Origin of the sequence: Plantactinospora sp. KLBMP9567 (assembly GCF_033446045.1) — a bacterium.
Taxonomy (GTDB): Bacteria; Actinomycetota; Actinomycetes; order Mycobacteriales; family Micromonosporaceae; genus Plantactinospora.
Map to the genome: position 1 here is coordinate 172,335 of NZ_JAWQRR010000027.1, position 56,697 is coordinate 229,031.

The 56,697-nt window shown below is 72.3% G+C and carries 49 protein-coding genes and 2 pseudogenes (1 of these 51 cut by a window edge); 25 read left to right on the top strand and 26 right to left on the bottom strand.

Going from position 1 to position 56,697, the window contains the following annotated elements; genetic code table 11:
• From R6Y94_RS22645 to R6Y94_RS22655, 3 genes are all read right to left on the bottom strand, one after another.
• Positions 1–215 carry the 5' portion of a PASTA domain-containing protein gene (locus tag R6Y94_RS22645; protein WP_318397897.1) on the bottom strand. It extends 751 nt beyond the left edge of the window, so 215 of the gene's 966 nt are visible here — the first part of the coding sequence; its start codon is at positions 213–215; its stop codon lies off the left edge, out of view.
• Positions 212–1,543, bottom strand: a complete 1,332-nt coding sequence (locus R6Y94_RS22650; protein WP_318397898.1) for a hypothetical protein — start codon at positions 1,541–1,543, stop codon at positions 212–214. Before R6Y94_RS22650 ends, R6Y94_RS22645 begins: the two co-directional genes overlap by 4 nt.
• 188 nt (positions 1,544–1,731) lie before the next feature.
• A complete protein-coding gene (locus R6Y94_RS22655) occupies positions 1,732–2,295 on the bottom strand; it encodes a MarR family winged helix-turn-helix transcriptional regulator (protein WP_318397899.1) in 564 nt (187 codons plus the stop codon).
• A 155-nt stretch (positions 2,296–2,450) separates the two neighbouring features.
• Between R6Y94_RS22655 and R6Y94_RS22660 the strand changes: the two genes are divergently transcribed.
• The gene (locus tag R6Y94_RS22660) at positions 2,451–3,110 is read left to right on the top strand and encodes an FMN-dependent NADH-azoreductase (protein ID WP_318397900.1); all 660 of its coding nucleotides are present in this window, start codon (positions 2,451–2,453) and stop codon (positions 3,108–3,110) included.
• Between the two features lie 88 nt (positions 3,111–3,198).
• A complete protein-coding gene (gene yaaA / locus R6Y94_RS22665) occupies positions 3,199–3,996 on the top strand; it encodes a peroxide stress protein YaaA (protein ID WP_318397901.1) in 798 nt (265 codons plus the stop codon).
• Here yaaA and R6Y94_RS22670 read toward each other — a convergent pair.
• From R6Y94_RS22670 to R6Y94_RS22685, 4 genes are all read right to left on the bottom strand, one after another.
• Complete coding sequence (locus R6Y94_RS22670; protein WP_318397902.1) at positions 3,983–5,296, bottom strand: adenylosuccinate synthetase; 1,314 nt, start codon at positions 5,294–5,296, stop codon at positions 3,983–3,985. The two genes, yaaA and R6Y94_RS22670, sit on opposite strands and share 14 nt — an antisense overlap.
• Positions 5,293–6,255, bottom strand: coding sequence for a hypothetical protein (locus tag R6Y94_RS22675; protein ID WP_318397903.1), 963 nt, complete (start codon positions 6,253–6,255; stop codon positions 5,293–5,295). Before R6Y94_RS22675 ends, R6Y94_RS22670 begins: the two co-directional genes overlap by 4 nt.
• A gap of 29 nt (positions 6,256–6,284) precedes the next feature.
• Positions 6,285–7,262 carry a lipopolysaccharide kinase InaA family protein gene (locus R6Y94_RS22680; RefSeq protein ID WP_318397904.1) on the bottom strand — a complete coding sequence of 326 codons (978 nt, stop codon included), beginning with the start codon at positions 7,260–7,262 and terminating at the stop codon, positions 6,285–6,287.
• 131 nt (positions 7,263–7,393) lie between these two features.
• The gene (locus R6Y94_RS22685; RefSeq protein WP_318397905.1) at positions 7,394–8,146 is read right to left on the bottom strand and encodes an NUDIX hydrolase; all 753 of its coding nucleotides are present in this window, start codon (positions 8,144–8,146) and stop codon (positions 7,394–7,396) included.
• 254 nt (positions 8,147–8,400) lie between these two features.
• Between R6Y94_RS22685 and R6Y94_RS22690 the strand changes: the two genes are divergently transcribed.
• The 3 genes from R6Y94_RS22690 (at position 8,401) to R6Y94_RS22700 (ending at position 11,117) form a co-directional block, all read left to right on the top strand.
• Positions 8,401–9,198, top strand: a complete 798-nt coding sequence (locus R6Y94_RS22690) for an SAM-dependent methyltransferase (RefSeq protein ID WP_318397906.1) — start codon at positions 8,401–8,403, stop codon at positions 9,196–9,198.
• A gap of 105 nt (positions 9,199–9,303) precedes the next feature.
• Positions 9,304–10,464, top strand: a complete 1,161-nt coding sequence (locus R6Y94_RS22695; RefSeq protein WP_318397907.1) for a histidine kinase — start codon at positions 9,304–9,306, stop codon at positions 10,462–10,464.
• Positions 10,461–11,117: a response regulator transcription factor gene (locus tag R6Y94_RS22700; protein ID WP_318397908.1), complete on the top strand. Its 657-nt coding sequence runs from the start codon at positions 10,461–10,463 to the stop codon at positions 11,115–11,117. Before R6Y94_RS22695 ends, R6Y94_RS22700 begins: the two co-directional genes overlap by 4 nt.
• Here the strand turns inward: R6Y94_RS22700 and R6Y94_RS22705 are convergent.
• Positions 11,114–11,665 (bottom strand): hypothetical protein, encoded by a 552-nt coding sequence (locus R6Y94_RS22705; protein ID WP_318397909.1) that lies wholly within the window; start codon positions 11,663–11,665, stop codon positions 11,114–11,116. The genes R6Y94_RS22700 and R6Y94_RS22705 overlap by 4 nt on opposite strands.
• Positions 11,666–11,765: 100 nt before the next feature.
• Here R6Y94_RS22705 and R6Y94_RS22710 point away from each other — a divergent pair, with 100 nt between their 5' ends.
• The 3 genes from R6Y94_RS22710 to R6Y94_RS22720 all read left to right on the top strand — a co-directional run bounded on the left by R6Y94_RS22710 (position 11,766) and on the right by R6Y94_RS22720 (position 18,107).
• On the top strand, positions 11,766–12,425 hold the full coding sequence (locus R6Y94_RS22710) for an MBL fold metallo-hydrolase (protein WP_318397910.1): 660 nt from the start codon (positions 11,766–11,768) through the stop codon (positions 12,423–12,425).
• Between the two features lie 449 nt (positions 12,426–12,874).
• The gene (locus tag R6Y94_RS22715; protein WP_318397911.1) at positions 12,875–15,082 is read left to right on the top strand and encodes a choice-of-anchor P family protein; all 2,208 of its coding nucleotides are present in this window, start codon (positions 12,875–12,877) and stop codon (positions 15,080–15,082) included.
• 235 nt (positions 15,083–15,317) lie between these two features.
• Positions 15,318–18,107: an AfsR/SARP family transcriptional regulator gene (locus R6Y94_RS22720; protein ID WP_318397912.1), complete on the top strand. Its 2,790-nt coding sequence runs from the start codon at positions 15,318–15,320 to the stop codon at positions 18,105–18,107.
• Between the two features lie 212 nt (positions 18,108–18,319).
• On the opposite strand, the gene R6Y94_RS22725 is transcribed toward R6Y94_RS22720, so the two are convergent.
• The 7 genes from R6Y94_RS22725 to R6Y94_RS22755 are packed head-to-tail and all read right to left on the bottom strand — an operon-like array spanning position 18,320 to position 26,581.
• Positions 18,320–18,835, bottom strand: a complete 516-nt coding sequence (locus R6Y94_RS22725) for an amphi-Trp domain-containing protein (RefSeq protein WP_318397913.1) — start codon at positions 18,833–18,835, stop codon at positions 18,320–18,322.
• Positions 18,836–18,894: 59 nt separating this feature from the next.
• Complete coding sequence (locus R6Y94_RS22730) at positions 18,895–20,793, bottom strand: GH39 family glycosyl hydrolase (RefSeq protein WP_318397914.1); 1,899 nt, start codon at positions 20,791–20,793, stop codon at positions 18,895–18,897.
• 41 nt (positions 20,794–20,834) lie between these two features.
• The gene (locus tag R6Y94_RS22735; protein ID WP_318397915.1) at positions 20,835–22,430 is read right to left on the bottom strand and encodes a glucoamylase family protein; all 1,596 of its coding nucleotides are present in this window, start codon (positions 22,428–22,430) and stop codon (positions 20,835–20,837) included.
• 22 nt (positions 22,431–22,452) lie between these two features.
• On the bottom strand, positions 22,453–23,364 hold the full coding sequence (locus R6Y94_RS22740) for a carbohydrate ABC transporter permease (protein ID WP_318397916.1): 912 nt from the start codon (positions 23,362–23,364) through the stop codon (positions 22,453–22,455).
• Positions 23,361–24,296 (bottom strand): sugar ABC transporter permease, encoded by a 936-nt coding sequence (locus R6Y94_RS22745; protein ID WP_318397917.1) that lies wholly within the window; start codon positions 24,294–24,296, stop codon positions 23,361–23,363. The genes R6Y94_RS22740 and R6Y94_RS22745 overlap by 4 nt, the downstream gene beginning before the upstream one ends.
• A gap of 1 nt (position 24,297) precedes the next feature.
• Positions 24,298–25,560 carry a sugar ABC transporter substrate-binding protein gene (locus R6Y94_RS22750; protein ID WP_318397918.1) on the bottom strand — a complete coding sequence of 421 codons (1,263 nt, stop codon included), beginning with the start codon at positions 25,558–25,560 and terminating at the stop codon, positions 24,298–24,300.
• A gap of 1 nt (position 25,561) precedes the next feature.
• A complete protein-coding gene (locus tag R6Y94_RS22755) occupies positions 25,562–26,581 on the bottom strand; it encodes a LacI family DNA-binding transcriptional regulator (protein WP_318397919.1) in 1,020 nt (339 codons plus the stop codon).
• Between the two features lie 261 nt (positions 26,582–26,842).
• Here R6Y94_RS22755 and R6Y94_RS22760 point away from each other — a divergent pair, with 261 nt between their 5' ends.
• Positions 26,843–27,859, top strand: coding sequence for an NAD(+)/NADH kinase (locus tag R6Y94_RS22760; protein ID WP_318397920.1), 1,017 nt, complete (start codon positions 26,843–26,845; stop codon positions 27,857–27,859).
• Positions 27,860–28,057: 198 nt separating this feature from the next.
• On the opposite strand, the gene R6Y94_RS22765 is transcribed toward R6Y94_RS22760, so the two are convergent.
• From R6Y94_RS22765 to R6Y94_RS22775, 3 genes are all read right to left on the bottom strand, one after another.
• Positions 28,058–28,624, bottom strand: coding sequence for a hypothetical protein (locus R6Y94_RS22765; RefSeq protein ID WP_318397921.1), 567 nt, complete (start codon positions 28,622–28,624; stop codon positions 28,058–28,060).
• Between the two features lie 160 nt (positions 28,625–28,784).
• A complete protein-coding gene (locus R6Y94_RS22770) occupies positions 28,785–30,176 on the bottom strand; it encodes a hypothetical protein (RefSeq protein WP_318397922.1) in 1,392 nt (463 codons plus the stop codon).
• A 233-nt stretch (positions 30,177–30,409) separates the two neighbouring features.
• Positions 30,410–32,302, bottom strand: a complete 1,893-nt coding sequence (locus tag R6Y94_RS22775; RefSeq protein WP_318397923.1) for a CocE/NonD family hydrolase — start codon at positions 32,300–32,302, stop codon at positions 30,410–30,412.
• Between the two features lie 148 nt (positions 32,303–32,450).
• On the opposite strand from R6Y94_RS22775, the gene R6Y94_RS22780 reads away from it, so the two are divergent.
• The 4 genes and pseudogenes from R6Y94_RS22780 to R6Y94_RS22790 all read left to right on the top strand — a co-directional run bounded on the left by R6Y94_RS22780 (position 32,451) and on the right by R6Y94_RS22790 (position 34,392).
• Positions 32,451–33,365: an N-formylglutamate amidohydrolase gene (locus tag R6Y94_RS22780; RefSeq protein ID WP_318397924.1), complete on the top strand. Its 915-nt coding sequence runs from the start codon at positions 32,451–32,453 to the stop codon at positions 33,363–33,365.
• Positions 33,366–33,706: 341 nt separating this feature from the next.
• A pseudogene (locus tag R6Y94_RS45235) lies at positions 33,707–33,793 on the top strand (hypothetical protein); the annotation flags it as partial.
• Positions 33,794–33,800: 7 nt separating this feature from the next.
• Positions 33,801–34,145: pseudogene (locus tag R6Y94_RS45240) on the top strand (zinc-binding dehydrogenase); the annotation flags it as partial.
• Positions 34,146–34,170: 25 nt separating this feature from the next.
• Positions 34,171–34,392, top strand: a complete 222-nt coding sequence (locus tag R6Y94_RS22790) for a hypothetical protein (protein WP_318397926.1) — start codon at positions 34,171–34,173, stop codon at positions 34,390–34,392.
• 120 nt (positions 34,393–34,512) lie between these two features.
• Here the strand turns inward: R6Y94_RS22790 and R6Y94_RS22795 are convergent, their stop codons facing one another.
• Positions 34,513–36,039 carry an MFS transporter gene (locus R6Y94_RS22795; RefSeq protein WP_318397927.1) on the bottom strand — a complete coding sequence of 509 codons (1,527 nt, stop codon included), beginning with the start codon at positions 36,037–36,039 and terminating at the stop codon, positions 34,513–34,515.
• 103 nt (positions 36,040–36,142) lie between these two features.
• Between R6Y94_RS22795 and R6Y94_RS22800 the strand changes: the two genes are divergently transcribed.
• From R6Y94_RS22800 to R6Y94_RS22810, 3 genes are all read left to right on the top strand, one after another.
• A complete protein-coding gene (locus R6Y94_RS22800; RefSeq protein WP_318397928.1) occupies positions 36,143–36,883 on the top strand; it encodes a TetR/AcrR family transcriptional regulator in 741 nt (246 codons plus the stop codon).
• A 158-nt stretch (positions 36,884–37,041) separates the two neighbouring features.
• The gene (locus R6Y94_RS22805) at positions 37,042–38,085 is read left to right on the top strand and encodes a cation transporter (protein ID WP_318397929.1); all 1,044 of its coding nucleotides are present in this window, start codon (positions 37,042–37,044) and stop codon (positions 38,083–38,085) included.
• Positions 38,086–38,215: 130 nt separating this feature from the next.
• Positions 38,216–39,025: an SAM-dependent methyltransferase gene (locus tag R6Y94_RS22810; protein WP_318397930.1), complete on the top strand. Its 810-nt coding sequence runs from the start codon at positions 38,216–38,218 to the stop codon at positions 39,023–39,025.
• A gap of 73 nt (positions 39,026–39,098) precedes the next feature.
• Here R6Y94_RS22810 and R6Y94_RS22815 read toward each other — a convergent pair whose 3' ends face one another.
• Positions 39,099–40,997, bottom strand: a complete 1,899-nt coding sequence (locus R6Y94_RS22815; protein ID WP_318397931.1) for a sulfatase-like hydrolase/transferase — start codon at positions 40,995–40,997, stop codon at positions 39,099–39,101.
• Positions 40,998–41,232: 235 nt separating this feature from the next.
• Between R6Y94_RS22815 and R6Y94_RS22820 the strand changes: the two genes are divergently transcribed.
• The 6 genes from R6Y94_RS22820 (at position 41,233) to R6Y94_RS22845 (ending at position 47,151) form a co-directional block, all read left to right on the top strand.
• Positions 41,233–42,282: a helix-turn-helix transcriptional regulator gene (locus R6Y94_RS22820; protein ID WP_318397932.1), complete on the top strand. Its 1,050-nt coding sequence runs from the start codon at positions 41,233–41,235 to the stop codon at positions 42,280–42,282.
• 89 nt (positions 42,283–42,371) lie between these two features.
• Positions 42,372–42,890, top strand: a complete 519-nt coding sequence (locus R6Y94_RS22825; RefSeq protein WP_318397933.1) for a hypothetical protein — start codon at positions 42,372–42,374, stop codon at positions 42,888–42,890.
• Between the two features lie 144 nt (positions 42,891–43,034).
• Entirely contained in the window at positions 43,035–44,144 is a 1,110-nt protein-coding gene (locus R6Y94_RS22830) for a phosphatase PAP2 family protein (RefSeq protein WP_318397934.1), read from the top strand.
• A 40-nt stretch (positions 44,145–44,184) separates the two neighbouring features.
• Positions 44,185–44,877 carry a response regulator transcription factor gene (locus R6Y94_RS22835; protein ID WP_318397935.1) on the top strand — a complete coding sequence of 231 codons (693 nt, stop codon included), beginning with the start codon at positions 44,185–44,187 and terminating at the stop codon, positions 44,875–44,877.
• A 157-nt stretch (positions 44,878–45,034) separates the two neighbouring features.
• Complete coding sequence (locus tag R6Y94_RS22840; RefSeq protein WP_318397936.1) at positions 45,035–46,528, top strand: HAMP domain-containing sensor histidine kinase; 1,494 nt, start codon at positions 45,035–45,037, stop codon at positions 46,526–46,528.
• The gene (locus R6Y94_RS22845; protein ID WP_318397937.1) at positions 46,525–47,151 is read left to right on the top strand and encodes a hypothetical protein; all 627 of its coding nucleotides are present in this window, start codon (positions 46,525–46,527) and stop codon (positions 47,149–47,151) included. Before R6Y94_RS22840 ends, R6Y94_RS22845 begins: the two co-directional genes overlap by 4 nt.
• A 111-nt stretch (positions 47,152–47,262) precedes the next feature.
• Here the strand turns inward: R6Y94_RS22845 and R6Y94_RS22850 are convergent, their stop codons facing one another.
• From R6Y94_RS22850 to R6Y94_RS22875, 6 genes are all read right to left on the bottom strand, one after another.
• The gene (locus R6Y94_RS22850) at positions 47,263–48,387 is read right to left on the bottom strand and encodes an acyltransferase (protein WP_318397938.1); all 1,125 of its coding nucleotides are present in this window, start codon (positions 48,385–48,387) and stop codon (positions 47,263–47,265) included.
• A gap of 247 nt (positions 48,388–48,634) precedes the next feature.
• Positions 48,635–49,456: an SAM-dependent methyltransferase gene (locus R6Y94_RS22855; RefSeq protein WP_318397939.1), complete on the bottom strand. Its 822-nt coding sequence runs from the start codon at positions 49,454–49,456 to the stop codon at positions 48,635–48,637.
• Positions 49,457–49,511: 55 nt separating this feature from the next.
• Positions 49,512–50,366 (bottom strand): helix-turn-helix transcriptional regulator, encoded by an 855-nt coding sequence (locus tag R6Y94_RS22860; protein WP_318397994.1) that lies wholly within the window; start codon positions 50,364–50,366, stop codon positions 49,512–49,514.
• A gap of 287 nt (positions 50,367–50,653) precedes the next feature.
• Entirely contained in the window at positions 50,654–51,619 is a 966-nt protein-coding gene (locus R6Y94_RS22865; protein WP_318397940.1) for an NAD(P)-dependent alcohol dehydrogenase, read from the bottom strand.
• Between the two features lie 116 nt (positions 51,620–51,735).
• Positions 51,736–52,701, bottom strand: a complete 966-nt coding sequence (locus R6Y94_RS22870; protein ID WP_318397941.1) for a permease prefix domain 1-containing protein — start codon at positions 52,699–52,701, stop codon at positions 51,736–51,738.
• Positions 52,698–53,033, bottom strand: a complete 336-nt coding sequence (locus R6Y94_RS22875; RefSeq protein WP_318397942.1) for a PadR family transcriptional regulator — start codon at positions 53,031–53,033, stop codon at positions 52,698–52,700. The genes R6Y94_RS22870 and R6Y94_RS22875 overlap by 4 nt, the downstream gene beginning before the upstream one ends.
• 104 nt (positions 53,034–53,137) lie before the next feature.
• Between R6Y94_RS22875 and R6Y94_RS22880 the strand changes: the two genes are divergently transcribed.
• From R6Y94_RS22880 to R6Y94_RS22890, 3 genes are all read left to right on the top strand, one after another.
• On the top strand, positions 53,138–53,509 hold the full coding sequence (locus R6Y94_RS22880) for an MmcQ/YjbR family DNA-binding protein (RefSeq protein ID WP_318397943.1): 372 nt from the start codon (positions 53,138–53,140) through the stop codon (positions 53,507–53,509).
• 193 nt (positions 53,510–53,702) lie between these two features.
• A complete protein-coding gene (locus tag R6Y94_RS22885; protein WP_318397944.1) occupies positions 53,703–55,283 on the top strand; it encodes an alkaline phosphatase D family protein in 1,581 nt (526 codons plus the stop codon).
• Positions 55,284–55,444: 161 nt separating this feature from the next.
• Positions 55,445–56,608, top strand: coding sequence for a helix-turn-helix domain-containing protein (locus R6Y94_RS22890; RefSeq protein WP_318397945.1), 1,164 nt, complete (start codon positions 55,445–55,447; stop codon positions 56,606–56,608).
• The last annotated feature ends 89 nt before the right edge of the window (positions 56,609–56,697 follow it).

Sequence of the window (56,697 nt, forward strand, 5' to 3'; positions counted from 1 at the left end):
AGGGTGCGGTAGACGACGCAGAGTGCCCCGCCCGGGCCGACGACCGCGAGCACCGGTGGCGCGTCCGCCGGCACCTCGCCGGTCACCGCGGCGAGCAGCCCGTCCGAGTCGTTCCGGTCGGCCAGCGCAGCCGGGGTGAGCAGCATCCGGTAGCCGGCGTCCCGACCGCGACCGACCAGGAACGGCCAGCCGGACCGGGCCGGCGCGGCGTTCACCGGACACTCCAGGTGGTGAGGTCGGAGGCGGGAAACTGCCGGCGGAGTACGACCATGTTCTCCCGGAACTCCTCCAGCACGGCCTGCCTGGCGAACCGGATCTGCTCGGCGGAACGGTGCGCGTCGTCGATCGTCTGCGCCACCTGGCGGGCCTTCGCCTCGAACGGCTCCCCGATCCAGTCGAGGAAGGTGCTGACGATCTGCTCGCTGAACGCGTTCCGCCCGACGGCCAGGCCGACGGCGAGGCGTACGGCCTGTCCGGCGGGGCGGGCCAGGAACCGGCCGACCCCCGACACGGCCTCGGCGGCGGAGAGCCGGGAGAGTGCCCGGGACTCCTCGACGATCTTCCGCTCGACGGCCTCGTCGAGCTGCGCGCTGACCTGCCCGAAAAGGTCGGGCAGCACGGCGCAGAGCGGTAGTTCGACGTTGACCGGCCGGAGCCGGCCGTGCCGGAGCTTGACCATGCGCCCTTCGGCGGTCATCGTGGCGAACTGCCGTCCGATCGCGCTGACCGGGATGAGCCGGACCATCTTGCGCGCCCGGCGTCGCTGCTCGACCAGGTTGCGGATCGGCGGGTACGACAGCAGTTCCTTGCGGGCCAGTTCGAGCCGGTCGTTCTCCTCGTCCTGTTCGGCGCCGACGGTGTCGAACAGATCCCACTTGGTGAGGACGAAGTGCACCGGACACTCGGCCCGACGCATCAGCACGATCATCGGGACGATGGTGTTCTCCAGGTAGAGCTGGCCCTCCCGGCCACCGCGCAGCGCGTCTACCATGCGTCGGCCGTCGATGATGCCGAAGATCGCGTGCGCGGCGCCCAGCCGCTGCTCCAGATCCTGCTGACTGGCCTGCCGCCCGTGCGCCGGTACGCTCGCCGCCCGCCCGCCGCCGACCAGTTCCCCGGCGTAGTCGAGGTAGTTGAACCGGAGTACGGCGTGATCCCGACCGCCGGCCGTGCCGACGCAGTCGAAGGTGAACGAACGAGTCTGTCCGATCATCGTCCCGGGCGGCCAGGTGTCCTCCGGGTCGCGCAGGGTCGCGTAGAGGTCGGTCAGGTCGGCTGCCTGTTCGAGCCCGGTGACGAGCCGGAAGCCACCCTCGCGCAGCTCGGTGCTGAGCCGGTGGAACATGCTGGCGAGCAGGACGGTCTTGCCGGTCTCCTGGGCACCGAGGGCGACGATGTTGAAGGTCGGCAGTTCGGCGGTCACGTCGATTTTGGACGGACGGCCGGCCGGCGTGGTCCGAGTGCGGCGGCGGTGCCGCACGACGGCCAGGACGATGCCGGTCGCCGCGACGAGGAGCAGCAGCGATACCCAGGATGACAGCATGGGCCACCGATTCCGGACGGGGTACAGCCGGGTCGGGTCGGCCCGGCTCACCAGTACAGAGGCGGCTACCCCCGGCGCAGATACATCCGCCGGCGGATTTGCGGGCAGTGGTGGAGCACGACGGCTCGCCGGGCTGACCGCGCGATGGCCGTCGAGCTGATCGCGCGATGGCCGTCGACGGGGCGCGGTCAGCGCCGGCGGCGGCTCCGGTTCTCCTGTTCGTTCAGCTCCTCGACCACCTGGCAGGCGTTGTGCATCGGGTCGAGCCGGTCCGCGTGTATCGCCACGCGTTGCAGGAGTTCCTTGAAGGCCGACTCGTCCCGGCCGAGTACCCGGAGGATCTCGGCCTCGGCGTTGGCCAGGGCGGCCTGCCGGTCCTGCCAGAGCGCCTTCCCGGCCTCGGTGGCGATCACCCGGCGGCTGCGCCGGTCGGCCGGGTCGGGCTGCCGGGAGACCAGTCCGGCGGCCTCCAGGTCGTCGATCAGGTAGGTGAGGACGGTCCGGTCGATGCCGAGCTGGGCGGCCATCGCACCCTGGTTGGTGGCCAGGTTCTGGCTCGCCGAGGCGACGACCTGGTAGCCCCGGGGCCCACCCGGCACGTCGTTGACGATCTCCTCTGCCGCGCGGAGGTAGCGCCGCATGATCACCCCGAGCGCCCAGCCGAAGTCGTCCTTGAGCAACTCCGCCGCGATCCGACCGCCGCCGTCCTCGGAACGGGCGGCGGATGGCGCGGGAGCTGCGGTGTCGGACACGTGACCAGCATACCCGTCCAAAAGATCATCGCCCGCTAGATGTTCTGTGATACAGAAGTATCGACCTGAAGATAATCTAAATCACAGTTCTACTGTGTGGCAGTCGGTCTGTGACTAATTTGGTCGGGATAGCAGAGCTTCTTTCGGAGGTAAGAGTGAGCCTGTTCCGACTCGACGCCAGCATCCGCGGCGAGCAGTCCGTCAGCCGTGCCGTCGCCGACACCGCCGAGGCGGCGTGGACCCGTACCCACCCGTCCGGGCTGATCATCCGGCGCGACCTGGCCGCCTCGCCGGTGCCGGCCGACGCCTGGCCCGCGGCGGTCAGCGCCGGATTCGTCCCGGCCGACCAGCGCACCGAGGCCCAGGCGCAGGCCGCCGCCCTTGCCGCCGGCTACGTCGACGAACTCGTCGCGGCCGACGCGTACCTGCTCGCCGTGCCGCTCTACAACTACGGCGTCTCCCAGCACGTCAAGTCCTGGATCGACATGCTGCTCATCGACCCCCGGCTGGCCCCGGGCCAGGAGTCGCCGCTACGCGGCCGGCCGGCGGCGCTGATCGTCACCCGGGGCGGCGGTTACGGTCCGGGTACGCCCCGGGAGGGCTGGGACCACGCCACCCCGTACTACCGCCGGTTCTTCGGGGACATTCTCGAACTGGACCTGCACGTCAGCGAGGTCGAGCTGACTCTGGCCGAGATCACCCCGGCGATGGAGCCGCTGCGGGACCTGGCCCGGCAGAACCTCGAAGCCGGGCACACCTCGGCCGGCAAGCACGGCGAACTGCTGGCCCAGCACGCCCTCGGCAGCGCGGCCTGACCGACCGCTCCGACCGGTACGCGTCCGGGGCGGGCCGCCCGGCACGCCCCGTACGCGCCGGCCGGCCCGCTGCGTAGGCTTGCTGGTCGTGCTGATCCTGCTGCCTCCGTCGGAGGGGAAGACCGCGCCCCGCTCCGGCCGGCCGGTGAATCCGGACGCGCTGACCCAGCCGGCGCTCAACCCCGGGCGGGAACGCGTCCTCGACGCGCTCGTCGCGCTCTGCGCCGGGCCGGACCGGGACCGCGCCCGGGAGGTGCTCGGGCTCAGCCCGGGGCAGGACGAGGAGCTGGACCGCAACGCCCGGCTGCGCACCGCGCCGGCCCAGCCGGCGGCCAAGGTCTACACCGGGGTGCTCTACGACGCACTCGGCCTCGGCACCCTGCCCGGTCCGGCCCGGTCCCGGGCCCGGCGTTCCGTACTCGTCTTCTCCGGGCTCTGGGGGGCGATCCGGATCGACGACCGGATCCCGGCGTACCGCTGTGCGGTCGGGGTGAACCTGCCCGGGGTGGGCGGGCTGGCGGGGTACTGGCGCGGGCTGCTCGACCCGGTGCTCGCCGGGACGGCCGGCGGCGGGCCCGTGCTCGACCTGCGCTCCAGCGGGTACGCCGCGATGTGGCGACCCACCGGCCGGCTGGCCGAGCGCACCGTCACGGTCCGGGTGCTGCACGAGCAGGTGGTCGCCGGGGAGGTCCGGCGGTCGGTGGTGAGCCACTTCAACAAGGCCAGCAAGGGTCGGCTGGTCCGCGACCTGCTGCTGGCCGGCGCGGCGCCCCGGTCCGCCGGCCGGCTGGTCGAGGCGCTGCGCGACCTGAAGTACACCGTCGAGGAGCAGCCGGCGGTCGCCGGCCGCCCCCGTCAGCTCGACCTGGTGGTCACCGAACTGTGAGGCCGGCCGGAGTCGCCCGGCCGGCGTGCCGCGCTCCCGGTCGAGACGGCGGCCGCGCGCCGCACCCGGTGCCGCGACGCTTGTCGGTGACCCGGGGACCGTACGACGTCACCAGCACCGGCAGGTCGAGTAGCGCACCGATCGTCGTCGGCCAGTCGTCCGGCCGGAACAGCACGGCCGGCCGGGCCCGGTGCAGCAACGCCGTCAGCTCCGCCTGGTGGGCGAGATCCCGCGCCGGCCCGGGGACCAGCCGGAACAGCGGCGCCCCGGCCACCTCGTAACCGGTGCAGACCCGCAGCGCCGGTTCCCGGTCCGGCGCGTCGGCGTGGGTGACGGCCAGCGCGTCGACCCCGCCGCAGACCTGCACGGCGTACCGGTGCGCGACCGCGTCGAAGTGACCGACCCGGAACGGGCCCTGCCAGCACCCCGTCCCGTTGTGCGGCTCCGGCAGGCGCAGCGCCGGATCCTCGGTGACGAACGGCCCCGCCCCGTGCCGGGTGGTGTAGCTGCGTACCACGCCGAGCCGCAGCGCCGACCGGTCCGCCTCGGCCAGCAGGGTCGCCGCGTTGTCGAAGGTCGTGGTCGACCAGGTGGTGTACGGGTGCCAGCCCCGCCACTCGTCCAGCAGCACCCCCTGCGCACCCTCGAAGACGCACGGCCCGGCGCGGAGCAGGCGCCGCCGCACGGCGGTCCCGTCCACCACCGCGACCGCCTCGCCGAACGCCCGGAACGCCGCCAGCACGTCGTCGAGCGGCGGTGCGTCGATCGGGCCGAGTTCGTCGGTGAGCCGGTCGCGGAGCCGGGTGAGCCGGCGACGCAGGCGTACCGGATCACGAACGTCGGCGACCCGCGGCGCGTCGGGGTGGCGCTGCGCGTACGCCATGGTCTCGCCGACCCCGACCCCGCACGAACCGTGCCGATCGGCACCGCGCCGCAGCTCCCGGAGCTGGTTCGCGGCGCGGTGCCACGGGGTGGCGAGCAACGCGTCGCCGTCGACGGTCAGCAGCCCGAACGGGTCCGGCACCCCCGATCGGGCCAGCGCCGCCGCCTCGGCCGCCAGGGCCAGCGGGTCGACCACGACGAACCGCGACAGGTGGGTGGGCACCCCGCGCAGCGTGCCCGAGCCGAACTGGGCGAAGGTGTGGTGCCGCCCGTCCGGCGTCACCACGTTGTGTGCGGCCTGCGCACCCCCGTTGAACCGGATCACGGCGGTGACCGGCTCCCGCGCGCAGAGCCAGTCCACCGTGGTGCCCTTGCCCGCGTCCCCGTAGCCGAGGTCGACGACGACGGTGTGGTTCACAGCCGGAGGTTTCCGCCGGTGCCGTCGTCGAGCCCGGTCAGGGCCACCGAGCTGCCGGCCGGGCCGCGCCGGACCGTCGCCAGCGCCCGGCCGACGCTGGCGCCGACGGTCGAGCCGACGTCGTCGAGATCCCGCAGCCCGGCGTCGAGGTCGATGGCCTGCTCGCCGAGCCCGACGGTGAGCGCGATGGTCTCGCAGACCGCGTCGAGGTCGTCGAGCTCCAGGACGTTCTGGCCGAGCAGCTTCCGCCAGGCGTTCAGGATGCGCGGATCGCCGGCGTAGTTGGATCCACCCGGCAGGATGTAGTAGACCTCGAAGCTGCGCCGCAGCTCGCGGACGATCTCGGTGACCGCGATCGGCTCGGTGAGCTGGTCCCCGATCACCCGGCGGACCTCGGCCGGCTTGACCCGGTCGTACGGCAGCTCGTCGCCGATCAGGAAGAGATATCCGGGCCGGCCGCGCCGGCGTACGCTGTCCAGCTCGGTGTGCCGGGCCATGAAGTACATCGCCAGCTCGTACGACTCGGTCTGCTGGCCGCCACCGCCTCCTTCGAGGACGATGTTGGCCAGTTGGTCGTCCATCCGGTTGTCCGACTCGAACTGGCCGACCTGCAACGGCACCCGGTCACAGGTGGCGTCGCCGACCGCCCCGAACAGGATCTGCGGGTCCCGGGCGTAGCCCTTGCGCAGCAGTAGTCCCAGCAGTTGCGGCAGCTTTGCCTGGAGCACCCGGGGCACGTCGCGCATCGAACCGGTGACGTCGAAGAGTACGGCGATCGGGGTCGAGTGCGGGTGCTCGGTGCTGTCCCGGCTCTCCCGGGCGGTCACCTTGTAGGGGCTGAGGTCGGGATGCGCGGTACGGGCACCGCCGTCGCTGTAGGCGAACGGGCTCGCCCCGGTGGCCGCGCGGTAGCTCGCGGCGGCCGAGTACACGTCGGTTGACCAGCGTCCACTGCCCATGGTGTTTCCCTTCGGTCGGGCCTGAGAGATCAGGCCGGCATGGCGAACGGTCGGAATCGGCGGGGGCCGTAGAGGTCGTGCAGCAGGTCGTCGAGTTCGGCGAGCAGCCGCCAGGCGTCGTCGGGGCGCATCGTCGGCCGCTCCAGGCGGCAGCCGTCGGCGAACCGGCGCAGCGCGGCCGGCAGGCGCGGGCCGATCAGCCGGGCCATCAACTCGGCGGCGGCATAGAGATCGGTGGCCGGGGTGGCAGGGCGGCGGCCGGGCACCTCCGGCGGATAGCTGTCGCGGTGCCGGGCGACGAGCGCGGGTATCCGCTGGCCGGGCGGGACCGAGTAGCACCAGTCGACCAGGGCGAGGCCGTGTTCGGCGGGGTGGATCAGCACGTGCTCGGGGAGTACCGCGCCGTGCACCAGGCCGGCCCGGTGCGCCCAGCCGAGCCCGACCAGCAGCCGGCGCCACATCCAGGCGGCGTCGCGCGGGTCGACCCCGTCGGGATGCCGGCGGGCCACCTCGGCGAGGCTGACGAACCCGTCGAGCCGTTCCAGCACAGGTCCGGTGCGCCGGATCCCGGTCGCCGGGTCGTCGTGCGTGACGGTGTCCAGCAGGCGCGGCGCGTAGGCCCGGAACCGGTGTTCGCCGCAGCGGGCGAGCCGGTCGAGGGCGTCGATCTCGGCCCGGGCCAGATCGCCGTCGACCGGGTCGCGGGGCAGTTTCAGCAGGCCGCGCAGGGGTCCGTCGGTGACCTCGCGCAGGGTGCCGACGTCGCCGCTGGCGAACTCGGCGCCGACGGACCAGCGGTGCCGGCGGGTCCGGATGACCGCGCTGGTCGCGGCCCAGAGCGTGGCGAGCCGGGCCAGGGCCGCCGTCGCGGTCGCGGTGCGACCGGCCGGTGCGACGTCGGGGTGCAGGATCTTGACCAACCGGCGGTACGTCGTCGCGCCGTCGACGAATATCTCGGCCGGGGTACGCACCCGCTCCACCAGGGCGACCGCCTCGTCAAAGGTCATCGTGCCCTCCCCTTCCGGTTGGCTCCCGGCGCTGCTGCGCCGGCCCGGTCGGGTCGGCCGGTAGCGCCCGTTGCGGCACGACGGTCCCGCCCCGCCGGGCCCGTTCCTCGCCCCCGAACCGTCGGGCCGGTTCACCGGACCTGCTCCTCCCGGGTCGGCCGGAGCAGGGCCGGATGCAGCAGGGTGGCGTCGCCCGCCCGGTAGAGCCGGGCCCTCGGCCCACCCCGTTCACCACCCCGGCTGGTCGTCCCGCCGGTGCTCTCCACGAAGCCGGGCACCGACAGCACCTTGCGGTGGAAGTTGCCGGGATGGAGCTGCTCGCCCCAGACGGCGGCGTAGACGGCGCGCAGCTCCCCGATGGTGAACTCCGGCCCGAGGAACGCCGTGCCCAGCGGGGTGTACTCCAGCTTGGCGCGGGCCCGTTCCAGGCCGTCGGCGAGCACGATGTCGTGGTCGAAGGCGAGGTCCCGGACGTCGTCCACGGGTAGCCACGCGGCGCTGGCGGCGTCGCCACCGGCCCGGGGATCCGGCAGGCTCGGCGCGAATCCGAGGTATGCCACGGACATCACCCGCATTCGCGGGTCCCGCCCCGGGTCGCCGTAGGTGCGCAACTGTTCGAGGTGGACCCGGGCCAGGGCCGCCTCGCCCGGGCGCAGCCCGGTCTCCTCGGCCAACTCGCGGCGGGCCGCCTCGGCCAGCGTCTCGTCCCGGACGAAACCGCCCGGCAGGGCCAACCGTCCCCGGTAGGGGTGTTCGGCCCGCTCCACCAGCAGTACGTGCAGCGCACCGTCCCGGATGGTCAGCACCACGATGTCGACGGTGACCGCGACGGGTGGGAACGCCGTCGGGTCGTAACCGGCCAGAAACGTGGACTCCGGGCGCATCGGCGGACCCTCCGTTGTTCTCATCCTGAGTCTTACTCACCTGGAGGTGAACTTACCGCGCGGCGGTCGCCCGCTCAACCCCTCGGGCCACTGTTTCCGGGCGCGAATCGCGTACCGCCACCGCACGGTGACCGTCCATGCAGAGCCGCCGGGAAGCCCCTTTCCCGCCGGCCCTCCGCGCCGGCACCGGCCCGGTCGGCGGGCTAAGATCGGCTCGCCGTTCGCAGCCTTCGATCCACTTTCCGGGAGTGCTCGTGACCAACCAGGACTCCGTGCCGTCCGGTATCGACACCACGCAGATGAGTCACGCCCGCGCGTACGACTACGTACTCGGCGGCAAGGACAACTTCGCGGTGGACCGGGAGGCGGCCAAGCAGGTCATCGCGCTCGCCCCGGACCTGCCCGCCCTCGGAAAGGCTCAGCGGCGGTTCCTGCTCCGGGTCACCCAGATGTGCGCCGACGCCGGCATCACGCAGTTCCTCGACATCGGCGCCGGCATCCCCACCGCGCCGAACGTGCACGAGACCGCCCGGGCCATCACCCCGGACGCCCGGGTGGTCTACGTGGACAGCGACCCGATCGTCTTCATCCACAACCGCGCCCTGCTGGCCACCGACGAGAACGTGGCCTCGATCCAGGCAGACGTCCGCCGGCCGGACGACCTCCTCGAAAATCCGCAGGTGCGGCGGCTGATCAACCTTGACGAACCGGTGCTGCTGCTCTTCATCGGCCTGTTCCACCTGGTCACCGATGCCGAGGATCCGGCGGCGCTGATCGCGCGGTTCCGCGAGCGGATGGCCCCGGGCAGCTACATCTGCATCTCCCAGTTCTGCATCGACGGCAGCGACCCGGCGGCCAGGGCGAAGCTGGAGGAGATCTCGGTGAACTCCCCCGCGCCGATGACGTTCCGCCGTCGGGACGACATCGAACGGTTCTTCGACGGCTTCGAACTGCTCTCGCCCGGCGTCGTCGACGTGCAGGAGTGGTGGCCGGACGAGAAGGCTCCGCCGACCATGCTCAAGGTCGCCGCCGGAGTCGCCCGGAAGCTGTAGCCCCGGCAACGGCCCGGCGCCCGTCTCCGTCCGGCAACCCCGCCGGGCGCGCGACCGTACTTTCGGCCGGTTCGGCAGCCAGCCGGGTTCCGTAACCTGGCCAGCGTGAACGTTCCGAAGCGGCTGGCCGGCCGGGCCCGGGTCGCCGCCGAAGCCGGGCTCGGCATCCTGTTCGTCGCGGCCCTCGTCGACACGGCGGCCGCGCTCGCCGCGAGCTGGGGTGGCCGCTACTGGCTGTTCGACTGCGCCGCCGGAGCGGTGGCCGGCGGCATCGCCCTGGCGCGTCGGCGCCACCGGCTCTGGACGGCGGTCGCCGGCCTCACCCTCGCGGCCGTCGCCATCCTGGTCGCCCGGTCCGCCGGACTGCCCGCCGAGCCCGGCCCCGCGATGGCCCTCGCGCTCTCCGTGTTGGTGGGTTCCGCGATCCGGACCCTGCCGGCACGGTCCGCCGCCGCGATCGCAGTCGCCGGGCTGGCGATCGTGGTCGGTGCCCATCTCGCCTTCCCACCCTCCTCCGGCATCGGTGTCGGCGCCGTCCCCGGACTGAACGCCCTGGGCTGGCTCGCCGCGCTGGCGTGCGGGTTGGGCCTGCGGCTGCTGGCGGCCCGCCGCCGGGCCGTGGCCGAGCGGGTACGCCGGGACGAGCGCCTGGAACTGGCCAGAGAACTGCACGATGTCGTCGCCCACCACATCACCGGCATCGTGGTGCAGGCCCAGGCGGCGCAGATCGTCGCCCGCCGGCACCCCGAGCGGGCCGGTGCCGCCCTGGCCGGCATCGAGTCGGCCGGCTCGGACGCGCTGGCCGCGATGCGCCGGGTGGTGGGGCTGCTGCGCGACGCCGACGACGCGGCCCCGACCAGCGCCAACCCCGAACAACTCGGCGACCTGGTCAGGCGCTTCGAGGGCCACGGGCCGGCGGTACGGCTGCGGCTGCCGGACGGGGAGGACACCTCGACGTGGCCGCCCGAGGTGACCAGTACGGTCCACCGGGTGGTGCGGGAGTCGCTGACCAACGTCGCCCGGCACGCCCCGCACGCCCGGTCGGTCACGGTGACCGTCGCCCGGGACCGGTCAGCGGTCACGGTCGAGGTCGTCGACGACGCCCCACCGGGCGGGACACGCTATCCCCACCGTGCCGGCTACGGGCTGATCGGGATGCGGGAACGCCTCGAAGCGCTCGGCGGCACCCTCCGGGCCGGGCCGTGTCCCGACGCCGGCTGGGCGGTACGCGCCAGCGTGCCCGTACCGGCCGGGAGTCGCCGATGACGATCCGGGTGCTGCTCGCCGACGACCAGGCGATGGTGCGCAGCGGTCTGCGGCTCATCCTCGAGGACCAGCCGGACATCGACGTGGTCGCCGAGGCGTCCGACGGGGGCCAGGCGGTCGTGCTCGCCCAGCGGCTGCGCCCGGACGTCTGTCTGGTGGACATCCGGATGCCCCGGCTCGACGGCATCGAGGTGACCCGCGCGCTGGCCGGACCCGACGTCCCGGACCCGCTCCGGGTGGTCGTCGTCACCACGTTCGACCTCGACGAGTACGTCTACGGCGCGCTGCGCGGCGGAGCGGTCGGCTTCGTACTCAAGGACGCCGGACCGGCGCTGCTGGTCGAGGCGGTCCGGGCCGCGCACGCCGGAGACGCCCTGGTCTCGCCCTCGGTCACCGTCCGGCTGCTGCGCCACCTGCGGGCCGTGCGGGCACCCGGCACCGGACGCCCCGCCCGGGCGCTCTCCGAACGGGAGATCCAGGTCGTCCGGGCCATCGCCCGGGGACGCACCAACCAGGAGATCGCCACCGAGCTGTTCATCTCGCTGAGCACGGTCAAGAGCCATCTCTCGGGCATCCAGACTAAGCTGGGGCTGCGCAACCGGGTCGAGGTCGCGGCCTGGGCCTGGGAGAACCACGTCGTCGGGCTCGGTTAGGGACGGAGGGCCCCGACCAGCGGACCCGCCCGCCGCCGGCCGGCGAGCCGGTCGAGCAGCGGTGCCATCGGTACGAGCACCTCGACACCGTCGACCCGTTGCCGGTGGCGCACCGCATCGACGGCGATGTCGCGGACCGGGTCGACCGGGTCGTCGAGCCGCAGCAGCAGGTACGGCAGCACGAACCGCTCCTCGCTCGCGGCCAGCCGACGCAGCCCCGCCTCGCGCAGCCGACCCGACCGGTCCAGCGTCAGCAGCGCCGCGACTCCGGTCGGGTAGCTACCGGAGTCCTCGACAAACCGGCCGGCGCCGGTGCCGGTGCTGCTGTCAGTGCCGGTGCTGAGCAGTGGTTCGAGTGAGTGGTGCCGACGTCGGTAGGTCTCCGCCAGGAACAGCACCGACTGCGGCGTGGCGGCCCGGAGTACCGCGTCGAGCCGGCCAGCGGCTCCAGCCGGATCCTCGGACCAGTGGCGCAGCAGCTCCGTCACCCGGCTGTCCAGACGCTCGGCGTTCCACCGCTGCGCCCAGTCACCGCGCCCGTGCCGCATCCGGCCAGCGTACCGGCCGTGGTGGCGACCCGCCCGATTCCGGGTTTGCCCCCGCGACGTCCGGGTAGCCGGTCGGGATACCTGGAGAAAGGTCGGCGGTGTGAGGATCGCGAAGTACCTGCACTCGTGCCTGCTCGTGGAGCAGGACGGGGTGCGGCTGCTGATCGATCCCGGCCGGTTCGGTTTCGTCGAGGGGCGGGTACGCCCGGAGGACTTCGGTCGGCTCGACGCCGTCGCCCTCACCCATCACCATCCGGACCACGCCGACCCGGAGGCGCTGGTCGAGATCGTGCGCCGGACCGGGGCGCGACTGCTCGGCAATCGGGAGACCGCCGAGGCGCTGCGCGGACACGGGCTCGACGTGACCGTGGCGGAGACCGGAGAGCACCGGATCGGGCCGCTGCGCCTGGATGCCGTTCCCGCCGACCACGAGCCGATCCTCGACGACCACACCCCGCGCAACACCGGCTATCTGGTCGGCGGGCGGCTGCTGCACTGCGGCGACTCGCTGCACCCGGGACTACTGGCGTACCGGGGTGTCGCGGTGGCGGCCGTACCCGTGATGGCGCCCTTCCTGACCGAGCGCGCGGTGGCCGGATTCGTCGCCGAGCTTCAGCCCGGTGCGGTCCTGCCGGTGCACGACGGCTACGCCCGGGACTTCTTCCTCCAGCAGCGCTACGAGACCTACCGCCGGTACGTCGAGCCGCTCGGCATCACCTTCCACGCCCTGGCCGAGCCGGGGGCCGGCATCACGATCTGACCAGGCACGCCGCCACCCTCGACCTGACGACGACAAACGTCGATCGATCAGACCACCTAACAGTCCTCCTCCCGGAACACACCGGCACGACGACAGTGCGGCGCCCGGGATGCGGGCGGACGTGGACGGCACATCCGGATGGAGATCCATTCAGGTCCGGCCGGGAATGTCGAGACTTGTGGCCGCCGCACCGGTCTGCCCACGACCCCGGCATTTCGCCAGTCGTCAAGGGACGGTCCGCCCCCGTCGCAACACGAGCGGCCGGAACTACTCAGTCCGTTCATCCAACCATTGACTAATGCATATCAGATCGACAGAAACAGAGCTACCTGAATTCAGTCAACGGGCTGTCAATTAAAGCGCAAGAACTACATTCATCTCCCTCCATACTCCGTCTGCGTGAGCTCGGGTCGTACCCCCGTTTCCACGCCCCGACAAAGGAGGAATCAATGAAGCGTGCAAGGTCAGCCTGGACCGGCACCACGGTTGTCTCGGTAACGGCGCTGGCACTCGTTCTCGCGACCGGGATACCGGCGGGAGCCGTCGACGGCAACCTGCCGGGCGGCACCAGCATCTCGGTCACCATCGACACCCCGACCAACGGGGCGGTGCTGCCCCCGGGTCCGGTGACCGTGACCGGCACGGCGACGGTCGGCACCGGACAACCGGTGGCCAACACCGCGGTCGTATACGTGCTGGACGTCTCCGGCAGCACCGACGCGGGCGCCAACAGTTGCGGACGGATCATCGACTGTGAGATCGCCGCCGCCCGGAACCTCAACAACAAGATCGTGACCGATCCCGCCATCGCCGGCACCGTCGGCAGCGTCGGGGCGGTGGTCTTCGGGTCGACGGCGGTGGCCGCCGACGTCGTGCCGGGCGGCACCCCCGACGACCTCACCACCGGCCCGGACAGCGACCTCGGCGGTACCGGGCCGGACGCGGGCGATCGGGACATCGAGGAAGTGCTGGCCTCGGCCTTCTCCAACGCCGCGGGCAACGGCGGGGTCGACGACTTCACCCACCGCGAGGTCGAGGGCGCCACCGACTTCGCGGACGCCGTTTCCCGGGCCCGGGCAGTGGCCGACGCGATGGACGAGCAGCGCAAGATCGTGGTCTTCCTCTCCGACGGCGTTGCCACCGACGGTGCGGACGGCGGCGTGGCGGACGCGCTGGTGGGTACCCCGGAGGAGGTCGACATCTTCACCTTCGCGGTCGGTTCCGGCTCCTCCTGCACGGACGACGGCGAAGGGCGCGGCAGCCTCCAACAGATCACCGCCGCGACAGTGCCGGGCGGGCAGTGCCGCGAGATAGACACCGAGGATCTGCCGGACTTCCTGCCCGGCATCATCACCTCCGAACTCAGCTCGCTGGCGCTGAGCACCACCGGACCCGGTGGCCCCTACACGCCGATCGGCAACGCCGACATCCAGCCCGACCTGCCACAGGCACCCGGGCCGAAGAACGTCACCTACAGCACCAGCACCCCGGCACTGGCCGCCGGTACGCACGAGATCTGCGTACGGGCCTTTGGCAGCGACGGCGGCGGCACCGGCTTCGTCACCGACTGCACTACGGTCGTGATCAACGCCCCGCCGGTGGTCGAGGCGGGCGGCCCGTACTCCGGGCAGGAGGGCACCCCGGTCGGCATCGCCGGCGACGTGACCGATCCGGACGGCCCACCGGCCACCCTGGACTGGGACGCCAGCGGTGGCGGCGAGCCGGGCGCGACCTGCGCGTTCGGTAACCAGGCCGCGCTGACCACGACGGTGACCTGCACCGACAACGGGATCTACACGCTCACCCTGACCGCCGACGACGGGGTCAACCCGCCAGTGGAGGCCACCGCCACGCTGACCCTGACCAACGTCGCACCGGCGGTCAGCATCTCCGCCCCGGCCGACGGCGCGCTCTTCACCCGGGGCACCCCGGTCAGCTTCACCGCGCCGTTCACCGACATCGGCACCAACGACACGCACACCTGCTCGGTCGACTTCGACGACGGCAGCCCGCTCGCCGCCGGCACGGTCAACGAGGCCGCCGGAGCCGGCACCTGCACGATCAGCCACGCGTTCACCGCGCTCGGCCCGCACAACGTGCTGGTGCGGGTGACCGATGACGACGGTGGTTCGGCCACCGCCGTGGTCCGGGTGGTCGTCTACCTGCCCGGCGGCGCCTTCGCGCTACAGGCGACCGGACTGCTGTTGACCATCCCCCGGACCCCCGACGTCACCTGCCCGCCCGATGACGCGCGGACCTCGGTGGCGGTCAACGCGCCGCCGCTGTTGACCACCGGGGTACTCAACGCCAGTTGCACGCTCGACCCCGACACCGGTACGACCACGGCCCGGGCGACCGTCGCCGGTGCCAACCTGCTCGGCGGTCTGGTCAACCTCTCCACCATCGAGAGCACCAGCGTGGCCGGACCGGCCGGCATCACCCGGACCTCCCGGGTGGTCGGCACGATCAACGGTGCCGCCGTCGGCACCAGTAGCCCGGTGACGATCGGCATCCCCGGGGTCGCCGTCGTCTACCTCAACGAGTCCACCACCAACCCCAACGGGCAGCTCGTGCAGACCGCCGTCCGGATCCAGGTGCTCGGACTGCTCGGCCTGCCGAGTGAGGAGATCGTCCTCAGCCGGAGCTACCTGGGCTGACGACCGGCACGGCGCGGGGTACCGGGGCAGCCGCTCCGGTACCCCGACGCCGTCGCCCCGGCCGCGAATGGTCATTCCGTTGCGGAACTCCGCAATGGATCCGAGAATTGATCTCTATCTCGTGGGAAAACCGCTATCGTCTGTCTCCACGACCCTGTATGTGTACGTCAAGCTACGTATTCCGGATTGCCGGCCGATGTGTCAGCCTATCGGAGACGCGGGGGCGGAGAGGGCGATGACCAACGGGGTGGAATTCGGGCTGCTCGGGCCCATCGACGTACGGGTGGCGGGCCGGTCGGTACCGGTCCGATCGCCGAAGTGCCGGGCGCTGCTGGCGACGCTGCTACTGGAACCGGGCCGGCTCGTCTCGGTCGGACGGCTGACCGAGGCGATCTGGAGCAACCGACAGCCGGACAACCCACGGCGGGCCGCACAGTTGTACGTCACCCGGCTGCGCGCCCTGCTCGACGAGGCGGGCTCGCCGCCGCTGATCGCCACCGGCTCCGACGGCTACCTGATCGAGGTTGGCACCGATCTGGTGGACCTCGGGCGGTTCCGGCACTGGCTGCTGGCGGCCGACCGGGCCGCCCGGCGGTCCGATCTGGATGGCGAGTCGACCGCGCTGCATGCCGCGCTGCGGCAGTGGCGCGGTGACCCGCTCTCCGACGTACCGTCCGACCTGCTGCACCGGGAGAGCGTTCCCGGTCTGCGTGAACAGCGACTCCGTACGCTGGAGCGACGGATCGACGTGGACCTGCGGCTCGGCCGGCACGCCGAACTCGTCGAGGAGTTGCGCGGGCTGACCGCCCAGGACCCGCTACGCGAGCGGCTCTGGCTGCAACTGGTCACCGCGCTGCACCGCAGTGGACGCCGGGCGGAGGCCCTGGACGCCTACCACGAGGGCTGCCGGCACCTGGCCGAGGAACTCGGGCTCGACCCGGGCGAGGAGTTCCAGCGGCTGCACGCCCAGGTGCTCGGCGGCACCCCGACGGCATCCGCCGAGGCGGTCGGGCTGCCGCCGGTACCCCGGCAACTGCCGCCGGAGGTCTCCGGCTTCGCCGGCCGGGACACCGAGGTGGCCCGGCTGCGCACCCTGCTCGACACCCACGACCTCCGCCCCGGTGGCGCACCGGGTGTCGTGGTCCTGAACGGTACGGCCGGGGTCGGCAAGACCGCGCTGGCACTGCACTGGTCCCGGCGGGTCGCGGAGCACTTCCCCGACGGCCAACTCTGGGTGAACCTGCGCGGCTACGACGACCGTGCCAGGGTGACCCCGGAGCACGCGTTGACGCTGTTCCTCCGCGCGCTCGGGCTGCCCGCCGCAGAGATCCCCGCCGACCTCGACGGGCAGACCGGGCTGTACCGGTCCCTGATGGACGGTCGCCGGATGCTCGTCGTACTCGACAACGCGGGCGACGCCGAGCAGGTCCGGCCGCTGCTGCCCGGCGGGACCGGGTGCTTCGTGCTGGTCACCAGCCGCAGCGAGCTGTCCGCGTTGGTGGTGACCGAGGGAGCCCGGACGGTCCGGCTGGACCCGCTCACCGCGTACCAGGCCCGGCAGATGCTCGGCTCGCGACTCGGGCGACGGCGGATCGACGCCGAACCCGGAGCGGTGCACCGGATCGTCGAGGCGTGCGGCCGGCTGCCACTGGCGCTGGCCATCGTCGCCGCCCGGGCCGCCGCCCGCCCCGCCTTCGCACTGGCGGAACTGGACCGGCAACTCGCCGACAGTGAGGGCGGGCTGGACAGGTTCGCCAGCCCGGACACGGCCGTCGACGTACGGGCGGTCTTCTCCTGGTCGTACCGGACCCTCAGCGCGCCGGCCGCCCGGCTCTTCCGGCGGCTCGGTCTGCATCCGACCCCGGAGCTGTCCGCCCCGGCCGCAGCCACCCTGGTCCGGGGCGACGCGGCGCGGATCCGGACCCTGATCGACGAACTCGCCGCCGCGCACCTGGTCAGCGAGCACACGCCTGGCCGGTTCGTGGTGCACGACCTGCTGCACACCTACGCCGCCGAACTCACCGCCGAGCAGGACACGCCACGCTTGCGGGCCGCCAGCCAACGCCGGCTGGTCGACTGGTTGACCCGCAGCGCCCTGCAGGCCCGGCCGCTGCTCCAGCCGAGCGAGTCCGAGGTGAGGGTGCCGGGACCTCCCCGGGACGTCACGCCGATGACCTTCTCCGGCGAGCGGCAGGCCCGGCAGTGGTACGAGACCGAGCGGCACAACCTGATCGCCACCGTGGAACTGGCGCAGGCCCAAGGCTTCGACGACCTCTGCTGGCGCCTCGCCTACGCCGGCTGGGTCCACCTGCACCTGACCCGTGCCTGGGGTGACCTGATCCGCACCCACCGGGCCGGACTCGGCGCGGCCGAGCGCACCGGTGACCCGATCGGCCAGGCGCACATGCTCAGTGGGATCGGCACCGCCTACCGGTCCACCCGGCAGACCGCGCTGGCGGTGCAGACGCACCGGCGGGCCCTGGAGATCTTCCGGGAGATGGACGACCCGGCGGGCATCGCGACGGTACTGAGCAACCTCGGCGCCGCGTACCGGGATGCTGGTGAGCACCACCGCTCGCTACGGTGCAGCCGGCAGGCGTACGCGCTGGAACGGGCGCACGGCGAGACCGGAAACATGTCGATCTCGCTCTACCAGATCGCGCTGACCCTGACCGTCGCCGGCCGGCCCGCCGAGGCGGTACCGGTGATCACGGAGTCCCTGGAGATCTTCCGGTCGCTCGGCCACCGCCGGGGTGAGGCCCGCGCGTTGCAGGCCGCCGCGACCGCGCACAGCCAGCTGGGCCGGCACGGCGCGGCGATCGACCACTACCGGCGGGCGGCCGAGATCTACCGGGACCTCGACGACCGCTGGTACCAGGCGGCCACCCTGCACCGGCTCGGCGACGCGCTGCGGGCGGCCGGGCGCTGCGGGGACGGCCGGACGGTCTGGCGGCAGGCCCTCGCCGTCTACGAGGAGCTTGGCGCGCCGGACGCCAGGGTCCTACGCGCCAAGCTCCGGGAGTGACCGCACCGCCGAGCCCGGGGGCCGGGACTTCAGCACCCCGGCCGGAAGGGCTGCCGGAGGTCGACGGCCAACAGTCCCGGCACCGCCATGCCGGCCGCCCCAGGTAGCACACCGGTCAGTTCCCGGCCGGAATTCCGGTGGGTCGGGCCGCAAGGGTGGGCCGGCCCCCGGAACCGCCGGCTGGCCCACCCGTCACTGTCCGCACCGGGCGGTCATGCCGCTCCGGCGGGCCGTCCCTCGCTGGTCGGCTCGCCGGTGCCGGAGGGCTCCGCTCCGGTGGTGGTGGGGCTGGCGGGCTGGCTGGTCTCCGCCACCGCCTCCGCGGACTTCACCGGCTCGGCGTCCGCCGCCTCCGCGGACTTCACCGGCTCGGCGTCCACCGGTGCGCCCTCCGCCGCCGGCTCGTCGCCCGGCTCGGTGGCCGACGCCTCGGTCGACTCCTCGTCCTCTTCTTCGTCTTCCTCCTCTTCGTCTTCCTCCTCGTCCTCTTCGTCCTCGTCCTCGGCGCTGGCGGCGGTGGGATCCGTCCAGGAGAACTCGATCTCGACGGAGATCTCCGCGCCGTCGCGCTCGATCTCCAGCTCACACTCGACCTGGTCGGTGACGGTGACCGCACCGGCCGCGCCGTAGAAGATCTTTCCCTCCGAATCGAGCTGGTGGGCCAACTGGCGCAGCCAGCCCGCCAGGTCCGCCCGCGACACCGAACGCTCGTCCTCGTAGATTTCCATGGCCGCCATGCTCGCACTCCACACAGGACCGGCCTCGCCTGGGTCCGATGGGCGGACGGCTACGGTGCCGGTTCGAGACGGAGGAACGACACCCCGGGCATCGGCAGCGGAAAGTCGACGGTGCAGCCACCGTCGGCCACCGGCACCACCTGCTCCGGCCGGTACTCGTCCAGAATGTCCCGGGCGCGCAGCAGCTCCCACTGCTCGCCGGTCGGCCAGTCGCCGCCGTCGAGGTCCTGCCAGACCCGGCGGATGTTGGAGTGTTCCCGGTCGATCCGCCAGTGGCGTACCCGGTAGCTGCCGGCGTCCAGTCCGTGCAGCTCGACCCGGACGTCGCGGTCCAACCGCCGGTCCCCACCGGCCTTGGACTGGTCGAGCGTGCCGTTCCAGACCAGTACCGTCACCGTGCCGTCGTCGCCCCGGGCCGCCCACGCCTCGACCAGACTCTCCGCCCCGTCTCCGGTCAGCGTGGCCGGCAACTCGTGCTCGCCGAGCCGGTCGGCCAGGGCAAGCGCCCAGAACCGGGGCTTGCGCAGGTTGCCGACGGTCAGCAGGCCGAAGCCGCCGTGGAAGAGCCGGGGCGGGCGGCCCAGCTCCTCGAAGTGGTCGGAGGCGACCCAGTGGGCCAGCGCGTCCAGCCGGTTGGCCGCCGAACGCATGCCGCGCAGCAGGAAGGTGGCGGCGAAGACCTCGTCGCCGACCGGGTTGAAGTGGGTCGGCGTCGCCCCCCACTCGGTCCACAGGATGCCCAGGTCCGGCCGGCCGTGCCGGGCGCAGAGCGGGCGGAGGTCCAGCGGCGGGACGCCGTAGGTGTGCGTGGAGACGAAGTCGATCGGCGCACCGGAGGCGTCGACGTGGTCGAGCAGCTCACCCACCCAGCCGGCGGCGGCCGAGGCCGGGCCGCCGACCGTGAGCCCCGGGTCGACGTCCCGGACCGCCCGGACGGTCACCTCGTAGAGCCGCAGGAACTCGGCCCGGGTACCGGACCAGAAGACCTCCAGGTTCGCCTCGTTCCACACCTCGAAGGGCCAGTGCCGCACCTCCTCCCGGCCGTACCGGTCGATCAGGTGGCTGACCAGAGCACGGATCAACTCGGCCCAGCGCTGCCAGTCCCGGGGCGGGGACACGACCGCCCCGTACGCGAAAACGGTCTTCGACGGGTCGCTGGCGAGATCCCGTGGCATGAACGACAGCTCGACCACGGGACGCAGGCCGAGACTCAGCAGCTTGTCGTAGACCTCGTCCACCCCGCTGAAGTCGTACACCGGCGCACCGTCGACCTCCCGGTACACGCCGAGATCGTCGCAGAGGATGGCGTGCGCCCGTACGCTGCCGACGCCCAGTTCGGTACGCATGATCCGCAGCGCCTCGGCGAGGTCCGCCCCGATCGGCTGCCCGCCGGTCGTCTCCGCGCTGAGCAGGTGGCTCAGGTGCTCGGATCCGACCATCGGGCGCCATGGGCGGTGCACCGGCCGGGTCGGGCCGGACGCCTCGACCATCACCCGCACCAGCGGTTCCGCTCCGGCGGCGGCCGGACCGTCCCCACCCGCGCCCGGGACGGTCTCGGGCAGCGCTGCCACCCGGACCGGCTCCGACAGCACCCCGGGCAGGTCGACGTCGCGCAGTGCCGCCACGGCGTACTCGTAGGGGCGGCCGGGCTCGCCGGTGGTGTCCGCGTACGGCGGATGCGGTACCGCCAGCACGTCGCCGCCGTGATGGTCCAGCGGCGTCGGCGGCGCGTCCCCGGTCGACCGGTACACCTGGTAGCCGATCGCCTCCGGCACCGGTGTCCAGTCGAGGGTGACCTGTCCCCGGCCCGACCTCGCGACCAGGGCGGTCGGAGCGTCGAGGGTGAGCGGTCGGTCGTCGGCGTCGCCGGTCCGGCGACGCCCGATCCGCCCCTGCCAGTCCGCCCGGGCCCGCTCCGCGTTCTCGGTGCTGGTCGTGTATTCGCTCATCCTGCCTGATCCTCCGTCTGGCTGTTCTGCGCGATCCAGGGTCACTGCCGGGCCGGTACGGAGAACTCCTCCAGCCGCATCACCGGCCGCAGCAGCCGCTCCGCCCCGCCCCGGGTGAACTGTCGGCGGAGCACGTCGTCGCCGAGCAGGTTGCCCAGCGCGCCCAGCACCATGCCCTGGTCGAGCGCGAGATACCGCTTGGCGACGGTGCCGCTGCGCACCGCCACCGAGTCGTAGTAGCCGCCGGGGCCGTAGATGTCGAAGTCCCGGCGCAGCTTCGCCAGTTCGGTCTGCGCCTCGGCCGGCGCGTACTGCAGGGCCAGGAAGACCGCGTGCGGGGTGACCACCCCGTCGCCGTACGCCGGCGGTTCCGGCTGGGCAGGACGGTCGGGGCAGCCCTCGAACCCGTGGTCGACGCTGGTCCGCTCCTGGTCACTGGTGTAGCCGGGGGCGTCCAGCCCCATCGCGTCCACGCCGTACTCGCGGTATCCGCCGGCCGGGTCGGAGGCGGGCGAGAAGCCCCAGTGGCCGTACTCCGCGTCGTCGAGGCCGTGCGCGATCTGGCCGCGTACGTAGACCGGGTGGTTGCGGGCCCAGCTGTCCGGCCCCCACCGGGTCTCCGGCACGAAGATGTCCGGCATGAACGCCTCGAACATGTCCCCGCCCCAGGACGGTACGAACTGGAGGCCCCGGTAGCGGTAGGCCCCCTCGAAGACCCGCACCCCGGCGTACTCCCGGTAGCCGCCGACCGGCTTCATCTCCTGCCAGGACCAGTCGCAGGTGTCGGGGAAGGTCCGCCACGGGCCGAAGTAGTGCGCCGGGGGCACCTGGCCACGGGCGATCGCGACGTAGCTGATCATGCGGGTCTCGCTGTTGAAGGCGCCGTAGGTGTGGCAGGTGTAGTGCACGTCCGGCCCCCGGCCACGGTAGTTGCCCGGCAGCGAGCAGCCCGGCGGCGGCTCGACCCAGAAGCCGCCCCGCATCAGCCCGACCGGCGCGTCGGCACCGAGCGCCTGCCGGTCGTAGTAGAACCCGAAGTCCATCGCGTTCAGCAGCGGGTCGGCCTTGCGGCGCAGTTGCGGCAGCGCGTTGTGCGCGACCATCAGCGCGGTCGCCAGCCAGGCGTTGTCCACACTGGAGGCGAACGGTTGCACGGGTGTGCCGTCGACCGGCCAGGTCCGCAGCAGTTCCAGGGTCGCCGGGTCGTACCAGTTGAAGAACATGCCGGAGTCGGCGTGCCGGTCGAGCCGGGCCAGCGAGTCCAGGGCGGCACCGACCCGGCGGACCAACTCCCGCTCACCGATCAGCCTCAGCTCGCGCGCCACCAGCGCCGACCAGAGGTACGCGCCGATGTTGGTCGGCGAGGTGTACTTCGCCCGGCTGCCGGTGGCGAGGTCGCCGTCGATGTTGTCGGCGGGCAGTCCGGTACCCGGGTCGGTCATCGCCATCATGGAGCGCCAGGTGTCGGCTGCCCAGCGGAGCGCGGTGGCCCGGTCGACGGCCCCGGCCGGAGAGCCGGCCGGCACGGCCGACTCCGTCGGTGCGGCGGGCGCGGCAGTGGCGGCGCCGGCCGGCAGGGTCAGGGCGAGGGTGAGGGTGAGGGTCGCCGTCAGGGCGAACCGGAGGGGACGGATCATGGGGGTTACCTCCGGAGGTACGTCACTTCAGTCCGGTGGTCGCGATGCCGCGCACGAAGTGCCGCTGCAACACGAGGAAGACGATCACCACGGGCAGCACCACCACGACCGAGCCGGCGAGCAGCAGGCCGAACTTGGTCTGGTTCTGCCCGACGCTGTAGAGCGCCAGCGCGACCGGCAGGGTGTACTTGTCCTCGGTGGTGGCCACCACCAGTGGCCAGATGAAGCTGTTCCAGTTGGCGAGAAAGGTGAGGATGCCGAGCGCGGCCAGCGCCGGCCGGCAGAGCGGCAACACGATCCGGACGAAGATCCGCAGCTCGCTCGCGCCGTCGACCCGGGCGGACTCGACCAACTCGTCGGGGATGGAGAGCATGAACTGGCGCATCAGGAACGCGCCCAGCGCCCCAGCCAGGAACGGCAGCACCAGCGCGGCGTAGGTGTTGGTCAGCCCCAGGTTGGCGATCAGCACGAAGAGCGGCACGAAGGTCACCATGCTGGGCACCATCACCGAGCTGAGTACCAGCCCGAACAGTGCCCGGCGGCCCGGAAAGCGCAGCTTGGTCAGCGCGTAGCCGACGGCCGAGCAGAACACCAGGTTGCCGGCGGTGACCAGGGTGGCCACCAGCGCGGAGTTGAAGAAGTAGGTCGGGAAGTCCAGCCGGCCGAAGAGTTCCCGGTAGTTCGCCAGGGTGAACTGCTCCGGCCACCAGGTCGCCGGGACGAGGCGGATCTCGGCCTCCGTCTTGAACGACGAGAGCAGCATCCAGAGGAACGGGCCGACCATGGCGAGCAGGCCCGCCACCAACAGCACGTGCAGGACGATCGTGGCGACCCGGTCGCGACGGCGGCGTACCGGCCGCCGGGCGGCGGGACCGCTGGCCGGGGCCGGCGGCACGGCCACCGGCGGGCGGTCTCTCGTCACCGGGGCGGTCACCGCGACACCTCCTCGGACGAGCGGAGCAGCCGGAACCAGAGGATCGACAGCAGCACGATCGCCAGGAACAGCACATAGCTCATCGCCGAGGCGTAGCCGTAGTTGCCGAAGCCGAACTGGTTGTAGATGTGGTACGAGACCGAGATCGTCGAGTTGAGCGGGCCGCCCCGGGTCATCACCAGCGGCTCCTCGAAGAACTGGAGGTAGCCGATGGTCGCGATCACCCCGACGAAGAGCAGCGTGGGACGCAGCGACGGCAGTGTCACGTACCGGAACTGCTGCCATCCGGTGGCCCCGTCGATCCGGGCGGCCTCGTATAGGTGCCGCGGGATCGCCTGCAACCCGGCCAGGAAGATCACCATCTGGTAGCCGAGGTTGCGCCAGGCCGCCATCACGATCAGCGACGGCAGGGCCAGGTCGGTCCGGCCCAGCCAGTTCGGCCCGTCCAGCCCGGCCAGCCGGAGCAGGCTGTCGACCAGCCCGGAGTCCGGCTGGAGCAGAAATCGCCAGACCACGGCGACCGCCACGATGCTGGTCACCACCGGCAGGTAGTAGCCGACCCGGAAGATCGTACGGAACCGGGTCAGCCCCGAGTTGAGCCCGAGTGCCGCCGCCAGTCCGGCCACCATGGTCAGCGGCACACCGAACAGTACGAAGATCGCGGTGTTCAGCGCGGCCCGGACGAAGAGTTCGTCACCGAAGAGCCGGGTGTAGTTGCGCAGTCCGACGATGTTGACCGCGAACGGGTTCCGGACGTCGGCGCTGCGCAGGTCGGTGAAGCTCATCAGCAGCGAGGCGAGCACCGGGCCGGCCAGGAAGACCACGAACAGCGCGGTGAACGGCAGGGCGAAGCCCCAGCCGACCGCCGCCCGGCGCAGCCGCGGACCGAGACGTCCGCGCCGGCTGCCCGCGTCGGGGGCGACGGCGGTCATCTCAGACCCCGGTACCGATCGAGGTCGCCCGCTGCTGCATCGCCTTGGCCGCGTCCGCCGGCTTGGCGCCGGCCTTGGCCATCTTCTCCACCTCGCCGTCGATCGCCGCGGCGATCTGCTCCCAGGTGGCGATCGCGGGTGGCGACTTGGCGTCCTCCAACTGCTTGCCGAAGGTGGAGAGCAGCGGGTCGCCGCGCAGCGCCGGGTCGTCCCAGCCCTTCTTGACCGCCGGCAGGTCGCTGACCGTCTGGTACCACTTGGTCTGCACCTCCGGCCGGCTCAGGTAGGCGACGAACTTCCACGCACCGTCACGGTTCTTCGCGTCGGAGAAGACCGCCAGGTCACCGCCGCCGACGAAGGAGGTCGCCGACTGCCGGCCCGGCATCTGCCACAACTGGAACTTGCCCGCGCCGCCCTGCTCCTTGAGCACGCCGATATGCCAGGGGCCGGAGGGGAACGCCCCGATCTCACCGGCGAGGAAGGCCGGTTCGAGCGCGCCCTGCGCAAGGTCCTTCGGGGCGAGCCCCTCGTCGAAGAACGACTTGTAGAACCCGTACGCCTCGACGGCCTGGGGGCTGTCGAGGGTGAACCTGTCGCCGGTGGCCACGTCGCCGCCGTTGGACCAGACGAACGGCATGATGCTCTGCCAGGAACCGATGGCCGAACCCGGCGGCAGCAGGTTGACGCCCCACTTCGCGCCGCCCCTCGACTTCAGCGCGGCGATCGCGGACTTGAACTCCTCCCAGGTCTTCGGCGGGGTGGTGATCCCGGCCCGGGCGGCGACGGCGGAGTTCACGTAGAAGAGCCGGGTCTCGACGTACCAGGGCACGCCGTAGGAGGTGTCGTCGACGACCGTGGTGTTCCAGGCCCCCTCGAAGAAGTCCTCTTTCTTGATCAGGTCGGTCGGTGTCGGGTCCAGCCCGCCGGTCTTGGCGAACTCGCCCATCCAGGTGGTGCCGATCAGGCTGAGGTCCGGGGTCTGCTTCCCGGCGATGGCGGTGGCGAGCTTGTCGTGCGCGCCGTCCCACGGAATCGGCGTCACCGTCACCTTCGCGTCCGGGTTCTCCCGCATGAAGTCCGCGGCGAGGACGGAGAGCTTCTCCCCCTCGGTGCCCATCGCCCAGACCGTGATGTCGCCGCTCGCCTTGCCCTCCGCGACGGGCGCGGCCGCCTCCTCGCCGGCACCGGTGTCCCGGCCGCAGCCGGTCACCGCGACCATCGCCGCGAGCACTACGGCGGCACCCGCCCGTCTCCATGTCCTCATCTCAGACCTCCGTCTCGGCGCCATGTGGACCGCAGCTCGACCGCACGACGAGCCGGGTCGGGAGAACCTCTCGACGCACCGCTGCCTGGCTGCCGGCCATCCGGTCCTGCAGCCACCGGGCCGCGGTCGCGCCCAACTTCCGCATCGGCTGGTGCACGGTGGTGAGCCCGGCGTAGCGCGCGGCCATCACGTCGTCCCACCCGGTGATCGCGACGTCGCCGGGAACGGTCAGCCCGAGCTCCGCGGCCGCCGCCAGGGCTCCGAGCGCCACCTCGTCGTTCGCGCAGACCAGCGCCTCCGGACGGGACGGTCCTGCGAGTACCCGCCGGGCGGCCCGGTGCCCGGCGTCCACGTCGAAGGCACAGCGCACGGGTGTCCTCGGCGGGGTGTGCCCGGCGTCGGCGAGTGCCGCCCGGAACGCCGCGTACCGGTCGGTCACGTCCGGCGAGGAGTCCGGGTCGCCCAGGTAGCCGAAGCGCCGGTAGCCGTGTCCGAGCAGGTGCTCGACCAGCCGCCGGGCGCTGCTGTCGTTGTCGGCGGTGATGGTGTCCAGGGCGCCGACGGCCGCCCTGGCCAGCAGCACGGTCGGGACGCCGGTCTCCGCCACCTGCGCGACGATCCCGTCGGCGACCGTCCGGCCCATCACGACCATCCCGTCCACCCGGCGGGCCAGTTCGAGCACCTTGCGCGCAGGGTCGGGTCGACCGTGCGTAGCCAGGATGAGCACGCTGTTGCCCAGCTCGGCGGCGACCTCCTCGTAGCCGAGCACCACCTCGGAGTAGTACGGGCCGGACAGGTCGGGGAAGACGATGCCGTTCGCCGCGTGCCGCCCCTCGGCCAGAGACTGCCCGAGCCGGCTGGGCCGGAACTGCAACTCCTCCACCGCCGCCAGCACCCTGCGGCGGGTCTCCGGTGCGACGTAGTCGGTGCCGCGCAGCGCTCGGGACACGGTGGCGATCGAGACGCCGACGCGCTGGGCGACTTCGTAGATGGTCGCCTGTCGTCGGTCCTGCACCGCCATTGCCAACTCCATCAACTCTGGTCAAATCAGTCCGGAAGCGCTTACAGAATCCGGAGCGGCGGATCGCTTCCGGAAGCGCTTACAGTGGCCCCAGCCTGACTCCGCGCCGCAGCACTGTCAAGCCGAGCGGTGTCGACCGCGACACGGGGCGGTCCGGGCTGGTCGACCATGTTCGTGATAGGCAGTGGCCGGGACCGCGACCGTATCGTTCACCGCTGGAGGGCCGGTGGCGTGGGCGCCAGGCAGGAGAGACGAGAGAGCATGACGGGTCAGCGGATCGGCTTGGTGGTGCACGAAGGCCGGGCGGCGGCGGTGGCGGCGGCCGGGGCGGTCCGGCGCTGGGCGGCCGACCACTCCATCGGGGTCAGCGACATCGACGTCTGGGAGCCGTCCTGGGGGCAGCGGCAACGTCGCAACGCGGGCGACGAGGCCGAGGCCGCCGGCCATCCGGCGCTGGTGGTGACGATCGGCGGGGACGGGACCTTCCTGCGGGGCGCCCGGATCGCCGCCAAGGACGGCGTACCCGTGCTCGGCATCAACGTCGGCCGGGTGGGCTTCCTGACCGAGATCGAGCCCACCGAGATCGACATGGCGCTGGACGCGTTCTTCGCCGACCGGGTACAGCTCGACGAACGGCTGATGCTGACGCTCTGTGCCTCCCGGCCGCTGGAGATCCCCGGCGGGATGGAGGCGCTGCTCCGCTACGGGCGCGGGCCGCTGCTGCCGCCGCCCCCGCCACTGCCCCGCAGCGCCGAACCGGTCGGCCAGCCGGGCGTGGCGCTGGACGTCACCGCGCTGAACGACATCGTCTTGGAGAAGCTGGCCCGCGACCGGCAGGCCAGCCTCGGGGTGTACCTGGACGACACCCTCTTCGCGTCCTACTCGGCCGACGCCCTCGTCGTGGCCAGCCCGACCGGCTCCACCGCCTACAACTTCGCGGCCGGAGGCCCGATCCTCTCCCCCCGGCTCGGCGCGCTGGTCTTCACCCCGGTCGCCCCGCACATGGTCTTCAACCGCAGCCTGGTGCTGGCCGCCGACGAGGCGGTGACGGTACGCGTCCTCGACCGGTCCGGCCAGGTGGCGGTCAGCGTGGACGGGCAGCTTCGTGGCGTACTCGATCCCGGGGACTGGGTGACGGTGCTGCCGGCGCGTGAACCGGCCCGCCTGGTCCGGCTGCGCCCGTCCCGGTTCTACTCCCGGTTGCGTGAACGGTTCTCCCTCGCCGACGCGCCCGCGGCGGTGGCCGACAGCCGGCGGCCTGACCAGGCCGACGGCTGAACCCGCCGCCCGTGCCTGCTGTTCGAAACCCGCCTGCGTCCCGGTCTTGCGCTGCTGGCCGGCCGGCGCGACCGCATGGGCGACGTCGCCGACGAGTGGCACGGTGACGAGTACCGCCGCGGCCAACCACAGTGGCGTCGTCGCCGTCGAGTCGCGCGTTGGCGGAGGTACGCCCCGGACTCGATCCGCGAGGTCGTCTCACCGCCGTCGGAGCTGTGCGCGGAGGCCGACGGCGAGGTAGGAGAGGGACAAGGCGAGGCCGACAATGCAGACGAGAGCCGCGATCGCGAGGAGTGCGAGCTCGCTGTCGTCTAACCTTGGCACCTCCCGGTAGTAGCCCGGGCTGACCTCGACCATGACATAGTCGTCGTCGAACCTGACGGTGCAACGGAAGTCCCAGCCGTTGCGGGGAAACCGCCCGGGGTGGCTCAGACGATGGATGCGGGTGATTTGCTGCCAGGTCCAGGCGCGTCGCCCGCTCTTCGTAGCATGCGCGATGCCGTGTTCGTGGATCTCGAACGACTCGCTGGTTCCGCCACGCACCGCCGCGGCCGCTTGCACCGCGGCCACGAGGAACCCAACCGTGACCCCGACCAGAAGCAGGCCGGCAAGCCGGCCCCCCGCGTTGCTCCAGACCGGGTGCAGGACCAGCACGACCAACAGCGCCGTGGAGACGAGCCCGACCATCGCGCCCTGCGTGGCAATGACCCAGCGCCGCCGGTTACGGACCGGATGCCTACTCGTGAAAGCACCGAGGTCATCCACGCCCGAAGTATATGAGGGCGTGCTGTTCCGACGGGCGGTTGTGCCTCCTCCGGACAGCGGCCCGGCCCGCCTGTTCATGTCGCCGTCGACTTCATGTCGCCGTCGACGACAAGGTCGCTACGGCGGCAGTCAGGCCCTGGGACCGACTTCGACGCGCGCCCTAGTAGCGGCTGGGGTCGCCGCCGTTCGGGGTGTAGACGGGCGGCGAGTGCCCGTGTTGCGGCTGGTGCGGGGGCTGCTGCGGTTCGAACATGTTCACGGTCGGCTCGGGCTGCTCGACCGGCTCGAACATGTTCACCGGCGGCTCCGGCTGCTCCACCGGTCCGAACATGTTCACCGGCGGCTCCGGCTGCTCCACCGGCTCCGGCTGCTCGGGCTGCTCGACCGGTTCCGCGGACACCTCGGCCGGACCCCGGTTGGCCTCCTGGCGCACCGCCACCATCTGGTATTCACCGGTCTCTCCGGTGATCGCGGCGGCTGCCATCACCGCGGCGGCGGCCCGGTCGGCCAGCCGCTTCGCCTCGCGCTGCGTCCGGGCCCGTACCTCGGCCGCCTGCCGCTCGGCCTGCTCCGCCGCCCGGCGAGCCTCGTCCAGCCGGTTGAGTTCGGCGGTCAGGTCCTGGCGGACCTCGCCGAGCCGCTGCTGGAGCTGGGCGAACTCCTGCTCCGCGGTGGCACCCTCCTGGCGGGACTGTGCCAGCCGCTGTTGCGCGGTCTCCTGCGCGGCCTGTAGCTGGCTGAGCGACTGCTGCCGCGTCTCGATCTCCTCCTGGAGCGCCGCGAGCTGCTGCTGGTGCGCGGTGGCCTGCTCGTCCGCCCGGCGCCGCAGTTCGGAGGCGTACTGCTGGGCCTCCGACCGCAGGTTCGCGTTCTCCTCCTCGACCTGCTTCTGCGCCCGGGCCAGCTCCGCCTCGGTGGTGTTGCGCAGCTCGGTCAGCTCCCGCTCCACGTTGGCCTGCCACTGGCCCAGCTCCTGCTGGGTACGCGCCCGGGCGGCCTCGATCTCCTGCTGGATCTGGTTGCGCGCCGCCTCCAGCATCGACTCGGCCTGGGCCTGGGCCCGCTCGGTCTGTTGGGCGCTCCGCTCGCTGACCCGCTGCGCCTCCTGCTCGGCGCGCTCCCGGCCGGCCTCACCCTCGGCCACCAGCTTCTCGGCCTGCTCGCGGGCGTCGGCGAGGACCCGCTCCGCCTCGTTCTGATGCTCGGTCGCCCGCTGGGCGGCGGCGTCGACGATCACTCCGGCCTGCTTCTCCGCCAGTGCCATGATCTGGTCGACCATCGGACCCAGGTCGCGGAACGACGCCCGGTCCACCTGCGGCGGCCGGTCCCGCAGCTCGGTCAACTCGGCCTGCACCTGCTGGAGATGGACGGTCAGCCCCTGGATGTGGCTGAACGCCTGCTCACGTTCGGAGACCAGTTTCGAGAGCTCGTGGGCCGTCTGCGCCACATACTGCTCCACCTGCCGCTTGTCGTAACCGCGCAGCGTGGTCTCGAAGCTGGGCCGCGAAGTCTTGTCCTCGTGCAGGTCGAACAGCTCCTGGCCTTGGGACATGCGCCATCCTCCATATGGTCGCGAGCCCGGTGCCGGCGTCCGGGGCACACGCCGCAGGGGTAGGGCTCAACCGGCGGATCATACACCTGACGGCGGCCCGGCGGGGTGGCCCGGCCGAGCCGTACCGGCGCCCCGGGCGGGCACCGCCGGACCAGGGCGGGCACCGCCGGCGACCACCGTGGAACTGTCCCGGTGCCCCGCCGGCCGTCTTCGACAGCCGGCGGGGCGTACGGTCACAGCCCGGCCGCGTACCCGGCGCGGGTACCACCGACGATCGGCAGCACGATCCGGCTGTTCTTCAGCGCCAGGTCGATGGTGGCCCGGTTCGGGTCGGCCTGGCTGGAGTACTGCGGGTAGCTGCCGACGATGATCACGCCGATCCGGTGCCCCGGCTGGAAGACGTAGTCCTCCGGCAGCAGCGGGAAGTCGAAGTCGTAGAGCTTGCCGGGGACCAGCGGGGTCGCCGTGCGGATCGACTTCCGGTTCTGTGCGTCCAGGATGCCCTTGGTGACCAGTTCGAGGTCGGCGGTGGCCACCCGCTTCTGGGTCTGCTTGTAGCACCCGTCGTCGGTCGGGCTGGTCTCACCCCAGCAGTCCTGGGTCTCCAGGGTGATGATGCCCTCCCCGGAGGCCCGGTGCGCCACCCGCTCGGCGGTGCCGTAGTCGACCAGGATCGCCCCGAAGTTGGTGTCGGTCTTGTCGGCGGAGGCCCGCAGCTTCACCACCGGCGTACCGGAGATGTGCAGCGGGGCGCGCAGCGGCTCCGACAGGTACGCCAGCCGGCTCGACTGGACGGTCTCCGGGTTGTTGATCATCGCGTCCTGGCGCTGCGCCGGGTCGTCGGCGAAGGTCTGGGTGGTCGGCTTCCACACCGGCCTCAGCTTGAGGCCGCCCGCGCCGCCGGTGCCGGGCTGGAGGAAGACCTCGGCCTCGCGGGTCCCCGGGATCGGCCAGTCGGCGTGCGTCTCCCAGGCGTCGGCGGAGCGTTCCAGGTCGACCCGGGGCTCGTCCATGATCCCGTTCCGCACCCGGTGCAGCCAGAAGTCGAACCAGCGGTGCAGGGTGTCCACCCAGACCGCCCGGCGCGAGTCGAACGGGTCGACGTGCCCCTCCTGGGAGAGCCACAGCTTGCGCGGCACCCGGTGCTCGGCGAGTTCGTACCAGAACTTGCTGAAGTGGTCCGGCCGGACGTTGTCGTCGTTGAGCCCGTGGTAGAGCAGCACGCTGGCCTTGATCTTGTCGACGTTCCGGACGTAGCTGCGCTCGGTCCAGAACGCCGAGTAGTCGCCGGTCTCGTCACCGTCGGCGGCGCCCAGCGCGTCCCGGACCGGCTTGCAGTAGTCCCGGCGGTCCGGGTTGGTCACCGTGTTGGCCAGCGACGACACATAGCTGTTGCCTCGGGTGATCACCCCGTTGCTGCGGGTGTAGTCGTAGTACTCGGCCGGGCCGCTGATCGGCACGATGGTGGTCAGGCCCTTCACCCCGGTCACCGCCGTCGCCATCGCCAGCGAGCCGTCGTACGACTTGCCGACCATGCCGGTACGGCCGTTGTGCCAGTCGGCCCTGACGACCTTCCCGGCCGCGTTCCGCGCGGTGGCCCGGCCGTTCAACCAGTCGATCGCCTGCTTGGCGCTCAGGTTGTCCGGGGTGCCGTTGGTGGTCGGGCAGCCGGTGGAGTTGTTGGTACCGACCATGTCCAGCAGGATCACCGCGTAGCCGCGCGGGACGAAGTAGTTGTCGTAGAAGAGCGGCCACCGGTCGAGCAGGCCGTCACCGTCCAGGTCGGCCTTGCACTCGGACTCGTTGCCCCGGCAGACGGTCGAGTAGTAGGGGCTGGCGTCCATGACGACCGGCACCTTGAGCCCGTCGGCCGTGGCCCTGGGCCGCATCACGTCGAACGCGATGATGTCGCGCTTGCCGTCGTTGTCGCTGTCGAACGTCGAGTCGACGAAGAGCCGTTCCCGGATCGCGTCGGCGTAGCCGAACACCGGCTGGGTCACGCCGTCGCGTACCACGATCGACGGTCCCCGGTGGGCGAACGCCGGTGGCGCGGAGCCCAGCACGGCCACCGCCGCCATCGGAAGCACCGCGAGTCCGACCCGCCAGATCCTACTGATCCGACCCATGCACACTCCTTTTTCGCCGGTCAGGGGCGTGCGTAGGTTACGGGCGAGGGAGCCGATCGAACAACGCACATCTGTCGGAACCTGAACCGTCCAGCTTCGACGGCACGCGGAAGCGGCCATCCCGCCGGTCGTGCGCGGCGTTGCACCGGTGAGCCCCGGAAGGACCAGCGGTCACGCCGGCCGCCGCCGTGCTAACGTCCGCCGGCAGCGGGTCGACGGGACGGCGGTGGTGGTGCGGCACAGCGGGGCGGAGCCGGCGGTGGGCTTCCGGGTCCTGCCGGGCGCCGCCGACAGCGACGTGGTCCTGCACGTCCCGCACGCCGGTCGGCTGGTCCCGCCGGACGTACGCGCCGGGCTACTGCTCGACGACGCCGCCCTGGCGACCGAACTGGCCCGGATGACCGACGCGCACACCGACCTGATCGCGGCCCGGGCCGCCACCTCCACCCGGCGTACCCCGTGGACGTTCGTGAACCTGCTCTCCCGGCTGGTCGTCGACCCGGAGCGCTTCCCGGACGAGCGGGAGTCGATGCGGGCGGTCGGGATGGCCGCCGTCTACACCAGGACCAGCGACGGCTCCCCGCTGCGCGCCGACGACCCGGTCAGCGAGGAGGTGCTGCTCGACCGCTGGTACCGGCCCTACGCCCGGGCCATCACCGACCTGGTGGAGGCCCGGTTGGCCGTACGCGGCCGGGTGACCGTGCTGGACGTGCACTCCTATCCGAGCCGCCGGCTACCGTACGAGATCGGCGGCACCGAACGTCCGGCGGTCTGCCTCGGTACCGATCCGGCGCACACCCCGGACTGGTTGCTGGCGGCCGGCCGGGCCGCCTTCGCCGGCTGCGGCGGTACCGGAGTGGACACCCCGTTCGCGGGCTGCTACGTGCCGCTGCGGCACTACGGCCGGGACCGGCGGGTGACCGCGCTGATGGTGGAGATCCGGCGGGACGGCTACCTGGTCGAGCCCGGCGGACCGCCGACCGGCGGCCTGGCCACCATGGCCGGGGCACTGGCCACGCTGGTCGACGCGGTGGATGCCAACCCCGGTCGCCGCACCGGCTGAGCCGGCCCGGACGTCCCCGGAACCGGGCGTCGGCGGACCGGACGTGCCCGGGCCGGAACCCGGCGTCGGCGGACCGGACGTGCCCGGAGTCGGCACGTCCGGTCCGGCTCCCGCGAGCCGGTGCACTCTACGCGGGCCGGGTTTGACGCCCGGTGATCCGGAGGCTACAAACAAACAGTTAGGTTCATCGATGGCTGACGACCGATCCGGGTGGCAGGCCGACCGCAGGAGACCAGATGTCGATCCCCACCACCGCGGCGGTCGTCCGCGGCGCCGGCAAGCCCTTCGTCGTCGAGCAGATCGTGCTGGACGGCCCGGCCGAGCACGAGGTCGTGGTCCGGATGGTCGCCGCCGGCATATGCCAGACCGATCTGACCGTGCAGGCCGGCTTCGCCCCGTTTCCACTGCCCGGCGTACTCGGCCACGAGGGTGCCGGTGTGGTGCAGGCGGTCGGCGCCGCCGCTGCGGCCGCGTCCCGGGGCCAGCATCGCGATCCTCGGCACCGGCACCGTCGGGCTGAGTGCGGTGATGGCCGCCGCGCTGAGCCCCGCCGCGCAGATCATCGCGGTGGACCGGGTGCCGGACCGGCTCCGGCTGGCCCGCGAGCTCGGCGCCACCGACACCGTCGACACCGGCTCGGACGACCTTGCCGAGACCCTCGCCCGGCTGACCGACGGGCACGGCGTCGACCGGATCCTGGACGCCAGCGGCGCGCCGCCGGTCATCTCCGCCGGCCTGGCCAGCCTGGCCGTCGGCGGGACCTTCGCGTTCGTCGGCGCGCCGCCCTTCGGCACCACCGTGCCGGGTGGACGTCAACGCCATGCTGCCCGGCCGGTCGGCGGTCGGGGTGACCATCGGCGGCGTCGAGACCCAGTCGCTGATCCCGGCCCTGGTCCGGCTGCACCGGCAGGGCCGGCTACCGGTGGACCGGCTCGTCACCGGGTACGACTTCGGACAGATCCAGCGCGCCGCCGACGACGTACACGCCGGCCGTACGATCAAGCCGGTGCTGCGGTTCACCGGCTGACCGGCCGAGCCGGCCGACGGTGCTCGACCGGCCAACCGTGCCGGCAGGCAGCCTGCGGAAGGGATCGCCGTCCGACCCGCATCCTCCAGCGCGGCCGGTGCGGGTCAGACCGTGCTGGGGTCACCGGGTCGTGACCGCTCCGTCCGCCACGATCGGTTCCCGCTCCACGGCCGGCGGTGCCGGCGGAGTCGGCTTCGGCCGGATCACGAGCGCCGCGACGACGGCGGCGGCGATGCCACCGACCACCCCGACGATCGCGGTGCTGGACATCGCCTCGACAAAGGCGTCCCGGGCCAGTCGGGCCAGGGTGTCGTCGCCGGTGGCGGTGGCGATCCGCAGGGCGTCGCCGATGGATTCCCGGGCCGGCCCGGTGACCTCCGCCGGCACCGCGGCCCGGTAGGCGGCGGCCAGTACGCTGCCCAGCACCGCGACGCTGAGCGCCGCGCCGATCTGCTGCACGGTGTCGTTGACCGCCGAGCCGACGCCGGCCCGTTCCGGGGGCAGTGCGGCGAGCAGGGTGCCGACCGCCGGCGGTCCGGTGACGCCGCTGCCCGCGCCGATCAGCACCAGTGCGACGGCCAGCGTCGGATAGCCGTCGGCGGGCCCGATCGAGGCGAGTACGCCGAAGCCGACGGCCATCAGCGACAGCCCGGCGGCGACCGCGACCCGGGCACCGAACCGCTTGTCGACCAGTACCCCGAGGCCGTTGCAGGCCATCACGGTGACCAGCATCGGGACGAACGCCAGGCCGGCCCGCATCGGCCCGTACCCGAGGACGAACTGGAGGTACTGCGTCAGGGCGAGCAGTACGCCGCCGGCGGAGAGCGAGAGCAGCACGATGGAGAGGCTGGCCCCGCCGAAGTTGCGGTCCCGGAACAGTGCCATCGGCAGCATCGGCTCGGCGACCCGGCGCTCCCACAGCGCGAACGCGGTGAGCAGCACGGCCGCGCCGACCAGGCCGGTGACGGTCGGCGGGGACGACCAGCCGTCCTTGACCGACGAGATGACCGCCCAGACCAGCGCCGTCATGCCGACCGTGGAGAGCAGCGCGCCGACCACGTCGGGCCGGCTGGCCGGACCGCGTGACTCGGGGATGATCACGAGCGCGGCGACGATGCCGAGGATGGCGATCGGGACGTTGAGCAGGAACACCGATCCCCACCAGAAGTGCTGCAACAGCAGGCCGCCGACGGTCGGGCCGCCCAGGGCACCGAGCACCAGCACGGAACTCCAGATCGCGATGGCCTTCTTCCGCTCGGACTCGGCGAAGACGGTGGTGAGGATCGAGAGCGTGCCGGGCATCAGGAAGGCGGCGCCCACCCCCATCAGGGCCCGGGCCGCGACGAGTTGGCCGGGGGTCTGGCAGAGCGTGGCCAGCACGGACGCGCCGCCGAACACGACCAGGCCGATCACCAGGCCACGTCGGCGGCCGTGCCGGTCGGAGAGGCTGCCGGCGGTCAGTAGCAGCCCGGCGAAGACCAGGATGTACGAGTCGAGAATCCACTGGATGTCCGAGGCGCTGGCCCCGAGGTCGCGGATCAGCGACGGGATGGCGATGTTGAGCACCATGTTGTCGATGACGACCACCAGCAGGCTCAGACAGAGCACGCCGAGGATCCACCAGCGACGCGGGTGGGGTGTGGGCATGGGACCTCCGCTCGTACAGCGTGCGAGAATTCTCGAACACCGTACCAGCAATCTCGAACACCGTACGACGGTCGGTAGACTGGCCGGGTCGAAGGGACCATGGATGCCGCCGAAATCGGACCCGTTCACCAACTCGGTGTGGCTGCGCCCGCCCCGGACCCGGGGCGAACAGCCCTCGCTGAGCCGGGAGCAGATCGTCCGGGCCGCGATCGAACTGCTGGACGCCGAGGGACTGGCCGGGCTCAGCATGCGCCGGCTCGGCACTCGACTCGGTTCGGGCACCACCTCGGTGTACTGGTACGTGACGAACAAGGACGAACTGCTCGAACTCGCGGTCGACGAGGTGATGGGCGAGGTCTACGTCCCCGAGGTCGGTGACACGAGCTGGCGGATCGGCGCCTCGGTGCTGACCGCCGGCACCCGGGAGATGCTGCTCCGCCACCCGTGGGTGATCGGCCTGCTCGGCGTACGCCCGAACTACGGCCCGAACGCGATGCGCATCGGCGACCGGACCGTGGCGCTGCTCTCCGCGGCCGGCTTCTCCGGGCTGGAACTCTCGCACGCGAGTGCGCTGCTGACCTCCTACGCTATCGGCTCGGCGACGACCATCTCGGCGATGGTCACCAGCATGCGGCAGTCCGGAATGTCGATGGCCGAGATCGCGGCGAAGCTGGAACCCCGACTGGGGCGGATTGCCAGCGAGCATCCGCACTACGACAAGTGGCGGCAGGAGGTCGGCGGGGCGGCGTACGTCCCGGAGCGGATCTGGGACGAGAGCTTCACCTTCGGGCTGGATCGGTTGCTCGACGGGCTGGAGATGTGGCTGGACAGTCCGGACCGGTAACGGTTCCCGGCTGACCGCCAGGGCATGACCGCCTTCAGGCTGACCGCCAGGGCATGACCGTTCCCGGCCGACGGCCGGGGGCTGCCGGTCCCGCCGCCGCGGTGACGCAGCGCTCCAGGCGCATGCTTCGGAGCCGGCAACTCGGGAATAACCCCCCGATGCTGGGCTTTCTCCCCGCCACGCCCTGGCCACTCGGGCCGAGCGTCGGCGTCTTCGCCGTCGCGGGCCTGCTCACGATCCTCGGCAGCATCCGGCTCGTCGCCCTGGGCGACGCCCTGGCGGACCGGACCGGCTGGGGCGAGGCCGTCTTCGGGGTGGTCTTCTTCGGCGTCGCGACCGGGCTCTCCGGGATCGTGATGACCGCGGTCACCGCGGCGGGCAACCATCCGCAGCTCGGCTACAGCAACGCGGTAGGCGGGATCGCCGCCCAGACCACCGCGGTCGCGGTCGCGGACGCCTTCTACCGCCGGGTCAACCTCGAACACGCCGCCGCCGCCCCGTCGAACCTGCTCTTCGGCTGCCTGCTGATCGCCCTGCTCGCCCTCGCCCTGCTGGGCAGTTACAGCCCGAACGTCACCATCGGCGGCATCCACCCGGTGTCCGTCGTGATCGTCGCCTGCTACCTCGGCGGGCTCCGACTGATCCGGACCGCCGGCACCAGACCGATGTGGCAGGCCGTCGGCACCAAGGAGACGCAACCCGACGTACCACAGGACCACGGTGCCCTCGACAAGCACGGCATGGGCACGCTGTGGGGGCGGTTCGTGCTGGTCGGCGTACTCGTCGCGGCGAGCGGCTGGGCGGTGTCGCTGGCCGCCGAGAGCGTCGTCGAGACCACGGGTCTCACCACCGGGTTCACCGGCGGGGTCCTGCTCGGCATCGTGAACGGGCTGCCGGAGACGGTCACCGCGATCGCCGCCGTCCGCCGGGGGGCGGTCACCCTCGCCGTGGCCGCCGTACTCGGCGGGAACATCCTCGACGTGATCACCCTGGTGGTCGGCGACATCGCGTACCGGCAGGGCTCCATCTACCACGCCGCCGGCAGCGAGGATCTGTTCATCACCACCAGCGGGCTGTTCATGACCGCGATCCTGCTCGGCGGGCTGCTCGTCCGGCAGACCTGCGGCTGGGGGCGGCTCGGCTTCGAGGGCGTACTGCTGCTGGTCACGTACCTCGGGATGACCATCCTCCTGGTGGTCTGAGCCGTACCCGAACGGTGGCCGGCGCCCCGTCGGGCCGGCGCAGCGGACCGTCCACCGGAGGGTGCGTAGGACAGATCGACGATCTACGGTGGAGTGGTCGCGTTCGCTACGGGAACCCTGGGGAAGCCAAGTGACGAAGGAAGCGCTGCCAGTAGATCGCGGATGGCCGGACGGGCTCGACACCGGCGTGCCGCACTCGGCCCGGATCTGGAACTACTGGATGGGCGGCAAGGACCACTTCGCCGCCGACCGAGAGGCCGGAGACGCCTACCGGCGGCAGTTTCCCGGCATCGTCCCACTGGCCAAGCAGTCCCGGCGCTTTCTGATCCGGGCCGTGCACCACCTGGCGGCCGAGGCGGGGATCCGCAACTTCCTCGACATCGGTACCGGCCTGCCGACCCTGGACAACACCCACCAGGTGGCCCAGCGGGCTGCCCCGGAGTCCCGGATCGTCTACGTCGACAACGACCCGCTCGTGCTCACCCACGCCCGCGCCCTGCTCAGCAACACCACTCCGGAGGGGGTGACCGGCTACGTCGACGCGGACCTCCACGATCCCGACCAGATCATCGCCGACGCCCGGAACATCCTGAACTTCACCCAGCCGATCGCGGTCATGTTCATGGGCGTACTGGGGCACGTCGCCGACCACGAGGAGGCACGGTCCATTGTGGCCCGGGTGATGGCCTCCGTGCCCAGCGGCAGCTACCTGGTGCTCTGGGACAGCACCAACACCACCGAGGGATTCGACGAGGCCCAGCAGGGCTACGACGACACCGGTGCCGTCCCGTACGTGCTGCGCAGCCCGGAGCAGATCGAACGCTGCTTCGACGGCCTGACCCTGCTGGAGCCGGGCATCGTCTCCATCTCGCGGTGGCGCCCGGAGAGCCCCGACGCGGAACCGGTCGACGGGTTCGGCGGCATCGGCCGCAAACCCTGACGCCCGGGCCGGGCCAGACACCGTTCGGCGCCTGGCCCGGCCACCCCGGATCGCGGGGGGTGCGAGGAGTCGGTCAGGAAGAGGGCCGTGGCCCGAAGGCGGTCAGGAAGCGGTCCCGGAAGGAGTCCATCCGCCAGACCGGCGCCCGCGGGCCCGGCTTCAGGCCGTCCTGCCAGCCCCACCGGGAGATCCGGTCCAGCACCGCCGGGTCGTGCGCCACGACGGTGATCGGCACGTCCCGGCTGGCACCGGCGCCGGTCACCACCGGGGAGGGCTGGTGGTCACCGAGGAAGACGACCACCGTGTCGTCGTCGCCGTACTTCTCGACGTAGGAGATCAGGCTGTTCAGCGAGTACTCGACGGACTGCCGGTAGTCGGCACGCACCTTCGCCGGATTGACCCAGCGCGAGCGCTTCGGCTCACCCTCCTTCGCCATCGGCGCGAAGACGGATCCGTCACCGAGGTCGTCCCAGTCGACGAACCGGGGAGTGGGGGTCCAGGGCGCGTGGCTGGACACCAGGGTTATCCCCGCCATCAACGGGGCCGCGTTCGGCGTACCGTGTTCGTACCGTTCGAAGGCGGCCAGGGCGTACTGGTCGGGCATGGTGGCCCAGCTGAACTTCGGGCCGTGGTAGCCGAGCTGGCCCGAATCGTAGATCCTCTCGTAGTCGTACAGCTCTCCCTCGGGCCAGGCCCGGGTGACGCCCGGCATGATGCCGACGGTCCGCCAGTTCGCCCGCCGGAAGGCGCCGGTGAGGGTCAGCCGGTCGGTCGTGACGAGGTTTCGGTACCGCTGCTGGTTGTCGATCCAAAGACCGGACAGGAACGTGGAGTGGGCCAGCCAACTGCCGCTGCTCGTCGTCGGTGAGGTGAGGTAGGCGCTGCGCGCGGCGAAGCCGGCGGCGGCCAGCCGCTGCGTACCGGCGTCGAGTACCGCACCGACCTGCGGCGCGAACTCCGGGTCCTCGACCGCGTCCCGACCGTAGCTCTCGACGAAGACGAGCAGGACGTCCTTGCCGCGCAGGCCGGTGAGCAGCCGGTCACCGGGAACGTCGCGGAAGGCGTCCACGGCGACCTGCCGGCTGAACTCCTGCTGGCTGCGCAGGCCGTCGCGGATCTGCTGTGCCCGTCCGTACGCCAGGCCGGCCGTGTTCCGGGCCGCCACCGGTACGCCGGGAACGATCTGTACGCCGAGCACCGCACAGGCGAGCCAGGCCGCGCCGAGCACCACGGCGGTGCGCGTCGCGGCGACGCTGTGCCGGGCCACCAGGTCGGTCAGGCGGAGCACCGCCAGGGTGGTCAGCACGACCACCGCGACGGCGAGCAGCGCGGCCACGATCGCCGCACCGATCGCGGCGCCTCGGCCGAAGGAGTCGGTGAGGAACGAGATACCGTCGTCCAGCAGGATCCAGTCGAGGACCGGGTCGAACTGCCGGGCGAGTACGGCGTGGAAGCCCATGTCCACGATCTTGAGCAGGGCGAGCAGGCCGAGACCGACGCCACCGAGTACGGCCGCCGCCCGTCGGGCCCCCGGCCGCAACGCGAGGACGAGGACGACGCCGAGGAGCGCCTCCACCGGAATCCGTGCCAGCGTGCCGAGGGTGAACTGGTCCGGCTTGTTGCCCGCGGTCAGGGCGAGCAGCACGAGCAGGGCCGCCAGTACCGTCGTCAACTGCGTCACGATCCGCCGAACGGGCGAGCGGTGCCGCTGTTCCGCCGCCCCGTCGCCGCCCGTACCGTCGCCGCCACCTCCGGAGCCGGCGCTCTCCCCGTGCCCGGCCGGCGAGGGGTCGACGGCGTCCCGACTGCTCGCCGCCGCCTCGATCCGACCGGGCGTGGCCGGGTCGGCGGCGGAGTCGGTGTCGTCGTCCCCGGCCGGGTCGTCCCCGGGGCGTCCGCCCGGCGGCGGGTCGTCCGTCGTGGACGTCCGTTCCTGGTCCGGCACCTGGCGGAAGCGTGTGAAGAGTGACAACCCGAGGATCCTCTCCTGGCGGTCGTACTGGCGAGGCGGGCCAGGCTCGCAACGGCCTCGCCGCCCGTGAGCTAGAACGGGATTTCCGGGCCTGCGGTTCAACGAGCCTCGCCGGCCGCCCTCGCGTTGCGTGATCACGCAACGAATCAACCTGGTGATCTTGCTGGCCCGAGACATCGGTGCCGTCCTGTGTTTGTATCGCGACGTACCGATTCCCAGGGGGAGGGAGTTGTTCATGACGGGCAGGAGCACGGGGGTGCTGGCCGTCGGGCGGGCGGTGCCGCTACTGGTCCGTTGGGGAGTCTCCGCCGATGCCGATCTGGTCTACCGCTGCCTGGTCACCTTCGGTTCCCGGAGCACCGGCGGCATCGCCACCAGTCTCGGTCTCGCGGTGCGCCGGGTCCGCGCCGCACTGGACGAGTTGGCGGAGGCCGACCTGGTCGAGCCGGCCGCCGCGCCGGCCGGGCACGGCACCGAGGCGGTGACCTGGCGGGCGGCCGAGGTGGACGTGGCGGTGACCAACCTGCGACGGCGCGCCCTCCGGCGGGCCGCCCCGGCGACCGAGGTCGCGGCCGGCCTGTTGCGGCCGGGCATGGTCCGCCCGTTTCCGGCCCGGCGGCTGCCGGACCGCGAGGCGACCCGCCGGCGTATCGCCGAACTGGTGGCGGTGGAGCGGGTCGAGCACCTGGCGATGAACCCGGAGGAGGTCTTCAGCACCGACGCGCTGGCGATCGCCGCCCCGATGGACATCGCGCTGCTCCGGCGCCGGATCCGGCTGCGCTCGCTGGGTCGGGCACCGGCCGACGGTGACCGGTCGTCGCGGCACGCGAGCGAGTTCGCGCGGTTGGGCGGGGAGTACCGCGAGGCGCCTCGGCTGCCACACAAGCTGATGATCTTCGACCGCCGTGTCGCGCTGGTCGCCGTCGACCCGAACGGGCTGCACCGGGGCACGTGGGAGATCGTCGAACCCGCGGCGGTCGAGTCGTTCGTCTCGCTGTTCGCCCGCCACTGGACGGACGCGACGGATCCACGTCGGAACGGAGTACCCGAGGTCGTGCTCACACCACGAGAGAAGGCGGTCGTCGCACTGCTCGCCGAGGGGCATACCGACACCAGCGCCGCGAAGGAACTCGGTATGTCCACCCGCTCGGTCACCTACGCGCTGCGGTCCCTGATGGACCGGCTCGGCGTGGAGAACCGCTTCCAACTCGGTCTCGCCCTCGGCGCGATGCAGGCGGCGAGCCCACCGAGGAACACACCGCCGGTCGAGGGAGACCACCAATGAACCCTTTCCCACCTCCCCCTACGGTCCGTCGTCGCCCGAGGTGGCGGTCGGGGCGGACCCGCCCCGCTGTCCAGGTTGAAAAGGGTTCGATGAGAAGACGCCTGGTCGCGGCGCTGGTCGCCGCTGTGCTGGCCTCGCTGACCGCCGGCCCGGCGATGGCCGCCGAGCCGGTCTGGGAGCGGATCGACTGCACCTCCGGCACCATCGAGGTGGCGACGGTGGACGGGACCAAGGAGGGTGACTTCCTCACCCTCGCGGGGCAGCTCGACTGCGTCGACGAGAAGGCGGGCGCGGCGTTCGGGTACGGCATCTACGAGCCCGGATTCCCGGTCGGCCTCGTGTACGAGTCGCACCTGCGGCCGTACGCGCCGGCCGGGGTCAGCCCGTTCTCGGACCGGAAGAAGGTGCCGACCGGGCGGATGGACTTCGCGATCTGCGTGGTCACCGACTACCTGGTCCGGGTCGAGTGCGTCCGGGTGGTGTGGGACCTGCTGGACCACCAACTCGACGTGCGGTCGCTGGACACCGCCGACCCGCTGGTCGACCGCATGATCCGACTCGTCTCGGCGGACTGGGGACCCCGGCCGGTCTGCGGGAGCTGCTGGTAGCGGCCCGGCGTCCCCGACCTGGGCCGGGGAGGTGGCGACACGGCCCGCTGTCGTCGGGGGCGCCGCGGCAGCCGGACGCCGGCGGCCGTGACAGAACCATGACATGACCCGCACGGTTTCCGGACCCCGGCGCGCCATTCTCGGGTGGTGCATCCGGTATCGCCGTACCCGTCCACGACACCGCTCCGATCCCCGGGGCGGCCCGACCGCCGGCCGGTACCCGCCGACCGAGAACCGGCCCGCCGGCTGCGCCGCGCCGGGCTCGGATACCTGCTCGCGTTCGCGCTCACCGCCGTCGGATTCGTCGGCACCGGCGCGGGCCAGTCCCTCGACGGGAGGCTGCTGCCCCGGGCCGAGCGGGGCGGCGGGTACGAGCAGCCGACCGACCTGGTCGAGCCGGCCGGCAGCGTACTGGCCTGGTTCGGCGATCCGGCCGTGTTGGGTCTGCTGCTGGTGGCCGTACTGCTGCTCGGTGTGCTGGGGCGGCGGCCCTGGGCGGGGATGGTCGGCGTCGGCCTGGTCGGTGCCGCGGTGGTCGCCGCGAGCGTCGCCAAACAGGTGATCCTGCGGCCGGATCTCGGGGTGCTCACCTCGACGACGCACAACAGTTTTCCCAGCGGGCACGTCGCGGCGGCGATGGCGCTGCTGCTCGCCGTCCTGCTCGTGCTCCCCGCACCGGCCCGCCCGTGGTGCGCCGTTCCGGGTGCGGTGGGAGTCTGCACGGTCGCCGCGGCCACGATGATCGCTGGTTGGCACCGGTTCAGTGACGTCCTCGGCGGCGTACTGCTGGCGGCGGCGCTGTTCTGCCTGGCCGCCGCCGTGCTGGCCCGGGCCGGCGGGGCTACCCGGGTCGGTCCGGCCGCCGTCGGGTTCGGGCCGCTCGGTCTGCTCGGGCCACTCGGTCTGCTCGGCGGGGTGCCACTGCTGGGGCTGCTGCTGTTCGCCCCGTCACTCACCCCGTACGCCGCGTCCGGCGGCGTCGGCGGATTCTTCGTCGCGATCGCGGCCGGAAGCGGGTTCGTCGTCCTGGTCGTCGCCACCGTCCTGGTCCTGGTGCGTTCGGTGGATTTCGTCGGTTCCACCCGAGCCGCCGGCCGGTTCGGATCGGCGGGCCCCCGGGGCGGCGAGTTGCCCGGGCGCGACACGATCCCGGGACGCCGGTTGGACGGGACCGGTACGACGCCGGGACGTTGGCCGGGTTCGGAAACCGGACGGCGTGGCAGCGGAGGTGCGGTTCCATCCCGCGCCTCATGATCGACAGGGCAACTTCAGCGGGAATGCGATAGTTGGTGACATGTCTCGGGTGCTGTTGATCGAGGACCACCAGACGGTGCGCGACGGCCTCCAACTGGCCCTGACCCGCCAGGGTCACACCGTGGACGCCGTGGCAACCGGCGAGCAGGGGCTGGCCCGGCTGCGTACGGACACCGCCGACGTCGTCGTCCTCGACCTCATGCTGCCCGGGATGGACGGCTTCGAGGTGTGCCGCCGCATCCGGTCGGCCGGCGACCTGCCGATCATCATGCTCACCGCCCGGAACGACGACATCGACGTGGTGGCCGGGCTGGAGGCCGGCGCCGACGACTATGTGGTCAAGCCGGTGCAGGCCCGGGTACTGGAGGCGCGGATCCGCGCGGTGCTGCGCCGGACCGGCGGCGAGTCCCGGCGGTCCGGTCCGGAACCGGCGGTGGCGCGGTACGGCGCGCTGACCATCGACCGGTCTGCGCTGGTGGTCAGCAAGGCCGGAGTGCCGATCGGTCTCGCCCCGACCGAACTGCGCCTGCTGCTCGAACTCTCCGGCACGCCGGGTCGGGTACTGAGCCGGCAGCAACTGCTGGAGGCGGTCTGGGAGCACGGCTATCTCGGCGACTCGCGGCTGGTCGACGCCTGCGTGCAGCGGTTGCGGGCGAAGATCGAGGACGACTCGGCCGCCCCGGTCTACGTGCAGACCGTCCGCGGCTTCGGCTACCGGTTCGGCCCGCTGTGAGCCGCGCCCGGCGGCACCGCCGTCAACCGTGCCGCCACCAGGCTCCCCGGCGCGTTCGGGATTCAGGGCGCGACCAGGGCCCATGGCGCAACCAGGATTCAGGGCCTAGCCGGGATTCAGGGCGCAGCCGCGATTCGCGGCGCGGTCAGGGTTCGTGATGCGACCGGAACCAGCGGTGCGGCTCCGGTGGTCGGCGGGTTTGCGGGTCCGGCTCCTGCTCGCCTTCGCCTCGCTCGGCCTGTCCACCACGGCGGTCGTGGCCGGGGCCAGCTACGTCCAGGCCCGGGACGTCATCCTGCAACAGGCCCAGGACGCGGCCGTCGTCACGCTGACGGAGCAGATCGCCCAGCTCACCCCGATCCGAAGCCTGCCACCGAGTCAGGCCGATCTCGACGCGATCGCCGCGGAGCTGTCCGACCGCGACGACACTGCGATCGCCGCGTACCAGGGGCACAGCTCCAGGTACGACCAGGTCTCCGCCGTACTCTCGCCGGAGCTGCGTACGGCGGTGCGTGACGGCCGGGTCGTCTGGCAGCGGCAGGTCACGCACGGCTTCCCGTACCTGGTGATCGGGACCCAACTGATGGTCAGCCAGCCGGACGGTGCGCCGCGACCGTCCGGTTTGGAGATCTACCGCCTGCACAGCCTCCAGGCCGAGCAGCGCAGCATCGACCGGCTCGCGATGTCGACATGGCTGACGGGTGGGCTGTCGCTGGCCCTCGCCGTGCTGCTGGCGCTGCTCGCCGCCCGGGGTGTGCTGCGGCCGGTCCGGGACCTCGGCCAGGCGGCCCGCCGGCTCGGTGAGGGTGACCTGAGCACCCGGCTGGCCGTACGCGGTTCCGACGAGCTCGCTCGCGTCGCGCGTACCTTCAACCACACCGCCGAGCGGCTGGAACGGCAGGTCGGCGAGTTGCGCCGGATGGAGGCGGATGCCCGGCGCTTCGTGGCCGACGTCTCGCACGAACTGCGTACTCCGCTGGCCGCGATGACGGCGGTCACCGACGTACTGGACGAGGAGGCGCCCCGGATGCCCGGCGACGCCGGACGGGCCGCCCGGCTGGTCAGTCAGGAGACGCAGAGCCTGACCCGGCTGGTCGACGACCTGATCGAGGTGAGCAGGTTCGACAGCGGCGCCGCGGCACTCGCCCTCGACGAGATCGACGTGGCCGCGGCGGTACGGGCGACGCTGCGTGCCCGGGGCTGGACCGAGCGGGTGGTGGCCGATCTGCCGCCGGGCGTACTGGCCCGGCTCGACCCTCGCCGGTTGGACGTGATCCTGGCGAACCTGGTCGGCAACGCGCTCCGGCACGGCGCCCCGCCGGTGTCGCTACGGCTGGGCACCGAGCCGGACCGGGTCGTCCTGTCGGTCGGCGATCATGGCCCGGGCCTGGACCCGCTGGTGCTGCCGCACGTCTTCGACCGCTTCTACAAGGCGGACAGCGCCCGGACCCGCTCCGAGGGCAGCGGTCTCGGCCTCGCCATCGCCTGGGAGAACGCCCGGCTGCACCGGGCGGGCGCGGACCGGGGCAGTCTGGTGGCCGGAAACGATCCGGCCGGCGGCGCGGTGTTCACGCTCCGGCTGCCGCGCCGTTGCGTCGACCCGGCGCCGCTCGCCGAGGGCCGGGCCGGACCCGTTGGGGGAGATCGGTGACCGGGATCCGGCGGACGCGACGCGGAGGTCGAGGATGGTGCCGGGTACCGCTCGCCGCCGTCGCGCTGCTGACGGTGCTCGCCACCGGCTGCGGCGTCCGGCCGACCGAGGTCATCACCGGCGGACCCGCCCCGCCGGGACCGGCCCAGGGGGTCGGCCTCTTCTTCGTGGCGGAGCACCGCGTCACGCTGGTGCTGCGTCCGTCCACCCCGCCGGGTTCGGTCGACGGCGCGCTGGCGCTGCTGCTGGCCGGTCCGGACCCGACGGAGCGGGAGCAGGGCTACACCTCCGAGATCCCGCCGGGCGCCGCGCCGGCCAGGGTGACGGCATCCGACCCGTCCGGTACGACGGTGAAGCTCGGCACCGACGTGACGGCGCTGTCGGCGACCGCGGTCGCCCAGATCGTCTGCACCGTCCGGTACGCCCTTCCGGACGGCAAGCCGACGGACCGCACCCTGGTCACCCTGACCGGTCCGGACGGGAGCCGGGAGTCGCGCGGCTGCGCCCCGTCGGAATGCCCGACCGCGCCCGACGATGCGGGCCAGGACTCCCCCGGTCCCGTCTGGTGCCCGCCGCCCGGCCTCGACCGTGCCGTACCCCGGGCCACCACCTCCGGCCACTGAACCTCGGCCCGGCGCACACCGCACCTGCCGCCACGGGATCATCACCGCCGACATCCACCACCTCCGGCCACTGAACCTCGGCCCGGCGCATCACCGCACCGTTGACCTCGTTCACCACCGGCTCCGCCGGATCGCCGTCCACCGGGGCCAAGGGCGCCGCCGACGGCCGACGTGGCGTCGCGCCGGCAGGTCGAACAGCCAGCCGGCACCCAGGGCCAGCAGTCCTCGGTGCAGCGCCAGGGTCAGGGCGAGCAGGGCCGCGGTGAGCAGGGCGGGATAGCCCAGCGCCACCGCGAGCTGCCCGGACCGTCCCAGCCCGGAGAGCGGGCCGAGCAGTGCCCGGTCGGCGAGCGCCAGCAGTGGCAGGTGCAGGACGTACACCGGCAGGGTCCGCCGGCCGAGGGCGGCGAGCGGGTCGGCGACGCGGCGCCACCGGGCCAGCCTCGCGGCGGCGGTGAGGCCGAAGGCCACCGCCGCGGCCGAGACCAGCAGCCACACCCCGGGCCAGCTCTGCGCGCCGGCCCAGGCCATGCCGGCCAGCCCGGCCAGGTAGCCGGCGGTGGTGAGCAGCAGGCGGCGCCGGGTCGCGCCGGCGATCCAACCCGACAGGTACGCCTGCAGGTGCAGGCCGCCGAGGAAGAACACCAGGTTCTGGTAGACGCCGCCCCGGTTGCCCGGGGTGGCGAGCAGTCCCGCCATGCTGGCCGCGGAGAGGCCGGCCGCGGCGGCGAGCAGCACCGGCGCGGGGAGCCGGCGGGCCAGCTTGGCGATCGCGAAATAGAGCGCGAGGGCGTAGAGATACCAGAGGTTGGACGGGGTGACGGTGAGTTCGGCCAGCAGGTCGGGGACCGAGCTGGCCCGATCGGTCGGGAAGTCCGGCGCGGCGGCGAGCAGCGCGGTGTGGATCAGCAGCCATCCGGCGTACAGGTAGAGGAACCTGGCTGTCCGGTCCCGGGTGACCTGGCGCCACGGCCGGTGCACGGCGTTCGCCGCGAAGAGCCCGGAGATGGCGAAGAACAGCGGCATCCGCAACGGCAGCAACTGCTCGCCCAGCGTCCCCCACACCCCGGGCAGCGGTACGCCGAGATGCCACTCGATGCGCAGATAGTGCTTGACGACGACGTGCCAGAGCACCACGAGGACGATGCAGGCGCCCTTGGCGACGTCGGCCCAGCGCTCCCGGGGCGCCGACGGCACGGCACCCGGCCCGGCTGGCCGGACAGGCTCGGAACTCACCCGAGCGAAGGTGCCAGCGCCATGTCCGGGGCCGGTCCGCGCATTGTCACGACCGGGTAATAGCGGTCCGGTTCGCGGGGATCAGCGGCGGACGCCGGCTCGGCTCAGCGGGCCTTGTGGCCGATGACGAGGTGGCGGGGTGTCGCGAGGTGTGGGTATGGCACCGGGGCCGGGGTGTGCCGGCGCGCGGGGGTGCGGTTGTCGGGGGTTGGCCGCGCGGGTCCGAGTGCCGCCACAATCCGGGCGGTCAGGGCTTGCGGCCGACGCCGACCAGATTGTCCAGCGGTCGCGGCGGGCCGGCGGGGCTGGGATCGGGCCGCCAACGGGTGACGTCCACCAGACCCGGCTCCACCAACTCCAGACCGTCGAAGTAGCTGGCGATCTCCTCCGGGGTACGCATCGCGTACGGCGGGTTGGCCGACTGGTTCCAGATCTTCATCACGTCGTTGAGTTCCGGATTGGTGTCGGCGCCGTCCACGGCCACCAGGTAGCTGCCGCTGGGCAGGGCGTCCATGAGCCGGCGTACGACCGCCCGTGCCTCCTCGACGGTGGGCAGGTGGGCCAGGATCCCGGAGAGGATGAGCGCGACCGGCTGGGTGAGGTCGAGGGTACGACCCGCCTCCCGCAGGATCGTCCCGGTGTCGCGGATGTCGGCGTCGATGTAGTCCGTGGCACCCTCCGGCCCGCTGCTCAGCAGGGCCCGGGCGTGCACGAGTACGAGCGGGTCGTAGTCGACGTAGACGATGCGGGACTGCGGGGCCACCGCCTGGGCCACCTCGTGCGTGTTGTTGGCGGTGGGCAGCCCGGTACCGACGTCCAGGAACTGCCGGACCCCGGCCTCGCCGGCAAGATACCGCACCACCCGGTTGAGTACGGCGCGGTCGGCGCGGGCGATCTCGACGATGATCGGAAACGCCTCGGCGATCTCGTCGCCGAGGGCCCGGTCGACGGCGTAGTTGTCCTTGCCGCCGAGCCAGTAGTTCCACACCCGAGCCGTCTGCGGAACGTTGGCGTCGACCTCCGGCTTGGACGCCGGTCCCTCGCCGGACCTGGAAATCTCCTCGGTCACGAACCCAGCCCTCCGGTCGGCCGATCGATCGAGTGGTGGGCCAGGACAACTCCGGTCACCCGGGTGCCTCGTCGAGGTCGCAGATGATCCGGTCCAGGATCTGGAAGGTGTCCTTGAGCGGCGCAGCCTCGACGAAGAGCCGGTTCACCGCCTCGAAGTAGCAGTCGACGTCCTCGCGCTTGTCGAGATAGAGCGCGCTGGTCAACTGTTCGATGTAGACCAGGTCGGCCAGATCCTGCTGGGGGAAACGCAGGATGGTGAAGGCGCCGCCGGCCGCGGCGTGCCCACCCGCGGCGAGCGGGATCACCTGCAGCTTCACGTTCGGCATCTTCGTGACGATGCCGATCAGCGCCTCGATCTGGTCGCGCATCACCTGCCGGCCACCGACCGGGCGGCGCAGCGCGGCCTCGTCCACCACCGCCCACAGCATCGGCGGATCAGGGCGGCTGAGCACCTGCTGCCGGTCCATCCGCAGCCGTACCCGGCGGGCGACCTCCTCCTCCCGGGCGGAGCCGTGGCCGAGCCGCACCACCGCCCGGGCGTACTGCTCGGTCTGGAGCAGCCCCGGGACGAACTGGACCTCGTAGGTCCGGATCAGTGTCGCCGTCGCCTCCAGTCCCAGGTACCGCTGGAACCAGTTCGGCGTGACGTCGGCGTACGGATGCCACCAGCTCGACGTGTTGGCCTCGCGGACCCGTGCCAGCAGCGTCGCCCGCTCCTGCTCGTCGTGCACACCGTAGAGCGACAGCAGGTCCAGTACGTCGCGCTCCTTGAAGCCGACCCGGCCCAGCTCCATCCGGCTGATCTTCGACTCCGATGCGCGGATCGGCTCGCCCGCTTCCGCCCTGGTCAGTCCCCGTTCCTCGCGCAGTCGTCGTAGTTGGGCTCCGACCAGGATCCGTACGGCCATCGGGCCGTCGCCGGGTCCGTCCGGCTGTGCTGATCCGCTCACCCCACACCTCCGGGTTGCTTCCCGACGCCAAGCATGCCATTGGGTCTTGGCCAGAGCTACCGGCCGGCCACACTCGGCGATAACCGGACGCACGGGCCAGACCCGGGTCACCCGGACCGTTCCGCGATCTTCGCAGGTCACACCCGCGCCGCCAGCGCCTGCCCGCCGCCGGCGACGGGGCGGCGCGGCTGAAAAGTTTGTCGGAGACGGTGGCCCCGCCCGTCCCGGTGCCACCACCGCACGGGTCACACGGTCAACACGATCTTGCCGCGGGCGTGCACGGTCTCGACGAGCGAGATCGCCTCGGCGGTCTCGTGCAACGGGTACGTCCGCTCGATCATCGGCGTGATCTCCCCCGCCGCGACGAGCCGGGCGAGTTGGTCCAGGTCGTCCACCCTGGTCGTCGCGGCCAGTACGCGCAACCGCTGGCGCACGAACGGTGCGCTCGCCAGGACGGCGACGAGTAGTGGCAGCGGACCCAGCAGCGGGCCACCGGAGCCGGTCGAGCAGACGTACACCCCGGTCGGGGTGAGCAGCCGGCGGATGGCGGAGAGGCGCTGGCCGCCCGCGAGGTCGACGACGGCGTCGAACCGGTCCGACCCCCGGGTGACGTCCTGCCGGGTGTAGTCGATCACCCGGTCGGCACCGAGCGAGCGGACCAGTTCGACGTTGCGGGTGCTACAGACGGCGGTCACCGTCGCCCCCCGCCGCTTCGCCAGTTGTACCGTGAAGGTGCCGACCCCGCCGGAGGCGCCGTTGACCAGCACGGACTGGCCGGCTCGCAGGTCGGCCCGGCGCATCGCCTGTAGCGCGGTGGTGGCCGCGACGGGCAGCGTCGCGGCCTGCTCGTCGGTCACCCCGGCGGGCCGCCGGGCCAGCCGATCCGCGCCGACCGCCGCGTACTCGGCGAACCCGCGCTGGTTCACCTCGCCGAAGACGGCGTCGCCGACCGCGAGCCGGGTCACCCCCGGCCCGACCGCCTGGACGGTCCCGGAGATGGCCCGGCCCAGCACCGTCCGGTTCGGACGCCGCAGCCCGGTCGCGAGGCGGGCGGCGCGGGGAAGACCGTGCAGCCAGACCCGGTCACCGTGGTTGACCGAGGCCGCGCGGACCCGGACCAGCACCTCGCGCTCGCCGACTTTCGGCATGTCGACGTCGCCGTAGCGCAGCACGCTGGGCGGGCCGTACTCGTCGTGGATGATCGCCTTCACGGTCTCTCCCCGGTCGTCGGAGGGGTCTGCGGGCATGCTGCGGGTACCCGCGTCGACGGTGCTGACGACGGCGTACCGGGTCGGGCGGTGCGGTGGAGGGTGTGCGGTGCGGGCGGTCAGCGGCGGCGGGCCTGGCCGGCGGCCTCGCCGATGGTGTGCAGGATGGTGAGGACGGCCAGCACGACGAGGCCGGTGTTGATCCACCCGGGCACGCCGGTCGACCAGCCGGCCGCGGCGACAAAGGCGGGACTGAGCACCCGGTCGGTACCGGCCAGCCAGATCAACATGGCCGGGGTGGCGAGGTTGACCAGGGATCCGGTGATGCCCAGGGCAAGGTTCCACCGCAGGTAGTACTTCGCGTACGCGAAGCCGAGGCTGAGGACCGCGACCGCGAGGAAGGTGTACACGACTCCGGTCTCCCACAGCCACGGCGAGAGGATTCCGACGGGCCGATCGGCGGCGTCCCGCTGGGTGCTCAGCACCGGTGACAGCAGGATGAGGCTGCTGAAGAGGACCAGCGCCGCGGTCTCGCTGATCAGCTCGGCGTACCGGCTGCGGCGGCTGGGTGGCTCCGGCAGTGCGGCGGGGGTCCACCGGCCGGCCCGCCAGCCGGCCGCGTGCCGCCGGTGGGCGACGCGCTCCACGACCGCGAAGGCCAGCGTGGTCCAGAAGGCGATGTGGACCGCGACGGTGACCGCCGTCCCGGCGGCGGTGCCGAGCACGCCGGCGACGGTGTCGCCCTGGACCGTCCGGAGCAGCGCCACGCCCACCACGGAGGCCGGCAGCACGGTGGCGAGCAGGATCCGCAGCAGCCGGGTGTAGTCCCCGAACAGCCCGGGCCCGATCAGGTACGGCGGGCGGTCCGCGTACCCCGCGGCCAGCCGGGCCGGGTCGCCGAGTTCGGTGAGGACCGCGATCTCCGCCTCGGCCGGATCGGCCCCGGACTCGCGCCGCTCGTCGATCGCGTCGGCGATCGAGGTACGCAGTTCCCGTTCGATGTCGGCGCGTTGCCGCCCGGGCAGCCGCCCGAGGGCCGCCGCCAGGTAGCGGTCGGTGAGGGTGCCGGGAGCGGTCGTGGTCATAGCTCATCTCTCAGGGTGCGGAAGGCGGCGTCCAGCGTTTCCCAGTCCTGGCTCAGCAGTTCGGCGATGTCGAGGCCCTCGCTGCTGGTGCGGTAGAACTTGCGCGGCCTGGACTCCTCGGTGTTCCAGTCGCTGGTCAGCAGTCCCTGCTTCTCCAGGCGGCGCAGCAGCGGATAGAGCGTGTTGGCGTCGACGGCGAACCCGCGCCGGCCGAGCAGTTCCAGCAGGGCGTAGCCGTAGTTGGGCTTCTTGAGGATCAGCAGGCAGGCAAGCACGACGGTGCCCCGTCGCAGCTCCTGCAGGTGCGTCGAGAGAAGCTCGTCGTCCGGCATGACCACCACAATACTGTGTGCCGCACACTAATGTAAGAGCACATACCGTCATGTGGACGACAGCGCTTCTCCGCCGCACCGACGGGTAGGCGAGAATGTTCGACGTGGCGGTAGCGGGTGCGCAGTTCCTGCGGATGGTGGACAGGCTCGCCGAGGTCGAGCGGGCCCAGGCGGGCGACTACACCTCGTTCAGCGTCCGGGGCAGGCGCTTCGGCTACCACTGGCCCCGCACCAGCACGGTAGGGCTGAGGCAGACGCTCTCCGAGCAGGCGGCGCTGGTCGCAGAGCGGCCGGACGTCTTCGAGGTGCAGTTCACCTCCGGCGGCTTCGGCTGGGTCGTGGTCCACCTGCCCCGGATCGACGCGGACGAACTCGCCGAACTGGTCTACGAGGCCTGGTGCCTCTCCGCACCCGAAGAACTCGTCGACGCACATCCGCTCACCGTCCGGGACACCGCGGGCCCACCGCAGCCCTGACCGACCCGGTCGTCCGGGCCGACCCGTCGCGACACGTCGACCGGAACTGACCCGTCCGGCAGGTCACGCCGCACCGGGCCTCGGTGGACTGTTCGCGCTGTTCATCGTGAGTTCCGGCGGGTGTCACGTCGAAAAGTTGGGATGTTGCGAGATCAACGGCAACACCGACCGCTCCTGTGGAGGCACCCCACCCATGTCGCAGTCCCCGCTGACACTGCCCCGTCGTTCCTTCCTCGCCCTCGGCGGTGTCGCCGCCGGCGCGGCGGTGCTCGCCGCCGAGCCCGCCTCGGCGACGTCCGCCGACACGAACGACCGGATCACCCTGCCGGGGTACGTCTTCACGCTCGGCGTTGCGTCCGGCGACCCGACGCCGGACGGCGTCGTGCTCTGGACCCGGCTGGCGCCGGACCCGCTCGCCCTCGACGGGCTCGGCGGGATGCCCGGCCGCACCGTGCAGGTGAGCTGGGAGGTGGCGGAGGACGAGGGGTTCCGCCGGGTGGTGCGTCGCGGAGTCGAACGGGCCGCCCCGGACTGGGCGCACTCGGTGCACGCCGAGGTGCACGGCCTGCGGCCGGACCGGGTGTACTGGTACCGGTTCCGGATCGCCGACCAGGTCAGCCCGGTGGGACGGACCCGTACCGCGCCCGCGCCCAGGACGGCGCTGCGCGCGATGAGCTTCGCGTTCGCGAGCTGCCAGGCGTACCCCGACGGCTACTTCACCGCGTTCGCGCACCTGGCCCGGGAGGAGCTGGACCTCGTCGTCCACCTCGGCGACTACATCTACGAGGGCGGCGGCGCCGGCTCGATCGGGCGCGCCCACCTGCCGGCCGCCGAGACGTTCTCGCTGACCGACTACCGGATCCGGTACGCCCAGTACAAGCTCGACCCGGCGTTGCAGGCGGCGCACGCGTCCGCGCCCTGGGTGGTGGCCCCGGACGACCACGACGTGGAGAACAACTGGGCCGGCGACCACTCGCAGCCGGACACCGAGCCGGACCAGGACCCGGCCGTGTTCCGGCTCCGCCGGGCCGCCGCCTACCAGGCGTACTACGAGAACCTGCCGCTGCGCAGGTCGTCGATGCCCCGTGGCCCGGAGATGCAGGTCTACCGGCGCCTGCGGTTCGGCGACCTGTTGCAGTTCGACGTGCTCGACACCCGGCGGTTCCGCGACCAGCAGCTCACCGACCCGTCGCTGCGGTGGGACCCGAACCGGCAGATGCTCGGCGCCAGGCAGGAGGCGTGGCTGCTGGCCGGGCTGGGCGCCTCCACCGCCCGGTGGAACGTGCTCGGCAACCAGATCTTCGCGATGGAGGCCGACCACACGGCGGGCGAGGGCGAAAGGTACGGCATGGACACCTGGGACGGGTACGCCGCCGCACGGCAGCGGCTCTTCGACGGTGTGGTGCAGCGGCGGGTCGACAACTTCCTGATCGTCACCGGCGACGCGCACCGCAGCGTGGCCGCCGATCTGAAGCTGGACTTCGCCGACCCGAACTCGCGCACGATCGGTACCGAGTTCCTCGGCACCTCGATCAGCTCCGGCGGCAACGGGACCGACATGGACGCGCTCGGCGTGACCTGGCTGGCCGAGAACCCGCACATGAGGTTCCACAACTCGCAGCGCGGATACCAGGTGTGCCACCTGGGCCGGCACGAGATGCGCACCGACTACCGGGTGGTGCCGTTCGTCAACGCCCCGGACGCCCCGGTCTCGACCCGGGCCAGCGTCTACGTGCAGAGTGGTCGGCCGGGCGTGGCACACGTCTCGGCGTGACGGCGCCACCGCCCGCCTGAACCGCAGGGCTGACCGGCCCAGCCAGCGCACCCTGTCCGAGTTGACGAAGCTATATCCGATCCGGTGTACCGTCCGAGGTGGCGGCTCGGGGTTACGGCCCGGGTCGCCACCAACCCCAGCCGTAACCTGGGACGGTCACGATGCACGACGTCGACCCGTATTTCGGGCCACTGCTCCGCCGGCTACGCCGCGAGCGCGGATTGTCGCTGCGTGGTCTCGCACAGCTCGCCCACCGGTCGAAAAGTCACATTCACGAGCTGGAGACCGGGCGGAAACCGCCGAGCCTCCACGTCGCCCAGCACCTTGACCGTGTGCTGGACGCCGATGGTGCGCTGACCGGCTGTCTGACCCCGGCGCGATCAACCCGGGACGAGACCGAAGCAGCGTCCCTCGCCCACCTGATCGACACGACCGACGTCGGCGCCGACGTGCTCGCCACTGTCGAGCTGGCCGTCGACGACCTGGCGAGCGCCTACGCGACCACCCCACCCGGCGACCTGCTCTACCCGATCCGCCAGCAGCTCGCTCAGATCGGCCGGCTCCTCGACGCCCGGGCGACGCTCGACCAGCGGCGGCGCCTGTTGGTCGCCGGAGGGTGGCTCAGTCTGCTACGAGCCACGGTGCACATCGACCTGCGCCACCGGGGCGCCGCCGCCGCGCACCTGTCGATCGCCGAGCAGATGGCGCGGCAGACCGGACACCGCGAGATCCAGGCGTGGTGCCTGGAAACCGTGGCGTGGGACGTGCTCACCGCAGGCGACTACCGGCGGGCGCTCGACCTGTCCCGCCAGGCGCAGGAGGTGGCGCCGCACGGCAGCTCGGCGTACATCCAGGCGACCGCGCAGGAAGGACGGGCGTGGGCCCGGATGGGTGACCAGCGGGAGACCCGGCGGACGCTCGGCCGGTTGTCCCGGCTGGTGGCGCCGCTGCCGGTGCCGGACCGACCCGAGCACCACTACCGGTACGACCCCGCAAAGGCGCTCTCGTACACCGCGACGACGCTCGCCTGGGCCGGCGACCCGGCCGCCGAGGACTACGCCCGGGCGGCGGTCGCGGAACTGGCCGGGTCCGCCCGGCCACGGCGCACCGCGTCGGCTCGACTGGATCTCGGCCTGGCACTGGTCGCCGCAGGGAAGCCGGACGAGGCCAGCGTGACGGCCCAGAAGGCGATCACCTCCGGCCGGGTGGTGGCGTCGAACTGGTGGCGGGCGTCCGAGGTGGTCGCGAGGGTGGAGGCGACCGGCATCGGCGAGGCTCGGGATCTCCGCGACGCCTACGAGGCGTACCGGCCGCTGCCGGCATAGCGGACAGCGCGGCGTCGCAGCGGACGCCGGTCACCTGGACCACTCCCAGCCGTAGTCGCAGGGTTACGCGTAGGCGCCGAACGGGCGTA

What these genes read in the sequence shown, in the direction of transcription:
- R6Y94_RS22680 (WP_318397904.1), bottom strand. Translation starts at nt 7,262, where the DNA reads ATGACCTTTGACGAGGCGGTCGCCCTGGTGGAGCGGGTGCGTACCCCG.
- R6Y94_RS22820 (WP_318397932.1), top strand. Translation starts at nt 41,233, where the DNA reads ATGACGGGCAGGAGCACGGGGGTGCTGGCCGTCGGGCGGGCGGTGCCG.
- R6Y94_RS22890 (WP_318397945.1), top strand. Translation starts at nt 55,445, where the DNA reads ATGCACGACGTCGACCCGTATTTCGGGCCACTGCTCCGCCGGCTACGC.
- R6Y94_RS22805 (WP_318397929.1), top strand. Translation starts at nt 37,042, where the DNA reads ATGCTGGGCTTTCTCCCCGCCACGCCCTGGCCACTCGGGCCGAGCGTC.
- R6Y94_RS22705 (WP_318397909.1), bottom strand. Translation starts at nt 11,665, where the DNA reads ATGCGGCACGGGCGCGGTGACTGGGCGCAGCGGTGGAACGCCGAGCGT.
- R6Y94_RS22770 (WP_318397922.1), bottom strand. Translation starts at nt 30,176, where the DNA reads ATGTCCCAAGGCCAGGAGCTGTTCGACCTGCACGAGGACAAGACTTCG.
- R6Y94_RS22725 (WP_318397913.1), bottom strand. Translation starts at nt 18,835, where the DNA reads ATGGAAATCTACGAGGACGAGCGTTCGGTGTCGCGGGCGGACCTGGCG.
- R6Y94_RS22755 (WP_318397919.1), bottom strand. Translation starts at nt 26,581, where the DNA reads ATGGCGGTGCAGGACCGACGACAGGCGACCATCTACGAAGTCGCCCAG.
- R6Y94_RS22795 (WP_318397927.1), bottom strand. Translation starts at nt 36,039, where the DNA reads ATGCCCACACCCCACCCGCGTCGCTGGTGGATCCTCGGCGTGCTCTGT.
- R6Y94_RS22860 (WP_318397994.1), bottom strand. Translation starts at nt 50,366, where the DNA reads ATGGCCGTACGGATCCTGGTCGGAGCCCAACTACGACGACTGCGCGAG.
- R6Y94_RS22760 (WP_318397920.1), top strand. Translation starts at nt 26,843, where the DNA reads ATGACGGGTCAGCGGATCGGCTTGGTGGTGCACGAAGGCCGGGCGGCG.
- R6Y94_RS22750 (WP_318397918.1), bottom strand. Translation starts at nt 25,560, where the DNA reads ATGAGGACATGGAGACGGGCGGGTGCCGCCGTAGTGCTCGCGGCGATG.
- R6Y94_RS22885 (WP_318397944.1), top strand. Translation starts at nt 53,703, where the DNA reads ATGTCGCAGTCCCCGCTGACACTGCCCCGTCGTTCCTTCCTCGCCCTC.
- R6Y94_RS22685 (WP_318397905.1), bottom strand. Translation starts at nt 8,146, where the DNA reads ATGCGCCCGGAGTCCACGTTTCTGGCCGGTTACGACCCGACGGCGTTC.
- R6Y94_RS22745 (WP_318397917.1), bottom strand. Translation starts at nt 24,296, where the DNA reads ATGACCGCCGTCGCCCCCGACGCGGGCAGCCGGCGCGGACGTCTCGGT.
- R6Y94_RS22875 (WP_318397942.1), bottom strand. Translation starts at nt 53,033, where the DNA reads ATGCCGGACGACGAGCTTCTCTCGACGCACCTGCAGGAGCTGCGACGG.
- R6Y94_RS22800 (WP_318397928.1), top strand. Translation starts at nt 36,143, where the DNA reads ATGCCGCCGAAATCGGACCCGTTCACCAACTCGGTGTGGCTGCGCCCG.
- R6Y94_RS22675 (WP_318397903.1), bottom strand. Translation starts at nt 6,255, where the DNA reads ATGGGCAGTGGACGCTGGTCAACCGACGTGTACTCGGCCGCCGCGAGC.
- R6Y94_RS22835 (WP_318397935.1), top strand. Translation starts at nt 44,185, where the DNA reads ATGTCTCGGGTGCTGTTGATCGAGGACCACCAGACGGTGCGCGACGGC.
- R6Y94_RS22825 (WP_318397933.1), top strand. Translation starts at nt 42,372, where the DNA reads ATGAGAAGACGCCTGGTCGCGGCGCTGGTCGCCGCTGTGCTGGCCTCG.
- R6Y94_RS22840 (WP_318397936.1), top strand. Translation starts at nt 45,035, where the DNA reads ATGCGACCGGAACCAGCGGTGCGGCTCCGGTGGTCGGCGGGTTTGCGG.
- R6Y94_RS22735 (WP_318397915.1), bottom strand. Translation starts at nt 22,430, where the DNA reads ATGATCCGTCCCCTCCGGTTCGCCCTGACGGCGACCCTCACCCTCACC.
- R6Y94_RS22730 (WP_318397914.1), bottom strand. Translation starts at nt 20,793, where the DNA reads ATGAGCGAATACACGACCAGCACCGAGAACGCGGAGCGGGCCCGGGCG.
- R6Y94_RS22650 (WP_318397898.1), bottom strand. Translation starts at nt 1,543, where the DNA reads ATGCTGTCATCCTGGGTATCGCTGCTGCTCCTCGTCGCGGCGACCGGC.
- R6Y94_RS22700 (WP_318397908.1), top strand. Translation starts at nt 10,461, where the DNA reads ATGACGATCCGGGTGCTGCTCGCCGACGACCAGGCGATGGTGCGCAGC.
- R6Y94_RS22715 (WP_318397911.1), top strand. Translation starts at nt 12,875, where the DNA reads ATGAAGCGTGCAAGGTCAGCCTGGACCGGCACCACGGTTGTCTCGGTA.
- R6Y94_RS22775 (WP_318397923.1), bottom strand. Translation starts at nt 32,302, where the DNA reads ATGGGTCGGATCAGTAGGATCTGGCGGGTCGGACTCGCGGTGCTTCCG.
- R6Y94_RS22720 (WP_318397912.1), top strand. Translation starts at nt 15,318, where the DNA reads ATGACCAACGGGGTGGAATTCGGGCTGCTCGGGCCCATCGACGTACGG.
- R6Y94_RS22870 (WP_318397941.1), bottom strand. Translation starts at nt 52,701, where the DNA reads ATGACCACGACCGCTCCCGGCACCCTCACCGACCGCTACCTGGCGGCG.